The organism is Streptomyces sp. NPDC092369 (genome assembly GCF_044755245.1).
Classification (GTDB): domain Bacteria; phylum Actinomycetota; class Actinomycetes; order Streptomycetales; family Streptomycetaceae; genus Streptomyces.
This window is the reverse complement of sequence record NZ_JBIVQP010000001.1, coordinates 208,769-266,439: the sequence shown is the minus strand read 5'-3', so window position 1 is coordinate 266,439 and position 57,671 is coordinate 208,769. Positions and strand designations below refer to the sequence as shown.

The 57,671-nt window shown below is 70.8% G+C and carries 42 protein-coding genes and 1 pseudogene (1 of these 43 cut by a window edge); 24 read left to right on the top strand and 19 right to left on the bottom strand.

The features are described 5' to 3' along the window. The 9 genes in view from ACIQI8_RS01160 to ACIQI8_RS01120 are tightly spaced (at most 36 nt apart) and all read left to right on the top strand, a layout consistent with a single transcriptional unit that may run on beyond the window. On the top strand, window positions 1–909 hold the 3' portion of the coding sequence (locus tag ACIQI8_RS01160; RefSeq protein ID WP_402343114.1) for a phage late control D family protein. It extends 195 nt beyond the left edge of the window; the window shows 909 of its 1,104 coding nt (coding positions 196–1,104); its start codon lies beyond the left edge, outside the window; the stop codon is at window positions 907–909. Continuing rightward, on the top strand, window positions 906–1,553 hold the full coding sequence (locus ACIQI8_RS01155; protein ID WP_402343111.1) for a phage baseplate assembly protein V: 648 nt from the start codon (window positions 906–908) through the stop codon (window positions 1,551–1,553). Before ACIQI8_RS01160 ends, ACIQI8_RS01155 begins: the two co-directional genes overlap by 4 nt. 3 nt (window positions 1,554–1,556) lie before the next feature. Continuing rightward, a complete protein-coding gene (locus ACIQI8_RS01150; protein WP_402343108.1) occupies window positions 1,557–2,063 on the top strand; it encodes a hypothetical protein in 507 nt (168 codons plus the stop codon). A gap of 12 nt (window positions 2,064–2,075) precedes the next feature. Then, the gene (locus ACIQI8_RS01145) at window positions 2,076–2,435 is read left to right on the top strand and encodes a GPW/gp25 family protein (RefSeq protein WP_402343105.1); all 360 of its coding nucleotides are present in this window, start codon (window positions 2,076–2,078) and stop codon (window positions 2,433–2,435) included. Between the two features lie 10 nt (window positions 2,436–2,445). Continuing rightward, a complete protein-coding gene (locus ACIQI8_RS01140; protein WP_402343102.1) occupies window positions 2,446–4,008 on the top strand; it encodes a baseplate J/gp47 family protein in 1,563 nt (520 codons plus the stop codon). Between the two features lie 2 nt (window positions 4,009–4,010). Next, the gene (locus ACIQI8_RS01135) at window positions 4,011–6,101 is read left to right on the top strand and encodes a hypothetical protein (RefSeq protein WP_402343099.1); all 2,091 of its coding nucleotides are present in this window, start codon (window positions 4,011–4,013) and stop codon (window positions 6,099–6,101) included. After that, window positions 6,094–8,355: a DUF6519 domain-containing protein gene (locus ACIQI8_RS01130; protein WP_402343096.1), complete on the top strand. Its 2,262-nt coding sequence runs from the start codon at window positions 6,094–6,096 to the stop codon at window positions 8,353–8,355. Before ACIQI8_RS01135 ends, ACIQI8_RS01130 begins: the two co-directional genes overlap by 8 nt. A 30-nt stretch (window positions 8,356–8,385) precedes the next feature. After that, on the top strand, window positions 8,386–10,983 hold the full coding sequence (locus tag ACIQI8_RS01125; protein WP_402343093.1) for a hypothetical protein: 2,598 nt from the start codon (window positions 8,386–8,388) through the stop codon (window positions 10,981–10,983). 36 nt (window positions 10,984–11,019) lie between these two features. Beyond that, on the top strand, window positions 11,020–14,157 hold the full coding sequence (locus ACIQI8_RS01120; RefSeq protein WP_402343090.1) for a DUF4157 domain-containing protein: 3,138 nt from the start codon (window positions 11,020–11,022) through the stop codon (window positions 14,155–14,157). 19 nt (window positions 14,158–14,176) lie between these two features. Here ACIQI8_RS01120 and ACIQI8_RS01115 read toward each other — a convergent pair whose 3' ends face one another. Beyond that, window positions 14,177–17,089: an AfsR/SARP family transcriptional regulator gene (locus ACIQI8_RS01115; protein ID WP_402343087.1), complete on the bottom strand. Its 2,913-nt coding sequence runs from the start codon at window positions 17,087–17,089 to the stop codon at window positions 14,177–14,179. Between the two features lie 196 nt (window positions 17,090–17,285). Here ACIQI8_RS01115 and ACIQI8_RS01110 point away from each other — a divergent pair, with 196 nt between their 5' ends. Continuing rightward, window positions 17,286–18,104, top strand: coding sequence for an IclR family transcriptional regulator (locus tag ACIQI8_RS01110; protein WP_402343084.1), 819 nt, complete (start codon window positions 17,286–17,288; stop codon window positions 18,102–18,104). A 42-nt stretch (window positions 18,105–18,146) separates the two neighbouring features. Here the strand turns inward: ACIQI8_RS01110 and ACIQI8_RS01105 are convergent, their stop codons facing one another. The 5 genes and pseudogenes from ACIQI8_RS01105 to ACIQI8_RS01085 all read right to left on the bottom strand — a co-directional run bounded on the left by ACIQI8_RS01105 (window position 18,147) and on the right by ACIQI8_RS01085 (window position 25,054). Further along, window positions 18,147–19,763, bottom strand: coding sequence for a cation acetate symporter (locus ACIQI8_RS01105; protein ID WP_402343081.1), 1,617 nt, complete (start codon window positions 19,761–19,763; stop codon window positions 18,147–18,149). Next, window positions 19,760–20,206 (bottom strand): DUF485 domain-containing protein, encoded by a 447-nt coding sequence (locus ACIQI8_RS01100; protein WP_402343078.1) that lies wholly within the window; start codon window positions 20,204–20,206, stop codon window positions 19,760–19,762. The genes ACIQI8_RS01105 and ACIQI8_RS01100 overlap by 4 nt, the downstream gene beginning before the upstream one ends. A gap of 671 nt (window positions 20,207–20,877) precedes the next feature. Beyond that, window positions 20,878–22,704 (bottom strand): ABC transporter ATP-binding protein, encoded by a 1,827-nt coding sequence (locus ACIQI8_RS01095; protein ID WP_402343075.1) that lies wholly within the window; start codon window positions 22,702–22,704, stop codon window positions 20,878–20,880. Further along, window positions 22,701–24,433: pseudogene (locus ACIQI8_RS01090) on the bottom strand (ABC transporter ATP-binding protein). Before ACIQI8_RS01090 ends, ACIQI8_RS01095 begins: the two are co-directional and overlap by 4 nt. Window positions 24,434–24,622: 189 nt before the next feature. Next, on the bottom strand, window positions 24,623–25,054 hold the full coding sequence (locus ACIQI8_RS01085) for a MarR family winged helix-turn-helix transcriptional regulator (RefSeq protein ID WP_402343072.1): 432 nt from the start codon (window positions 25,052–25,054) through the stop codon (window positions 24,623–24,625). A gap of 69 nt (window positions 25,055–25,123) precedes the next feature. Here ACIQI8_RS01085 and ACIQI8_RS01080 point away from each other — a divergent pair, with 69 nt between their 5' ends. Continuing rightward, the gene (locus ACIQI8_RS01080; protein ID WP_402346614.1) at window positions 25,124–26,602 is read left to right on the top strand and encodes a DHA2 family efflux MFS transporter permease subunit; all 1,479 of its coding nucleotides are present in this window, start codon (window positions 25,124–25,126) and stop codon (window positions 26,600–26,602) included. A gap of 42 nt (window positions 26,603–26,644) precedes the next feature. On the opposite strand, the gene ACIQI8_RS01075 is transcribed toward ACIQI8_RS01080, so the two are convergent. Then, a complete protein-coding gene (locus tag ACIQI8_RS01075; protein ID WP_402343069.1) occupies window positions 26,645–27,517 on the bottom strand; it encodes a helix-turn-helix transcriptional regulator in 873 nt (290 codons plus the stop codon). Between the two features lie 105 nt (window positions 27,518–27,622). On the opposite strand from ACIQI8_RS01075, the gene ACIQI8_RS01070 reads away from it, so the two are divergent. Next, window positions 27,623–28,321: an SDR family NAD(P)-dependent oxidoreductase gene (locus tag ACIQI8_RS01070; RefSeq protein ID WP_402343066.1), complete on the top strand. Its 699-nt coding sequence runs from the start codon at window positions 27,623–27,625 to the stop codon at window positions 28,319–28,321. 143 nt (window positions 28,322–28,464) lie between these two features. On the opposite strand, the gene ACIQI8_RS01065 is transcribed toward ACIQI8_RS01070, so the two are convergent. Together ACIQI8_RS01065 and ACIQI8_RS01060 are read right to left on the bottom strand one after the other, a co-directional pair. Next, complete coding sequence (locus ACIQI8_RS01065) at window positions 28,465–29,757, bottom strand: ThuA domain-containing protein (RefSeq protein WP_402343063.1); 1,293 nt, start codon at window positions 29,755–29,757, stop codon at window positions 28,465–28,467. A gap of 207 nt (window positions 29,758–29,964) precedes the next feature. Next, the gene (locus tag ACIQI8_RS01060; RefSeq protein WP_402343060.1) at window positions 29,965–31,422 is read right to left on the bottom strand and encodes an MFS transporter; all 1,458 of its coding nucleotides are present in this window, start codon (window positions 31,420–31,422) and stop codon (window positions 29,965–29,967) included. Window positions 31,423–31,505: 83 nt separating this feature from the next. Between ACIQI8_RS01060 and ACIQI8_RS01055 the strand changes: the two genes are divergently transcribed. From ACIQI8_RS01055 to ACIQI8_RS01020, 8 genes are all read left to right on the top strand, one after another. Next, window positions 31,506–32,015: a MarR family winged helix-turn-helix transcriptional regulator gene (locus tag ACIQI8_RS01055; RefSeq protein ID WP_402343057.1), complete on the top strand. Its 510-nt coding sequence runs from the start codon at window positions 31,506–31,508 to the stop codon at window positions 32,013–32,015. 167 nt (window positions 32,016–32,182) lie between these two features. After that, window positions 32,183–33,220 carry a LacI family DNA-binding transcriptional regulator gene (locus tag ACIQI8_RS01050; protein WP_402343054.1) on the top strand — a complete coding sequence of 346 codons (1,038 nt, stop codon included), beginning with the start codon at window positions 32,183–32,185 and terminating at the stop codon, window positions 33,218–33,220. A gap of 156 nt (window positions 33,221–33,376) precedes the next feature. After that, window positions 33,377–34,765: an ABC transporter substrate-binding protein gene (locus tag ACIQI8_RS01045; protein ID WP_402343051.1), complete on the top strand. Its 1,389-nt coding sequence runs from the start codon at window positions 33,377–33,379 to the stop codon at window positions 34,763–34,765. A 2-nt stretch (window positions 34,766–34,767) separates the two neighbouring features. Continuing rightward, the gene (locus ACIQI8_RS01040; protein ID WP_402343048.1) at window positions 34,768–35,685 is read left to right on the top strand and encodes a carbohydrate ABC transporter permease; all 918 of its coding nucleotides are present in this window, start codon (window positions 34,768–34,770) and stop codon (window positions 35,683–35,685) included. After that, the gene (locus ACIQI8_RS01035) at window positions 35,682–36,620 is read left to right on the top strand and encodes a carbohydrate ABC transporter permease (RefSeq protein ID WP_402343045.1); all 939 of its coding nucleotides are present in this window, start codon (window positions 35,682–35,684) and stop codon (window positions 36,618–36,620) included. The genes ACIQI8_RS01040 and ACIQI8_RS01035 overlap by 4 nt, the downstream gene beginning before the upstream one ends. 48 nt (window positions 36,621–36,668) lie before the next feature. Further along, window positions 36,669–38,834 carry a beta-galactosidase gene (locus ACIQI8_RS01030; RefSeq protein ID WP_402343042.1) on the top strand — a complete coding sequence of 722 codons (2,166 nt, stop codon included), beginning with the start codon at window positions 36,669–36,671 and terminating at the stop codon, window positions 38,832–38,834. A 56-nt stretch (window positions 38,835–38,890) separates the two neighbouring features. After that, window positions 38,891–40,645, top strand: a complete 1,755-nt coding sequence (locus ACIQI8_RS01025) for an RICIN domain-containing protein (protein ID WP_402346612.1) — start codon at window positions 38,891–38,893, stop codon at window positions 40,643–40,645. 123 nt (window positions 40,646–40,768) lie between these two features. Beyond that, complete coding sequence (locus ACIQI8_RS01020) at window positions 40,769–41,980, top strand: MFS transporter (protein ID WP_402343039.1); 1,212 nt, start codon at window positions 40,769–40,771, stop codon at window positions 41,978–41,980. Here ACIQI8_RS01020 and ACIQI8_RS01015 read toward each other — a convergent pair. Beyond that, entirely contained in the window at window positions 41,977–42,519 is a 543-nt protein-coding gene (locus tag ACIQI8_RS01015) for a GNAT family N-acetyltransferase (RefSeq protein WP_402343036.1), read from the bottom strand. The two genes, ACIQI8_RS01020 and ACIQI8_RS01015, sit on opposite strands and share 4 nt — an antisense overlap. Before the next feature lie 171 nt (window positions 42,520–42,690). On the opposite strand from ACIQI8_RS01015, the gene ACIQI8_RS01010 reads away from it, so the two are divergent. Continuing rightward, a complete protein-coding gene (locus tag ACIQI8_RS01010; RefSeq protein WP_402343033.1) occupies window positions 42,691–42,858 on the top strand; it encodes a hypothetical protein in 168 nt (55 codons plus the stop codon). A 33-nt stretch (window positions 42,859–42,891) separates the two neighbouring features. On the opposite strand, the gene ACIQI8_RS01005 is transcribed toward ACIQI8_RS01010, so the two are convergent. Then, window positions 42,892–43,320: a hypothetical protein gene (locus ACIQI8_RS01005; RefSeq protein ID WP_402343030.1), complete on the bottom strand. Its 429-nt coding sequence runs from the start codon at window positions 43,318–43,320 to the stop codon at window positions 42,892–42,894. 55 nt (window positions 43,321–43,375) lie between these two features. After that, window positions 43,376–44,233: a SigB/SigF/SigG family RNA polymerase sigma factor gene (locus tag ACIQI8_RS01000; protein WP_402343028.1), complete on the bottom strand. Its 858-nt coding sequence runs from the start codon at window positions 44,231–44,233 to the stop codon at window positions 43,376–43,378. A 193-nt stretch (window positions 44,234–44,426) separates the two neighbouring features. Between ACIQI8_RS01000 and ACIQI8_RS00995 the strand changes: the two genes are divergently transcribed. Further along, on the top strand, window positions 44,427–44,993 hold the full coding sequence (locus tag ACIQI8_RS00995) for a GNAT family N-acetyltransferase (protein WP_402346610.1): 567 nt from the start codon (window positions 44,427–44,429) through the stop codon (window positions 44,991–44,993). Window positions 44,994–45,037: 44 nt separating this feature from the next. On the opposite strand, the gene ACIQI8_RS00990 is transcribed toward ACIQI8_RS00995, so the two are convergent. Both ACIQI8_RS00990 and ACIQI8_RS00985 read right to left on the bottom strand, forming a co-directional pair. Then, on the bottom strand, window positions 45,038–45,799 hold the full coding sequence (locus ACIQI8_RS00990) for a class I SAM-dependent methyltransferase (RefSeq protein WP_402346609.1): 762 nt from the start codon (window positions 45,797–45,799) through the stop codon (window positions 45,038–45,040). Between the two features lie 49 nt (window positions 45,800–45,848). Further along, a complete protein-coding gene (locus ACIQI8_RS00985; protein WP_402346607.1) occupies window positions 45,849–47,441 on the bottom strand; it encodes an FAD-dependent monooxygenase in 1,593 nt (530 codons plus the stop codon). A gap of 80 nt (window positions 47,442–47,521) precedes the next feature. On the opposite strand from ACIQI8_RS00985, the gene ACIQI8_RS00980 reads away from it, so the two are divergent. Next, window positions 47,522–48,268, top strand: coding sequence for a TetR/AcrR family transcriptional regulator (locus ACIQI8_RS00980; RefSeq protein WP_402343025.1), 747 nt, complete (start codon window positions 47,522–47,524; stop codon window positions 48,266–48,268). 217 nt (window positions 48,269–48,485) lie between these two features. Continuing rightward, window positions 48,486–48,971, top strand: coding sequence for a WD40 repeat domain-containing protein (locus ACIQI8_RS00975; RefSeq protein ID WP_402343022.1), 486 nt, complete (start codon window positions 48,486–48,488; stop codon window positions 48,969–48,971). Between the two features lie 29 nt (window positions 48,972–49,000). Here the strand turns inward: ACIQI8_RS00975 and ACIQI8_RS00970 are convergent, their stop codons facing one another. From ACIQI8_RS00970 to ACIQI8_RS00950, 5 genes are all read right to left on the bottom strand, one after another. Beyond that, window positions 49,001–49,897, bottom strand: coding sequence for an aldo/keto reductase (locus tag ACIQI8_RS00970; RefSeq protein WP_402343019.1), 897 nt, complete (start codon window positions 49,895–49,897; stop codon window positions 49,001–49,003). A 139-nt stretch (window positions 49,898–50,036) separates the two neighbouring features. Beyond that, window positions 50,037–53,012: a glycoside hydrolase family 2 TIM barrel-domain containing protein gene (locus ACIQI8_RS00965; protein ID WP_402343016.1), complete on the bottom strand. Its 2,976-nt coding sequence runs from the start codon at window positions 53,010–53,012 to the stop codon at window positions 50,037–50,039. Window positions 53,013–53,070: 58 nt separating this feature from the next. Then, window positions 53,071–55,800, bottom strand: a complete 2,730-nt coding sequence (locus tag ACIQI8_RS00960; RefSeq protein ID WP_402343013.1) for an alpha-mannosidase — start codon at window positions 55,798–55,800, stop codon at window positions 53,071–53,073. Between the two features lie 26 nt (window positions 55,801–55,826). Next, entirely contained in the window at window positions 55,827–56,624 is a 798-nt protein-coding gene (locus ACIQI8_RS00955; RefSeq protein ID WP_401715540.1) for a carbohydrate ABC transporter permease, read from the bottom strand. A 56-nt stretch (window positions 56,625–56,680) separates the two neighbouring features. Next, the gene (locus tag ACIQI8_RS00950) at window positions 56,681–57,538 is read right to left on the bottom strand and encodes a carbohydrate ABC transporter permease (RefSeq protein WP_402346605.1); all 858 of its coding nucleotides are present in this window, start codon (window positions 57,536–57,538) and stop codon (window positions 56,681–56,683) included. Between the last annotated feature and the right edge of the window lie 133 nt (window positions 57,539–57,671).

The following is a 57,671-nucleotide window of genomic DNA, read 5'->3' as shown; positions in this document are numbered from 1 at the left end:
GCCGTGACCGCCGGGCTCAAGGACGACGCCCGGAAGCTGCTGACCGCCTACATCACGCACGTACGACCGGAGTTCGGCCCCGGCATGGAGCAGTGCCGGCTGGAGGTGTGGGGGATGGACGGCAGCGTGCTGATGGACCGGACGGACGTGCTGAAGGCCTGGCCGAACATGAAGGACAGCGACATCGCCGCCCTGGTCTTCCAGAAGGCCGAACTCACCCCGCAGGTGGCCGACACCACGATCGTGCACAACGAGGAGACCTCCACGATCGTCCAGCGCGAGACCGACATCCGCTTCCTCAAGCGGCTGGCCCTGCGCAACGGATACGAGTGCTTCGTGGAGGGCGGCACCGGCTACTTCCGGCCGCCCGACCTGGGCCCGCCCGTGCAGGCCCCGCTCAACGTCCATGCCGGCGCCCGGACGAACGTCAACAAGTTCAGCCTGGAGGTCAACGCGCTCGCCCCGGCGGACGTGACCATGAACGCGCTCGACCACGCCACCGGCGGCCCGCTGGAAGCCGTATCGCGGCCGGCCCACGAACCGGCCCTCGGCGCCCGCCGCCCGGCGGACCTGCTGCCTTCGCGCGTGCGGCCCGGCCAGGTGCGCGTCGCGCGGACCGTGGCCACCGGCGCCCACGAGATGGAGGCGATCTGCCAGGCCCTGCACGACCGCGGTGAGTGGTTCGTCAGCGGCGAGGGCGAGGTGGCCGCCAACCAGTACGGTGCCGTGCTCCTGCCGCGCCGCACCGTCGCCATCAACGGCGTGGGCGCGACCCACAGCGGCACCTACTACGTCACCCATGTCACCCACCGCTTCCGGGAGAACAGCTACAACCAGCACTTCCGGGTCAGGCGCAACGCTCTGACGGCGGTCGGCGCGGGCCTCGGCACCTTGGCAGGTGTGCGATGACACCGGACCTCGAACGGGTCGTCGCCGACCTCGCGGACAAGATCGAGCGCCGCTTCTACGGCAAGTACCGGGGCATCGTGCGCGACAACGAGGACCCGTCCCGGCTCGGCCGGCTCAAGGTGAGCGTGCCCAGCGTGCTGGGCCCGGACGTCGTCACCGGGTGGGCCACCCCGTGCGCTCCCTTCGGCGGCGCGGCGGACCAGGGATTCCTCTTCGTGCCGGAGCGCGACGCCGGGGTGTGGGTGGAGTTCGAGGAGGGCGACCCGGAGTTCCCGATCTGGGTCGGCACCTACTGGACGGCACCGGACGCGGCGAGCCAGCTGCCCAAGCCGCAGGCGGCGGACGGCACGGAGGAGTCCGAGGTCCCGAAGCTGATCACGCGCAAGATCATCAAGACGCTGAAGGGCCACACCGTCCAGTTCGAGGACCGCGACGGCGCGGAGTGCGTCCTCGTCCGCGAGGGCGTCAAGGGCCACCTGATCGCCCTGACCCAGGACGGCGTCCGGATCACCGACGCCACCGGCAACGCGATCGAGATGACCAACAGCGCGATGACGCTGCACGCCGCCGTTCCGTTCACCATCGACGCCCCCGGCCAGCCCGTGCGGATCGTCTGCGACACCGTCGACTTCAAGAAGGGCTGAGCCATGGGACAACTCCTCGTCGTCAAGGGCGACCCGGTGCGGGGCACGGACCAGCACAACGTCCAGGGCCAGGGCCCCAACCCCGCCGCACCGCCCCCGACCGCCCCCTACGTGGGCATCGGCGACTACGCCTACAAGGGCGCGGTCACCGAAGCGCTCAGCACCTTCGTCACCATCGCCGGGACACCCGTGGCGCTGGTGACCAGCAGGAGCGGACTCGATCCCGGCGAGGACGCGCCGGGCGGCGGACATGCCGGCCCGTCGGGCGGCAACTTCGTGCCCGGACCGGGAACCGTCGCCCCGACACCGACACCGGCCACGCTGCAGATCACCGACAGCCCCCTCGGCACCGGCGTGCCGAACAGCGCGGCGGGCAACGCCCTGCTCACCGTCGGCGGAGTCCGGGTGCTGCTGGACGGCGACGCGATCGACACCTGCAGCGGCCTCGGCACGCCGGCCGACTCGACGGTCACCGCGCGCGGCCAGGACTTCGTGACGTGTTCCGGGTGAGGGAGGAAGCACATGGCGACGGGATTCGGATTCCCGCTCGGCGTCGACGCCTCGGGGGCGATCCGGCCCGACGGGGAGGACGCCGAACTGCGCGGCAAGGTGGTCCAGGTGCTGTTCACCGCACCGGGGGAGCGGGTGAACCAACCCGAGTTCGGCTGCGGGCTGTTCAACCTCGTCTTCGATCCCGCGAACACGATCATGGCCGCCGCCGTCGAGTTCTCCGTCAGCTCGGCGCTCACCCGCTGGCTGGGGGACCTCCTGGTGGTCGGCGGAGTGGACGTCCGCTCCGACGACGAGGCACTGACCGTGGAAGTGGCCTACGTACGACGCAAGGACCTGGCTCTCCAGGCACTCCGCGTCCACTTCAGGTAAAGGCGACGTGATGGTGGAAATAGCGCAGGTGAACGGCCAGCCGGTCATCGACTACATGGCCCGTGACTACGAGAGCCTGCTCCAGGCCATGCGCGACCAGATCCCGCGCAAGCTCTCCCAGTGGACGGACTTCACCAACGAGGCCGACTTCGGGAACGTGCTGCTGCAACTGTTCGCGCACATCGGCGACATCCTCAGCTACTACCAGGACCGGGTCGCCAACGAGAGCTTCCTGGGCACCGCGCGGACCCGCCGCAGCGTCATCGACCACCTGCGGCTGATCGGCTACGAACTGGGCACCGCGGCACCCGCCGCCGCCTCCCTGGACGTGTCCGTGCCGGGGTCGGTCACCGAGGTCGTCACGATCGCCAAGGGCGACGCCTTCGCCACCAGGAGCCAGAAGGACCGGCCCAGCACGCGGTTCGAGTACGCCGGCGACTCGCCCCTGACCATCGACTTCGGCGCCCTCACGCCCGACGCGACCACCGGCCGCAAGACCTTCGGCGGACTGCCCGTACAAGAGGGCCGGCTCATCGAGGACGAGGTCATCGGCACCTCCGACGGCACCCCGAACCAGCGGTTCCCGCTGGCCCACCGAGGCGCCCTGCTCGACCGGCTGTCGTCACCCCAACTCCCCGGTCAGGACGTTCTGTTGCTGACGACTCTGTCCGGAACCGTGGACGCGTGGACCCGGCGCGAGACCCTCGCGTTCAGCCAGTCGGGACAGGACGACTACGTCATCGAGGTCGACGAGAACGACCGGGCCACCGTCGTCTTCGGCGACGGCACCTTCGGCGCGGTGCCCCGCCAGGGGGCGCAGATCACCGCGACCTACCGCGTCGGCGGCGGCTCGGCAGGCAACGTGCCCGCCGGAGCGATCACCACGATCGCCGACACACCTCAACTCGCCCTGCTGGGCGCCCAGATCACCAACCCGCTGCCCGCCACCGGCGGCGCCGAACGCGAGGACATCACCCACGCCGTACGCCAGGCACCGGCCGTCTTCCGCTCCCTTCGACGCGCGGTCACCGCACCCGACTTCGAGGCACTGGCCCTCAGCCACAAGGGAGTCGGCAAGGTGCGCGCGGCCGCCACCGGCTGGAACGAGGTGACCCTCTACGTCGCCCCCGAGGGCGGCGGCAAAGTCAGTGACGTCCTGGCGGCGAGCCTCACCGCCTACTTCGAGGACAAACGGATGCTCAGTCAGATCGTCGAGATCGCCGACGTGGACTACGTCCCTGTCTTCGTCACGGCGGAGATCGCCGTGCAGAGTTTCTACGTGCCCGCCGACGTCGTCGCCGCGGTGCAGCGGGCGGCGGCCGACCTGCTCGCCTTCGACCGGGTCGACTTCAGCCAGAGCGTGTACCTGAGCCGCTTCTACGACGTCAGCCAGAGCGTGCCGGGCGTGGTCTTCGTCAACATCACCGAGTTCCGCCGCGGCGACCGGCCGACTCCCGCGGTCGAACCGCACGGCACGATCACCCTCGGCCCCAACGAGGTGCCGGTCGTGCCCACCGAGACCGACTACGCGTCCGGCCTGAAGGTCGTCCTCATCGGCCAGGCGGGGAGCTGAGCATGCGACTGCTCGACATCACCGCCACCGGCCACACCGACGGCAACCGCATCGACCTGACCTGGGCATACCCGAAGGACGTGACCCCTCCCGGCATCCGCGTGGTGCGCCGCGAAGGCACCCACCCGCAGGATCCCGACGACGGCGTCGTCGTCGACGAGGGTGACGGTCTGGTCAGCGCGACCGACACCGGTCTGCGCGGCGAACACGTCTACTACTACGCGCTGTTCCCCTTCACCGGGGACCCGCCCGTCTACGACCCCGACCCGCACAACGTGGCCGCCGCGACGGCCATCACCCCCTACGGTTTCGCCGAACGGCTGTACGGCATGCTGCCGGCGCTCTACCGGCGCTACGACGCCGACGGGCCTTCGGCGCGCAGAGGCGCCGGGCCTGCCCTCGACACCGACCCGGGCCAGCTGCGCGGGTTCCTGGACCTGCCCGGCGCCGAACTGGATCGGCTCTACAGCCTGGGCCGCGCCGCGCTGTCGCTGGCCGACCTGGAGCGCGTCGACGGCGGGCTGCTCCCGCTGCTGGCCCAGTGGGTCGGCTGGCGCACCGACCACAGCCTGCCGGTCGCCTCGCAGCGCAACGAGATCCGCTACGCGCCCCGGCTGTACCGGGGCACCGGCAGCGTCCCCACTTTGGACGCGACGGTCGCCAGGGTCTCCGGCTGGTCCAACCGCACCAAGGAGTTCGTCCACAACGTGGCGCGCAGCAACCGGGCGGAACGGCTCAACCTGTGGTCCACGCTGCGGAGTTCGACGGGCGAGTGGAGCACACCGTCCCTCGCGTCGGTCGACTTCGCCCACGACGGCCGGCCGGCCGCGGTGCGGGAGGCCGACGGCTCGACGCTGTTCGTCTACCACACGCGCCGTCAGCACGGCTGGGACATCTGGTCCAAGCGGTTCGCCGACGGGGAGTGGGAGCCGAGCCGACCGGTCACCGACGGGCCCGCCGGCGACAAGAACCCGGCCGCGGCCCGCCAGGGCGACAAGCTGTGGGTGTTCTGGCAGAGCTACGATCCCGCGCAGGCAGCGCAGGACCGGCACTGGCGGATCAACTTCACCGTCCGCACGCCCACCGCCGACGGCCCGCGGTGGACCGTACCCGCCGTGTTCGGCGACCCGTCGATCGAGCGCCGGCTGCCGGCCGCGGTGGCCGACGACGCCGGCGGTGTGTGGCTGTTCTGGCTCGAACGGGTCTCCGGGGTCTGGCAGTTGCGCTACAACCGGCACGACGGCACCGACTGGCAACTCGGCACCCCGGCCGCCTTCCCGCTCGCCGCCGGCCAGGACCCCCGGGTCGAGGACGACCTGTGCGTGGTCTTCCACCCCACCGAAACCGCCGCGCGCCTCTGGCTGTTCTGGGCCCGGCGCGAACCGGCCGGTCCGGCCGGCCAGAGCCGCTGGAGCGTCTTCTACCGGATCAAGCAGGGGCTCGCCCCGGCCGCCGCGGACTGGTCCCAGGTCCGGCCGCTGCCCAGGACGAGCGAGGACTTCCACGACCGGCAGCCCGCACCCGTGGTCACACCGTCCGGCACCGTCGAGGTGTTCTGGTCGTCGACCCGCGGCGGCGGTTGGTCGATCGTCCGCGCGGGCCTGGCGCCCGGCTCCCTCGCGTGGGACGCACCGCAGGAGGTCGTCGGCGCCCCGTACGCACGCCGCGGCCCTCTCGCCGTACCGACGGACCGAGGCACCCTCCTCGTCTACCGCTCCAACGAAGGGATCACGTACGTCAGTGAGGAGTTCGGCGCCACCAGCACCCTCGACAACCGGTACGCGGGAACCACCACGGTCGACACCCGGGACACCGCCAAGCGCGAGGCACGCGGCACCTTCGAGGACTTCCAGACCTATACGTACGACACCGGGTCCGGCGGCAGGCGCAGCGACGCCGACCGGATCTCGCGCGACACGGTCGGCCTGTTCCTCACTCCGGACACCGCCGATCCCGTACGGACCGACGCCGTGGTCACCCGACTCGCGGGCGCGCTCGCGGACTTCATGCCGGTGACCACCCGACCGGTCTTCATCACGCAACCGCCCAGCGGCACCGTCCGCACGTCCCGGGGAGGGGGTCACCGTGGGTGACTTTTCCCGCAGCACCTTCGACCGCGTCAAGCACTACGTGGGCATACGGCTCCAGCAGGGCGTCCCCCTGGTGGACGCCGACTGGAACGAACTGGAGGACATCCGGAGGTTCGAGGTCGAGGCCTTCCTCAAGTGGTTCGTCGGCGACGGCGTACCGGCCGGCAACGACGGCTTCCGGATCGTGGCCGCCGCGGGCGGCGGAGTCGGCACGATCCGGCTCACCCCGGCGGCGACCGGCACGATCGGCTCGTCGGTGAGCGTGGACGTGACCGCGTCGACGGCCGCCACGGCCCTGGGCTTCACTCAGGTCAACCGGCGGGCGGCCCGCGCCCTGGCCCCGGCGCGGCTGACCGGCGACGCCGCCCAGCCGTTCGCGCTGACCGCCGGGATGACCCTGGTGGTCTCGGCGAACGGGGCACCGCCCCAGACCGTGACGTTCACGGCGAGCGGCTTCGCCGACCTCGGCGCCGCCACCGCCGCCGAGGTGGCCGCGGTGATCAATGCCGCCGCGAACCGGGTGGTCGCCTCGGCCGGCACGGGCAACGACTTCTTCGTCGCCGGCGGCGACGGTACCCCCGAAGGCGCGGGGCGCTGCCTCGCCGACGGCCGCGACGCCGTCCACGAGGGCCGGCTCGCGTACAGCTCCCAACCGCTGTACGCCAACACCGCGTTGGCCGCGGCCTGGGGCGTGCCCGTCGTCCAGGAACTCGCCGCGCCCACGTCGGGCACCCGCTCGGACCTGGTCTACCTCGACGTCTGGGACCGGGAGGTCACCTCCGCCGAGGACGACTCCTTGCTCGACCCCCTGGTCGGCGTCGAGACCTGCGTACGGGTACGGCGGGAGTGGGCGGTACGCGTCCGGCCCGGCGCCACTCAGCCGCCGGCACCCAACGACACCGACTACGTCAGCGGGCACTCCTACCTCCAACTGGCCCGGATCGGGAGGCAGTCCGGCGTCGGCGCCATCCGGCCGCCGGCGCTGATCGACCTGCGCCCGCGCAACCTCCAGGTGCCGCCGAGCACGCTGGTCGACGACGTCCTGGGCACCATCGGCGGCGACACCTCGATCGCGCCGGCCTACCGCAGGGGACAGAAGCGGCCCCGTGCCAGCCTGCGGGACGCGATCAACGCCCTGCTGGCCGGCCAGCTCCCGCCCAGCCCGGAGATATCGGTGTCCCCTGGAGACAAGGGGGACCTGCTGAACAAGGCCAGCGTGGTCGACGCGGCCGGCGGACTGGTCGCCGTATGGCAGTCCGCGCGCTCCGGCAGCAACCAGATCCTCGCCGCCCGGCTGGACCCCGCCCGCCCCGAACTCGGGTTCAGCCTCGCCCCCGCCGTCACCACCGGCGGTCAGAACATCGAGCCCGCGGCGGTGGCGCTGCCCGGCGGCGACCTCGTGATCGCGTACCAGAACGGGCTGTTGGACGGGCCCGACACGGACGTGCTCATGAAGCGCGGTCCGCTGGCCACGATCGGCGCCGCCACCCCGCAGAACGTGGCCGTCACCGGGAACCAGGTGGCGGACCAGCGGGTACGCGCCGTGCTCGCCGGGGACCAGGTGGTGTTCTTCACCCACCAGAGCAGCAGCACGCTCAAGCAGTGGTACTACCGGCGTTACCGGCACACCGACAACGTCTTCCTGGACCCCGCGCCGGTGGCGCTGTCGGCGACCGGCCTGACCCAGCGGGACCTGCACGCGGCCGCGGCCGACGGCAAGGTGTGGGTGGCCTACGCCGACGGGACCAAACTCCAGATCCTGCGCTTCAACCCGGTACCGGCCGGCACCAACCCGCAGGACCCGCCCGTCATCGACCTCCAGAAGGACTTCCCGGCCGTCGGCCAGCTCAACGTCTTCGTCCTGGCGCTCAGCGGCAACGAAGTCCTCGTCTTCTACGAGGACGACACCGGGCTGACCGTCGCCTCCGGCACCAACGGAACCTGGACCTCCGTCCGCGTGCCCGACTCCGACACCAGCGACGCCCAGCCCGCCGCGGTACGCGACGCGGACGGCACGGTGTACCTGGTCGCCAACCGGCCGACGGCCGGCGGCGGTACGGATCTGCTGCTGCGCCGCCGGAACCCGATCGGCGGCAACTGGATCGCCGCCCAACGGCTCGTCGCCACCACCCAGGCCCAGAACAACCTCAATCCGCATCCCTTCCTCGTGCCCGACCTGGGCCTGTGGCTGCTGTGGGTCAGCACGCGGACCGGGGACGCGGACGTCTACGCCAAACAGATCATCACAGCCATCTAGCCCATCACAGGAAACCAGGGGGAATCCCGCATGCCATCACCATCCGTCAGCCCGGTCCAGGCGAGCAAACAGAACTACACCGTCACCGCCTCCTCGGCGTTCGTCACCGTCTTCAAGGCGGGCATCAACGCACTGGAGAGCGAGGGCTTCACACTGACCTACCCGGAGAACCTGGCCGGGCTGTCCCTGTCCCTGGTCCACATCGACTCGGCCCCCGCGAGCGGACGCAGCGCACCCGTGCCGCTGCCGGCCGGCGGAAGCGTCTCCCACTACTCCGTCAGCACCGAGGCACCCTCCGTCTCCAACGGCATCGTCACCCTCGCCGTCAGCATCGAGGACAGCGCGGGGAACGGCTCCGCACCCCAGGAGCGCTGGGAACTGCGGGCCTCGGCGGATGTCCCGGCCAACTGGACCATGTCCATGTCCAGCGGAAACGTGGACGTGAACTGGCTGGCCGTCTGCCCGGTCGCCGAGGTGACCGTCCCGGCCGAAGCGCTGGAGCTGCAGAAGGACGTCGAACTCAACGCGCACGGCGCCGTGAGCGGCAACACGTTCGCCGGAACCGTCCCGGGCGCACTGGCCTTCACACCTCACTACGACTGGGCGTACACCGGCGCGGCCCCCATCCTGGAGATCACCACCGACACCACGACCACCGACCCGTCCCTGAAGATCGACACCCCCGGGGTCTACGAGCCGGTCCCCCTGGCCTTCACCGTCACCACCAGGCTGACGGACGCGGCGGGCCTCTACACGGGTCTCCTGCACAACAAGAGCGCCCCCGCGACGATGACCGTCCATCAGCGCGTGCAGGACATCGTGCTCGTCCTCGACCGCTCCGGCAGCATGGCGTCGGAGAACCGGTTCGAGAACGCCAAGACCGCCTGCCGAGTGCTGATACACCTCTTCAACGGGCTGCGCGAAGGCCTCAGCACCCCGGATCGCATCGACCGGGTGGCCATCATCGCCTTCGAGGACGAGATCGCCGGCTTCCGGGGCGGAGCTCCCTCCAACCGCATCCAGACCCTGCTCCCGCTGACGCCGTTGTCCGAGGCGGTGGACGCCATCGACGACCCGGCGTTCGACTTCGGCGTCCCGGGTACCAACACTCCGATCGGTGACGGCCTCATCGCCGCCATCGACCTCCTGGCAGCCGCCGGACCGATCGTCGACCAGCGGTTCACCATCATCCTCTGCACCGACGGTCTGGAGAACTGCGGAACGGTGGCTCTGGTGCCCTCCTCCGCGGTGAACGGGGCGCAGTCCTTCCAGAACGCCGTCAACTCCAAGCAGGCCCGGAAGGACGTGCTCGACACCGGCCGCTGCAAGCTGTCCACGATCGCGCTCGGCCCCACCGCCGACCAGAACGTGCTCAGCCAGCTCGCGACCTTCGGGGCGGGCAAGTTCGCGCTCGTCAACAACCCGAGCGAACTCGCCGGCTCCTTCGGCGAGATGCTGGCCAACGCGCAGACCGTCAACCTGCCCACCAAGCAGAGCACTCCGACGACCGGTGTCCCGGACCCCGACGGTGTGCTGCCCGCCGTCTACCTGTCCACCGAGCCGGACGCCGACCGACTGGTCCTCGCCGTGACGCCGCCGGACGGCGAGACCGTCTTCACCGGCACCATCCAACTGGCCCGCTGGGACGGCACGTCGTACCTCCCCGAACCCATCACCATCCTGGCCACCTCCTCCGACCGGGCCACGTCGGTGGCCAAGCTCCCCGCCCTCGCGCAGGGAGCGCCCATCCACTGGCGGGTCATCCACGGCACCGGGCCCGCGGACGCGGAACCGCTGGCCCTCGGCCAGGTCCTCGCCTATGTGGACCTCCACCTGCTGGCCGACATCCAGCTCGACCAGGACGCGTACCTCACAGGGGACCGGATGAACCTGACCGTGCGGATCCGGCAGGACGACCGGCCGATCCTCGGCGCACGGGTCAAGGCCGTGCTCGACGCACCCGCCGTCGGGCTCGGCGAGCAGCTCACCGCCCTCGGTGCCGCGCCCACGGACCTCGCGCGGGACGAGCACGACGAGGCGACCTGGATGGAAGGACGCATCGGCACCCTGCTGTCGCACAAGAAATGGCACCACCTGCCGCGTACCAAGCCGACCGGCGGCCTGTTCGTCGACGGCACCGACGAGCTCTTCGACCCGGACGGCAACGGCAACTACACCAACACCTTCGCCAAGGTCTTCAAGGAGGGCACCTACAGCTGGCATCTGTCCGTGGCCGGGCAGGACGTCAACGGCAACGCGTTCACCCGGGAGTTGAACACCTCCACCTTCGCCGGGATCAAGGTCGACCGGAAGGCCACCAAGATCAAGGTGACCCGTCTGCACAACGACCCGAGCGGTCTGCTCGCCGCGCTGGTGGTGATCACCCCGCAGGACGCCCGCGGCGAGGATCTCGGCCCCGGCAAGGACGACTCGGTCATCTGGGCGTTGCGTGAGGGCACCTTCCAGCACGTCCTGCGGCACGAGCCGGCCCCGGTGCAGACCGACGGCACCTACCAGCGCGTGATCCTCTACACGAACCGGCAGTCACCGTCGCTCGTGGTCGAGGCCGCCGACGTCGTACTGCCGACGATCGACGTCCGACGGCGGTTGCTGGGCTTCAGCGACTGACCACTGACAGGGCACGACCCAGGACGGAGGCCGACGGTGTTCGAGCAGCAGTCAGCACACACGCCCGTGCGCGACAAGGCGGGCACGCCCGCCCGTCGGCCTCCGGCCCCGGCACCGCACTCCGGCGAAGGAGCGCGCCGCGCACTGGGCAACAGCGCGCTGGCGACCGAGGCCGTCCGCGCCCTGGACGGCCCGGGAACACCCCTCGGCGTCGGCCCCAGGGCCGCCGCCGAGCGGGCCGTCGGCCACGATCCCGGCGACGTCCGGGTGCACACCGGCCCGCGGATCCGGGCAGCCGCCCGGGCCGCGGGCGCCGCGGGATTCACCTTCGGCGGCGACATCGGCATCGCGACCGGTCCCGGGGAGGGCATTCCCCCACAACTCCTCGTCCACGAGGCCGTGCACGCGGCCCAACAGAGGGTCGGCGGCACCGCGGGCGCCGCCGAGGCGGAACGACAGGCCGCCGCGGCCGGCCGTGGCGGGTCCTCGTCGGCGGTCCTGGCCGGTACGGCGGCGCCGTATGTCGCGTGGGCTCCCGAGGACTGGCTGAACACCACACCGGACGTGCGTCGTTACGGGCTGTCCGATCTCCGCGAGGAGGCACGGGCCGTCGACGAATGGCTGGGCAGGCAGATCGCCTCGACCCCCGAGGTGGACCGGATGATGGAGGCCAAGGCCGCCCTCCAGGCCGAACTCGCCCGCCGGGCCCCGGCATTGATCCCGTCAGGCCCTCGAACCCGGCCGGTCCGTCCACGCGGCGGACGCCGTTCGGCTCCCGCTTCCGCGCCCGAGGTCCTCCCGGACACCGAGATGCCGCACGTGCTGCGGGACCGCGTCAGCATGGCCCTGACCGATCCGGTCGAGGTCCGCGCCGAGGCCGACCGCATCGCCGCCTGGCTGCTCAGGCCCGACGTCAGCCGGGCCGACCGTGCCACCCTCCGCCAGGAACTGGCCCTGCTGGAGCCCACCGTCGCCGCCGACCTCGACCGCGCGAGCACCGAGCGGCAACAGGTCCGCCTCGCACGGGCGTTGGCACCCACCGTCACCCAGGACCGGGCCGGCATCCTCGCCAATCTGCGGATCATCGAGTCGATCCGCCCCTACGACGCCTCGCCGGGTTCGGCGTACGTCATCCACGAGGGCGAACTGCTCGTCTTCCCGCTGGAGACCGCGCAGCGGGTGCGGGCCCAGGTGCTGGGCTCCCTGGCGGACGCCGCCCGACGGGCCCGCGGCATGAACGACAGCACTGAGTTCCGTATGAACGACCATCTGCGCCAGAACTACGAAGAGCACCAGGTGATCGGCTTTCTGGTGAGTGTGGTCAGCGGGGAGGAGCCCGTCGAGCTCCAGGCGCGGATGCTGGGCCCGCTGGCCGAGTCCAACATGGCGCTCGCGCGCTACCGGGCGGCGGTGCGGGGAGGGTCCCTCGTCGACATGGCGGACGCCGTGCTCACCGCCGTCGAGTCCGCGGACAAGGCCCAGGAGATCGTGCTCGCAGGCATCGACCGGGCCGTGGCGGCGGCCGGCTCGATCGTGCACGGTCTGGAGATCACCCGGAACGTGGCCTTCATCGTCGCCTTGTCCGTGGGCGCGATCCTCGCTGCCCCCGTGGTCGCGGCCGGAGTCGCCGGACTGGGCGCGACCGGGCTCACCGCGACCGCGCTGACGGCCGTCGGTACCGGAGCAGTCGTCGGTGGCGAGGGACTGGCGCTGGGGTTCACGAGCGGCGCCGGCGGTGAACTGGCCGCCGGCCATGGGGTGGACGCGGCCCTCAGCACGGGCTGGGCCGAAGGGCTCCGCGTCGGGGCGCAGGGCGTCGCCATCGGTGTGGGCGGCGGCGCGAGCCTCAGCCTCGCCCGGACCCTCGGCGTCGGCGCCCAGGGTCTGTCCCGGCTGGGCTCGATCGGGCGCGGTGCGCTGGCCCAGGGCGGCGGGAACGCCCTCGGTGGGGTGACCGGCGCCCTGCTCACCCCACCCGAGGGCACCGGCCGCGCGGACGCGGCCCTGCGGGCGGGTCTGACCGGCTTCGGCCTGGGCGCGCTGGGCGGGGTCGCGGGCACCTACGCGCAGGGACTGTCCTCGTCCGCCGGGCGCTTCGCCGTGGGGGTCGGACTGCCGAGCCTCGTCGACGGCGGGGCGACCTATCTGCAGACCGGAGATCTGTCCCAGTCGATCGAGGCGGCCGGTACCGGTCTGGCGGTCAGCGCCCTGACGACCGGTCGCCCCAGCGGGATCAGCGGGAACGCCGAGCAACGGGCCTTCAGCGCCGGGCAGTCCGTGCGACGCGAGATCGGCTACGTGGGCCGGCGGGGCCGCGCGTACCTCGCGGGTGCCATGATCGGTCTCGCCGAGCCGGTTCCCGCGCTGCGTCTGAAGAACACACCGGCGGCGATCACGCTTTCGGACGGGCAGCAGTCCGACGTCGCCCCCGCCGCCTCGCCGCCCAGCCCGGCCCCGGCCCCGCCCGCGACCGCCGCCCCCGCGCCGCAGGCGGCGATCGACGCCGCCGATCTTCCCGCCGCGCAGGCCGCCACCGTGATCTCACCGCAGACCCGCGCCCCGGCGGTGTCCCAGCCCGGCCTCGTCGCGCAGTACGAGCGTGTCGCCAACGGCAAGATGGGGGCGGTGGTCCGCGATGTGCTGAGGGGCCAGCGCGCCACGGCCACCCGGACTCGGCTGGCCCAACTGCGGCAGCAGTTCGACCAGTTGCGCGCACAGGTCGGTGGCGGGCAACTGACGCCGGCCCAGCGGGCCGACGCCACGGCCATCCTCCGGGAGGCGAGGAGCCTGGCGCGGGCCGACTTCAACAACGTACGGGACGGGATCTGGCGCCGTTTGCGCGCCGACTCGGATCTCCTGCGGATCGAGGGCCGACTCCAGGACGCCGGTGACGCGGCCCAGGGGGGCACGGCACTTCAGGTCAACACCCGGACCGGCACGGGCGACCGGTTCGAGTCGCTCGGTGTCGAGCACCGCACCCGGCTCTCGGACGATCCCTGGCGATACAACGATCCCGACAATCTCATCGTCACGGACGCCCCCCAGAACGAGCAGTACCTCGAAGCGCTCCGCCGGCACGGCTCGATCTGGCCGTCCGGTGATGTCGAGGACTTCGTCATCCGCCACCGGCTCAACGACCAGGGGGTGGACTTCTCGCCCGACACCCGGCGGTGATCACGTCCGACCCTCGGCCTCACGCCGGTTCGGAGACGGGCGGTGGAGTGGTGACGACGGTGGGGGACAGACCGGGTTGGCTCAGGAGCCGGGCGCGCAGGGGATCCGTGTCCGGGAGGCCGAGTTCGGTGGTGATGGTCAGGGCCTGGGTCCACGCGGTTCGGGCGGCGTGCGGGCGCGCGACGGTGTCGAGGATGTCGCCCAGGCAGACGAGAGCGGCTGCCTCGCTGTGGCGGTCCCCGGTCTGGTGGAACAGATCGAGGGCCTGCCGGTAGCGGTCGACGGCCTCGGTGGGCCGGCCGAGGCGGTGGTGGATGTAACCGAGGCTGTCCTGGATGTGGGCCTGCCCGTTGAGGTCGCCGGTCTCCTCGGCCAGGGAGAGGGCTTCTCGGCAGTGCGTCAGAGCCTGGTGGTGGTCGCCGAGCTGGGCGAGGATCCAGCCGATGTGGTTCAGGGCCGCGGACTGGCCGGCGCGGTCGTCGGCCGCCCGGTGGTGCGCGAGGCTGTCGTGCGCGTGGCCCAGCGCCTGTTGGTGACGGCTCTGGGCCTCGTACATCCGGGACAGGTGCTGGTGGATGCGGGCCTGCCCGCCGTGGCTGCCGACCTCGCCGAACAGTTCCAGCGCGCGCAGATAGTGGGCGCGGGCCTCGTCGGGACGGTCCAGGCGGTCCTGGGCGAGGCCGAGACCTCGGTGGGCCTCGGCCTGGCCGGTCCTGTCACCCTGGTGCCGGGCGGCCTCAAGGGCGGCGGTGTGGGCGGCGATCAGCGCCCGCCGGTATCCGTGCCGGTCGAGATACGTCGTGAGTGCCGAGGCGAGCCGCCAGGTGTGGACGGGGAAGCCGGCGTCCGGCGCCTGTTCCACGGCCGCCAGGAGGGCCGGCGTCTCGGCGCTGAACCAGGTCTGCGCCTGCCGGTGGTCGGCCAACTCCGCGGGTGCGGAGCCCTGTTGGGCGGGCGGCAGCGAGGCCGGGTTGGGCCGGGGGGTCAGCAGGGCGTCGGCCCGGTGCGCGGTGTGCAGGTAGTGGTCGAACATGCGGTGCGAGGCCGCGCGCCGGGTGGCGTCGCTGTCGTGCGCGGCGACCAGTTCGGCGGCGTAGGCGCGCAGCAGGTCGTGGAAGCCGTAGCGGCCGAGGGGGTGTTCGGTGAGCAGGTGGCCGCGGACCAGTTCGACCAGCAGGACGCGGGCACGGGGTACGGGCAGGCCGGCCAGGGCGGCGATGGCCGGGAGCCCGGCGTCGGGGCCGAAGTGCAGGCCCAGTAATCGGAAGAGCCGTCCGGCGTCGGGGCTGAGCGCGTGGTAGGACCAGGAGAACACCGCCCGCACCTGACTGGTCGCCTCTCCGCCGTCCAGGGCGTCCAGCCGCCCGTCGGCCCGGCGCAGCTCCTCGGCGAGTGCCGCGAGCGGGAGTTCGGGCTGGGCGGCGGCGCGGGCGGCGACGATCGCGAGCGCCAGCGGCAGGCCCGCGCACCGGCGCACGATCTCCCCCACGGCGTCGGGATCGGCCGCCACCCGGTCCGCGCCGAGTCTGCGGATCAGTAACTCCCGTGCCTCACCGGGCGCCAGCAGGCCGATGGTGAGCAGGTGGGCTCCTTCGGCCGCGGCCAGTCCGGTCAGTGACTTCCGGCTGGTGATCAGCGCCAGACAGCCGGGCGACCCGGGCAGCAGCGGACGCACCTGTTCGGCGTCGCGGGCGTTGTCCAGCACCACCAGCATCCGCCGCCCGGCGAGCAGGCTGCGGTACAGCCCGGCCTGCGCCTCAAGACCGGCCGGGATCCGGGCCGGTGGCACGCCCAGGGCGTCCAGGAAACCCCGTACCGCCTCCGCCGGACCCATCACCGAGCCGCCGGGCGCGAATCCGCGCAGGTTCACATACAACTGGCCGTCGGGAAAGGCCCGTTGGGCCCGCCGTGCCCAGTGCACGGCCAGCGCGGTCTTGCCCACGCCCGCCGTACCCGACACCGCGGAGATCACCACGGCCGACGGCTGCTCCGTCGCCGAGACGAGGATCTCCTCCAACCGGGCCAGCTCCTCCTCGCGTCCACTGAACCCCCGTACCCCCATGGGTAGTTGTACGGGCACCTCGCCCGGCCGGGGAGTGGTCGACGGTGCCGGTCGTGCCGGGGGAGACGTGGGGGGAGCGGTCGCGGGCGGGGTGCGGGAGGCGGGCCATGCGAGGGGTTCGGCCAGGCCGCCTCTCAGGATCGCCTGGTGGGTCCGCTGCAGTTCCGGGCCGGGGTCGGCGCCGAGTTCCTCCGCGAGCCGCTTGCGGACGACGGCGTAGCAGTCCAGCGCCTCCGCGCCGCGTCCGGCGGCGTGCAGGGCCCGCATCAGCGCCTCGGTCAGGGGCTCCACCAGCGGGTACTCGCCAAGGAGTTCGGTCAGCGGGCCGATCACGGTGACGGGATCGCCGACGCGTGACTCCATGTGCGCCCAGCCGACGGCCGCGTCCACGCGCTGGCGTCGCCATCCCTCGCGGACCTGCGCGGCCCACTGTCCGCCGAGCCCGGCCAGCGGTTCTCCGTGCCACAGGTCGAGCGCCTCGCGCAGCAGCGTCCTACGCGTCTCGTCCGTCGGTCCCAACTCACGTGCCCGGCCGACCTGTTGCCGAAAGAGGTGGATGTCCACCTGGTCCGGGCGAGTCTCCAGCAGGTAGCCGCCCGAGCGGCGCACGAGGCGTAACCGGGGGTGCCCCAAGTCCCCGGTCTCCTCGCACAGTCGGCGGATCCGGGCGATGTGCGCGTGGAGTGCGCGCCGCGCCCCGTCGGGTGGTTCGGCGCCCCAGACCCGCTTGATCAGGACGTCGGTCGCGACGGGCCGGCCGGCATCCACCGCAAGCGCCGCCAGTACCGCCCTGCGCTGCGGTGGTCCGACCTCCACGGTCCGGCCTGCCACGGAGAGTTCGACGGGACCGAGAAGGCGCAGCTCCACCACGATGTCCACACTCCCCGCGCATGTTTTCTCCACCTCGCGCGCACACTCTCACGCTGGGCGACAACCTATCGACAACGTTCCGAGCCACAGTCGAACTTCAGTCTGATGTGGCGCAGAGTCTCCGCGCACGGCGGCGCACCGGGGGCGGGAGCGGCGACGTGGGGAGCCGGTCAGGCGGTATCTGGGGGAGAGGGACGTGAACGAACATCGGGGAGCGACGGCGACGCAGACGGAACAGGCACCGGTTCGGCCGGCGGTGCGCCCGTACGAGCCGGAGGTCGCGCGGGTCGCCCGGCAGGCGCCGCCCGCGCTGTCCGCGTCGGACGGCGGAGGGCGGAGTGTGCTGGGGGGTGCCTTCGGGCTGCTGGGCGCGGTGGAGCGGGCCGGTGAGGCCGGGCTGACCCGGCTCGCGGCCGAGTGCGGACTGCCCAAGACGACCGCGTACCGACTCCTTGAACAGATGGTGGAGTTGGGGGCCGTCGAGCGGAGCCGCCGGGGTTACCGCATGGGGCCGCTGACCTTCCGGCTCGGGCAGAGCTGGCAGCCGCATCCCGGGCTGCGGGCCGCCGCCCGGGCGCCGGCCCTTCGGCTGGCGCGCGTCACGGGCGCGACCGTGGGGATCAACGTGCTGCGGGAGGGCCAGACCCTGGTCCTGGACTGGACGCTCGGCGACACTCCCGCCGAGCTCGGGCCGTTGCTCGACGGTGTGGCCTGGCCGTGGTTCACGGCGGCGGGCAAGGTGCTGGCCGCCGCGGACCGTACGCGAGTCCCGCCGGGCCCGTTGCCCGCGTCCTGGCCACAGGAGTCCGCGAAGATCCGGGCGCGTGGAGTCGCGTTCGACCGGGAGGAGTTGATGGCCGGAGTGTGCTGCCTGGCCGTGCCCGTGCACGGCCCGAGCGGTGTGCCGGTGGCGTCCTTGAGCGTCGTGACCGATCCCGCGCACAGCCTGGAGCGGCTGGTCGGTGTCGCCGAGCAGACGGCGAGGATCATCGGCTCGGCGCTGCGCGTTCGTTGAGCCGGTCCGCCGCCCCGGCGGACCGTGTCCCGGCGGGCAGACTCATCCGGTCCCCCGTCCGGGGGGACCGGCGAGCAGCAGGTGCTCCATGCTCTCGTAGCGGCCGCGTTCCCGTCGGATGGCCTTGCGGCCGGAGAGCATGGTGCCGAGCCAGCCGGACAGGAAGCCGACGGGGACCGAGACGAGGGCTGTGGTGGTCAAGGGGAACCAGTTGAAGTCGGCGTCCGGGAAGGCCGCGAGCGGGGACCCCGAGACCAGGTTGGTGCCGGTCATCAGCACGAGGACGCTGAGGGTGCCGCCGATAAGGGTGCACAGCAGGCCCGCACGGGTGAAGCGGCGCCAGAAGAGGCTGTAGGTGAGCGCGGGGGCGATCGCCGAGGCGCCCAGGCAGAAGGACAGGATGGCCAGCGGTTGCAGGCTGCGGTGCTGGGCCAGCGCGGCCAGCAGGATCACCGGGACGCCGACGACCAGGGCGGACCACCGGGCCAGGGCCATCTCGCGGCGCGGTGTCATGGTGGGGCGCTTGGCGGCGATGATGTCGTGGGCCAGGGAGTTGGCGCAGGCGAGCGTCATGCTGGCGACGGACGCGAGCAGGGTGAGGAAGATCGCCGTGGTGACGGTCGCGAACACCAGGGCCTCCGTGCGCGACAGGTGCTCGCCGAAGGCGGCCCGTGCGCCGAGAAGGTAGGCGGTGTTGCCCCGCGGGTCCGCGGCGGCGATACCGGCCTTGCCGATCAGGGCCATGGCTCCGACGGCGACGACGGTGAGCACCAGGACGAACAGCGCGACGGACGAGACCGCCCAGGACATCGCCCGCCGCACCTGACGCGTGCTGCCGGCGGTGTACATCCGCATGGTCACGTGCGGCAGACAGGCGCCGCCCAGCACGATGGCGACCTGGGTGCTGACCATGTCCAGGGCGGGATGGGGTCCGCCGGCGAACTGCATGCCCCAGCGCAGGTAGTGCGGTCCGGTCCCGCTGCCGCGCGCGCCCGCCTGGAACAGCGCCTGCGGGTTCCAGCCGAACGTGTAGAGGATCAGCACCGCGACGACGAGCCCGGAGCCGAGCAGCATCACCGTCTTGAGGATCTGGATCAGCGCGGTGCCTCGCATCCCGCCGAGCGCCGCGTAACTGATCATCAGCGTGCCGGCCCCGATGACGCAGCCGGTCTTCATGCCGCTGTCGGAGAAACCGATGACGTAGGCCAACAGCTGCCCCACGCCGGCGAGTTGGACCACCATCATCGGCGCCAGCGCGACGATCGTGACCAGACAGGCGGCGATGCGCACCGATCGGCCCGGCAGTCGGCGCACCAGCACGTCGCCCATGGTGAACCGGCCGGTGTTGTGCAGGGGTTCGGCCATCAGGAACATGAGCAGCACCAGCGACAGCAGGGCGCTGGTGGCCAGCACGACACCGTCGTACCCGCATAACGCGATGACCCCGCCGATGGTGAGGACGGTGGCCGCGGAGATGTAATCACCCGCGATGGCAAGGCCGTTGCGCAGCGGCGAGAGGGAGCGGTAGCCGGTGTAGTACTCGGCCAGGTCGTCCTCGGCGCCGGGACCGGTCAGTACGCAGAGCAGCAGCGTGAGGGTCACCACGCTGCAGAACGCCACCAGGGACCAGGACTGCGCGGCGCCGCTGAAGACCGTCACGACTGCGGCTCCCGGCTCGCGTCCGCGGAGCGGGCGTGCCGCCGTACGCGGCGGGCCAGCGGATCGACGTAGCGGCGCGCGGTGAACTCGAAGAGGACCACCGCCAGCCAGGTGACCGGGAGTTGGAGCAGCGCGAGGACCAGGCCGGTGGGAAGACCGCCCGGCGCGGGCCGGGTCATGAGTTCGGGGACCTCGACGGTGAGGGCCAGGAAGAGGGCGAAGTAGCCGAGGGCGGTGAAGGTGGCGACGCGGCGCTGCCAGCGGCAGGCGCGGCGCAGCAGGCGCAGAGTGCGGTGCGGTCCGGTGTACGAGCGTGGGCGGGGAGCGGTGCCCGGTGACTGACGGTCGGCCGCCCAGCGGGGAACTCGCAGGGCCAGGGTGGAGGAGGGAGCCCGTTCGCGTTCTTGCCGGGCGCGGCGTAAGTCGGAGCTGTCGAAGGACATCCCGGAGTCTCCTGGTGAGCGTGGGCCCGAGGGATACGGACCGCCGGACGGTGGGGCAGCGGTTCGGTCTCCGCACGTTATGCGGGCGTTCGTGTGTTCGGTAGGGATTCCGATGAACTCCCTGATGAATCCCTGTACGGCTCCTGACCTCGGATGTTGTCCGTGAGACAGGTGTGGTGCAGTGCAATGCGAGGGGCGTGTGAGGCGCTGCGGCCGGCACTGCGGAAGTCAGCCTTCAGGAGTGGTTGTTCGCAGGTGGCGGGTACTGGAGGGCGATGTCGAGGTGCCCGTCGTGCGCGCTCCGGCGCACTCCCGCGCCTGCCGCACCTTGAGGAGCCGCAGGCGCTCTCACCCACTCGCCTTCTCGTGGTACGCAGTTGCGTACTGCCCCGAGCCCGACACCACGACCCTGCGGACCGATGCTCGCCACCGGGCCGGTTCGGTCGTTCCCGGGAGCAACCGGCTGTTGTGCCGGACAGGTAGGCGGAGTTCGATGCCGGTCGGCGCATGGGGTTCGAGGCCCATGGCGACGCTGACGCCGCGCGCCCGGCGCACGACCGTCCGAGCGCCCCGTGCACGGCCCGCTGGTAGCTCCCGGGTCGGAATCGAACGCAGCGGGGCGCCGTCGAGTGATCCTTCTGTTCGGTGCGAGGAGGACGTGCGCGGGGGTGTCAGTGGCCGGTCGCGGGGCTCCCGTGGGAGCGGTGGTCGGACCAGGCCTGCCACAGGGCCGTGTACGGCCCTTCCGCGGCGAGGAGTTCGTCGTGCGTGCCGTTCTCCACGACCCGTCCCTCTTGCAGGACGATCACGCGGTCGGCGGAGGCGGCCTGGCTGAGGCGATGGGCGACGACGAGCGCGGTCCGCCCGTCGAGGACGCGCAGTGCGGCCTGTTCCAGGTGCCGCGCGCCCGAACTGCCCGCCTCGGCGGTGGCCTCGTCGAGCACGGCGACCGGCGGATCCGCCAACAGCAGCCGCGCCAGGGCAAGTTGCTGGGCCCGGTCGGCGGTCAGCCGGTGGCCGCCGTCGCCCACGACCGTCGCGAGCCGCTCGGGCAGGGCGTCGACCCAGTCGAGGGCGCCGACCGTCGCGAGCGCCTCACGGAGTTCGTGGTCGTCGGCGTCGGGGCGGGCCAGCCGGAGGTCCTCGGCGAGGGGTCCGGCGAAGACATGCACCTCTTGGGTGACCAGGGCGACCGAGCGGCCGGCCTCGTCGGGTTCGGTGCCGCCGACCTCGACCCGGCCGGCCGTGGGCCGGTGCAGGCCCGCCACCAGCTTGGCCAAGGTCGTCTTGCCCGCGCCCGAGGCGCCGACGAGGGCGACCCGCTCACCCGGTCGGACGGTGAGGTCGACCTCGTGCAGCACCGGACGGCCCGGCACGTACGCGTGCGAGACGCCTTCCAGCGTGATGGAGGCGGCCTGCTTCGGGCCGGTCGGCCGCACGGGTGGGGCCGGCGTCGTGGGTTCGTCGACCACCCCGACCAGACGGGCGAGACCGGCGGTCGCCGACTGGGCGTCGTCCAGCAGCACCAGGGCCGTGTTGACCGGGCCGAAGAGGCTGTGGAAGTAGAGCGCCGCCGCCGTGGCGGTGCCCAGGGACACGGAGTCCGCGCGCACGAGCACGAAGCCCGTCGCCAGCACTGCCGCAAGACCGATGTACTCGGCGATGTGCAGCCGACCGTAGAAGCGCAGCACCAGCCCCACGCCCCGCATCGTCAACTCGACGGTGTCCCGCGACCGTTCGGTGACGCGGCGGGTGTGCTCGGCCTGCGTCCCGTAGGCCCGCACGGTCGCCGAACCTCCGATGGTGTCGAGGAGTTGCTGCTGCTGAGCGCCGGTGGCGATGCGCTCACGCGCGTACAGCGGCATGGCGTGGCGCACGTACCAGCGGGCCGTGCACGCCTGCACGGGCACCGCCAGCAGCGCGGCAAGCAGGAACCGCCAGTCCAGCACGGCCAGCGCCACCAGCGTCAGCACGATCGAGAGGACCGAACGGGCCAGCTCCGGCAGCGCGTTGCGCACCGCCTCGGCGACGCGGGACACGTCTCGGGTGACGCGGGAGTTGAGATCACCGGACCCGGCCCGCTCCACCCGCTCCAGGGGCAGCGACAGCGCACGCTCGACGAACCGCTCGCGCAACCGGGCGAGCACCGTCTCGCCCAGCCGCGACACCAGCGACATGCCGAGCGCCGTCGTCAGACCCTGTACCACCGCCACGGCGGCCAAGGCGACGGCCGGGAACGTGAGGGCGTCGGCGGCCCGATGCTGCGTGACCCCGTCGACGATGCGGCCCAGCAGGGGCTGGGTGAGCAGTCCGACGGCGGTGGCCAGCGCCATGAGCCCGAACGCGGCCGCGGCCAAGGTCCGGTGGGGGCGCACCAGTTCGCGTACGGCCGCCCTCGTGCGGGCGGGCGTGGCGGTGGGGAGCAGGGTGCGGCCCGGTCCGGGGGAGTGGTCGCCGCTCACCTCCGCCGCGTCGATGGTGGTCGCGTGGGAGGTCATGTCAGCACCGTCGTCCGGTAGATGTCGTCGCTGCGCACGAGTTCCGCGTGCGTGCCCCGCGCGCCGACCCGGCCGCCGTCGAGGAGGATCACCCCGTCGGTGACGGCGAGCAGCGTCGGGCTGTTGGTCACCAGCACGGTGGTGTGTCCCCGCCGGTGGTCCCGGATGCCCTCGGCGATACGGGCCTCGGTGACCGTGTCCACGGCGGTGGTCGGGTCGTGCACCACGAGCGTCGGCCGCCCGGCGCGCAACGCCCGCGCGAGCAGGACGCGTTGACGCTGGCCGCCCGAGAGCGACCGGCCGCCCTCACCCACGTCGGTGGCTGCGCCGTAGGGAAGCGACCGGGCGACCTCGTCGGCCCGCGCGGCGGCCATCGCCCGCACTGTCTCGGCGTCCGGGACCGTGTCGGAAGAGGCCACCGAGTCGCCGCCCGAATCCGTCGCCGATGAGACGACGTTGGCCCCGAGCGTGCCCTCGAACAGGGCCGCGTCGTGGGCGGCGACCAACACGGCCCGGCGCAGCTCCTGGGGATCGAGGCTGCTCAACGCCACACCGTCGAGCTCCACCTGCCCGGCCTCGGGATCGGCCTCCCGGCCGAGACAGCGCAGCAGCGCCCGCGCGTCGGCCGGATCGGTCACCGCGATTCCGGTCAACTGTCCAGCCGGTACGTCGAGATCGACGCCGTCGAGTCCGTCGAGCCGTACCCCGCGAAGCCGCAGGCCACCGCGGAGTGGGCTCGGCACAGGCGAGTCGCCGCCGACGACCGAGGGCTCGGCGGCGAGGACCGCGGCGATCCGGGCGGCGGAGGCCCGGCCCTGGGCGAACTCCGTGTTGACCCAGGCGAACACCTTCAGCGGTCCGAGCAGGAACAACGCCAGCCCGACGGCGGAGACAAGTTGGCCGAGCGTCAGCTCACCGTCGAGCGTCAGCCGTCCGCCCATCAGGGCGATGAGCGCGATGAATCCGCCGGTGAGCGCGAGGACGAGACCGGTCTGCCAGGACTCGGCGCGCGCGGCGCGCAGGGTGGCGGCGAGCGAGGCACGACTGGTTCGGCGATAGCGCCCGACGGCGGCGTCCTGCGCGCCGATCCCCTTCAACACCCGCAGCCCGGCGACCAGATCGGCGGCCACCCCGGAGGCGTGGGCGGCCCTCTCCTGCTCCGTCTCGCTCCGGCGTTCCAGCGGCTTGCTCAGGAGATGCCCGGACCACAGCAGAGCGGGTGCCCCGAGCAGAACGATCAGCCCGAGCGGCACGGACATCACCAGGAGGGCCACCGCGCTGACGGCGAGGCCGACAGTCGCCCAGACACCGCTCATCACCGCCATGCTCACCGCGCCGACGCGCTTGGCGTCCTCCGTGGCCACATTGGCGAGCTCACCGGCAGCCGGTCCGTCTCGGCGCCGCCGCGCGGATCGAGGACCCGGCGCAACAGCGCGATCCGCAGCTCGTGCGCCGTCTCCTGGGCGGTCCGTTCGCCGATACCGGCGCCGAGCCGGAAGCTCCACGACAACACCACGTACACGACGGCGAGCACGCCCAGCCAGAGCGCGAGCAGACCGCCGTCCTGCCGGGCCACGGCCCGGTCCACGACGACGCCGATGAGAACCGGCACGAGTGCTTCGCCCACCTGATGGAACGCCCCGAGCCCGCAGGCGAGACCCAACCGGCGCGCCTTTCCCCCGATCGTCCGCCGCAGGACATCCCGCCCGGACAACACCTCTCGCCCCACCAGGCCACCTTCCAGAACCAGCCAACTTAGGTGAGGCTACTCTAAGTAAAGGCGGCGCAGTCAAAGCCGGTCGGGCGGTCGTCGGACGGGGTCCGGCGGTGTTCGCCCTCGCCAGGCGAGGCGAGGCGAGGCGCGAGCGCGTCGCGGTGAGGACGGTGTGGTCAAGGCATCGCGATCAGGGCGTCATGGTCAGGACGTCGCGGTGCGGATCCGCGCGAGCAGGGTCCGCAACTGGTCGCGATCCTCCGGGCCGAGCGCGGACATCGCCTCCGCGAGGGCGAGGCGGTCCACCTCTTCCGCCTCGCGATGGCACCGCGCGCCCTTGTCGGTGAGGCGCAGCAGGAACGCGCGGCGGTCGGTCGGGTGGCGTTCGCGTTCCACCAGTCCGTCGCGTTCCAGGCTGTCGACGATGGCGGTGGTGGTGCGGGCCGCGACGCCGGTCATCTCGCTCAAGTCACGCATCCGCAGCGGGTGTTCGGCCAGGGCGAGCATGCGCAGGGCGCGCAGCCGGGCGACCGAGGCACCGCCGGTCCGCAGCCGCGACTCCACGAACTGACGCAGCTGGTGGGTCGTCTCGTACAGCTCGTCCACCAGGACGTCGCTGCTGCCGTGCACTGCCATGTCGCTCCCCGTTCGCCGAAAACCCGATTCTATGAGCACCCACATAGTGAGTATGCTCAGCATGTGCTGCTGTACCGACGTCCCCGTCTTCCCCGCTCCTCCTTTCACCTCAGTCAACGCCTGGTCGTACCGATCATGTGCGTCAGCGTGACCTTCATCGCCATCGTCGACGGAGCGATCACCACGGTGGCCCTTCCCTCGATCGCCCGTCAGTTCCAGTTGACGACGGCCGCGCTGGACGGGGTGGTCGTCGTCTACCCGGTCTGCCTGGCCATGGCCATTCCGGCCTCCGCCTGGCTGGTCGAGCGATGCGGCGCCAAGCGGGTCCTGCTCACGGCCCTGGTCGCCTTCCTCGGCTCGTCGTTGCTGTGCGGCGCGGCCGCCGACCTCACCCAGCTCGTCGCGTTCCGCGCGGTCCAGGGGCTGTCCGCAGGAGTGCTGTTCCCGGCCTCCGCCGCCCTGCTCTTCGCGACCTTCGATGCCGGCGAACAGGTGCGGATATCCCGCTACATGATCGTCCCGCAACAGATCGCCCCGGCCGCCGCTCCGATCCTCGGCGGACTGCTGGTGGACAACCTCTCCTGGCGCTGGGTCTTCTACGTCAACCTGCCCGTCGGCCTGCCGGCCGTACTGTTCGGCGTGCTGTTCCTGGCCCGCCATCAGGGCCACCGGGCCGGCCGTTTCGACCTGACCGGTCTGCTGCTGAGCGCCGCGGCCCTCGGCTCCCTGATGTTCGGGATCTGCGAGGGCCCCAACCGCGGCTGGTCCTCCACCGCCGTACTGACGGGCCTCGTCCTGGGCGCCGCCCTGCTCGCCGCCGCCGTCGCCTTCGAACTGCGGACGACGCAGCCGCTCCTGAAGCTGCGGCTCTTCGCGGACCGGCTCTTCCGCGACACCAACCTGATCAACCTCGTGGGCCTGGTACCGATCCTCGGCGCCATGTACCTCGGTCCGCTCTTCCTCCAGCAGGCGCAGGGCCGCAGCGCTCTGGAGTCGGGCACGAGCACCTTCCCCGAGGCCTTCGGCGTCCTGCTGACCGTCCAGGTGGCGGGCATCCTCTACACCCGGGTCGGTCCACGGATCATCGTGGGCTGCGGCCTGGCCGGCGTCAGCGGGGTCCTGCTGCTGTTCGCCACGTGCGACCAGGACACGAGCCTGTGGACGTTCCGCGTCTACATGTTCCTGCTCGGCATCGCCATGGGCGGGGTCTTCATGCCGACGACCGTGGCCTCCCTGGCGACCATCGCCCGGAAGGATCTGGCCCAGGCCTCGATGCTCAACACCGTCGTACGCCAGACCGGCGGTGCCCTCGCGCCGGCGGTGGTGACCACGGCGCTGGTCCTGAGCACCCCCGCGGCGGCGGCCGCGAACCCGCCGGTCGCCGCCTACCAACACGCCTATCTGGTACTGGCGGTGATCGCGGCGGTGACAGCGGCCTTCGCCTTCACACTCCCCGACGCCGCCGCGCGCACCGCGGCGGGCGGCGGTACGAAGACCTTGCGCAGGTCTTCCGCCCGGCCCCGCAGCCGGCAGGAAAGCGTGCGCTGACGGCTGACAGGGGTCTCGGGGGGACACGCCGGCGTTGCCGCGTCAGGCGTGCGTGCGTCCGTCGCCCGTAAGCGCGGCGAGCCGGAACTTGGTCTCGTCGGGGCTGCCGGGCGCGGTCGTCATGATCACGATCTTGAGCTCGGAGTCCGTGTCGCTGAGAATGTCGCAGTCGACGGTGACGGGTCCCACCGAGGGGTGATCGATGATCTTGTGGTCCTCCCGGTGGGCGGCGACGGTGCCGGTGGCCCACAAGTCGGCGAACCGCTCGTTGCCCGCGCTCAACTCACCGATCAGTTCGGCCAGCCGGGAGTCGTGCGGATAGCGGCCGGAGGCCCGGCGCAGGTCGGACACGACGGCGGCGTCGGTGGCCCGGCTGTCGGTCTCGGTCACCGGCCACAGCGCCAGGCGGGCGGGACCGGCGTCCGAGGGGAACCGGTCGCGGGCGAAGTTGCGCAGGCGCGGCGGCGACGAGGCGGGGTCGCCCAGCAGCGCGGCCCAGCTTCGGTTCCACCAGATCAGCTGCCAGTCCGCCGCGAACACGGCGAGCGCGACGTCCCCGAGCCGGCTGAGCACCCGATGGACGCCAGGGGTGATGTGGTCACGGATCACGCCGTCCGCAGGCGGCGCGAGCCGGGCCAGCCGGTACAGGTGATCCCGCTCGGCGGAGGACAGCTGGAGGGCGCGCGCCAAGGAAGCCACCACCGACGCCGAGGGCGTGGTGGACCGTCCCTGCTCCAGACGTACGACGTAGTCGACCGACACCCCGGCGAGCTCGGCCAGTTCCTCGCGCCGCAGCCCGGTCGCTCGACGGGCCCGGCCCACGGGCAGCGCCGCGGCGGACGGGGGCAGCCGGTCACGCCAGGTGCGGATCATCGCCCCCAGTCCGGCTCCGGAAGTCGTGGTCATGAGACCCATACTGCTGCACCGCGCCGCTGCGAGGGGGAGTCGACGGTGGTACTGCTGCTCCTACCGTCGAGGCGTCCCTGGTCGGGGCCCGGGCGGCGACGAACAATCGACCGCATGACGATCATCTTCATCACCGGAGCCAACAAGGGGCTCGGCCGCGAGGCCGCCCGCCGTCTCACCGAACTCGGCCACACCGTCCTGCTCGGCGCCCGCGACCCCGAGCAGGGCGCGGAGGCCGCCGCCGCACTGGGCGCGCGGTATGTCCCCATCGACGTGACCGACGACGCGTCCGTCGCCGCCGCGGCCGCGAACGTCGCCGAACACGAGGGCTCGATCGACGTCCTGATCAACAACGCCGGCGTCCACGGTCCCCACGGCGATCCCACCGCCCTGACCGGCGGCGACGCCCTCGCCGTCCTCGACGTCAATGTCGCCGGCGTGGTCCGCACGACCTCCGCGTTCCTGCCGCTGCTGCGCCGGTCGGCGGACCCCGTCATCGTCAACGTCAGCAGTGGAATGGGCTCGCTCGCCCTCACCCACGACCCGGCACGCGTCGAGTCCTCCGTCGTCGCGCCCCTCTACACCGCGTCGAAGGCCGCGCTGACGATGCTGACGACCCAGTACGCGAAGGCTCTGCCGGGCATCCGCGTCAATGCCGCCGATCCCGGCTACACGGCGACCGATCTCAACGGTCACAGCGGTCCCCAGACCGTGACCGAGGGGACGGACGCGATCGTCGGCCTGGCGACCGAGAAGCCCGGGGCTGGTTCCGGACGTTTCGTCGACCGGGCCGGCGAGATCGCCTGGTCGTGACCCGGGAGCGTGCGTTCCTGCTGGGATGCGGGGCGAGAACGCCCCGATCCCGTGTCCGCCGGCTCAACGGCGGACACGGGATCGGGCGACCGGGCGGACCTGCTCAGGCCGGTGGTCGGGGTTGGACGGTCAGGATCGAACGGTCAGGGCTGGGCGGTCAGTTGGAAGCTCTGTGCGGCGGAGTTGTCGCACGTGCGCTGGGTGAGCTGGACGCTGTTGGTGGCGGCGGTGGAGGCGGTCAGGCACTTTCCGCTGTGCCGCGCGGTGAAGTGGTAGCTGCCGCCGGCCTCCTTCACCGGCTGCCACTGCTGGTTGGTGCCACTGGAGTAGGCCCACAGCTGCAGGGGCGCGTTGTCGGCTGTGGAGCGTTCGGCGACGTCGATGACCTGTGCCGGATTGCCGCGGGCGTTGATCCGCACGTATCCGCTGTCGGTGCCGACGAACTGGAACTGTTGGGCCGCGGTGGAGTTGCAGGCGTACTGCTGGATGGCGGTCCCGTTGGCCGTGGCGGCGGCGCGGGCGTCGACACAGGTGCTGTTGCCGCTGTTGCGGACGCTGTACCAGTTGGTCGAGGGGATGCCGTCCCCGGGCGGCGTGGTGGACGAGGAACCGCCGAGCCACTTCAGCCCGTCCAGGAGGAACCTGTTCTGCGTCGCGCTGGCGAACGTCGACGACAGCGTGGTGTTGGTGTCGTAGTTCATCGCGTTGTGGCCGAAGTTGGCGTACAGCATCTTGTAGTTCGTGTTCGTCCACAGGATCGGGTAATACCCGCTGTACCAGGTCTGGTTGGGGTCGGTGCCGAGCGGGAAGCTGCTGGGATCGATGGAGGCCAGGATCTTGATGGCGGGGTTCTGGCGCAGGTCGTTGGACCAGCTGTACCACTCGCTGACGGACGAGGTGAAGGTCGCGGGCAGGTTCACCGTCGAGGGGTGCGTACGGTCCTCCACCTTCAGTACGGCGGTGGTCGGACCCCAGGTGTTGGAGCGGAAGTTGCCGCTGCCCAGGAACGTGTTGTGGTACCACGACCAGCTCGCCGCGTTGGTGGTGAAGGCCGACACGTGGAAGCCCATCCACGCGCCGCCATTGCGCATGTAGTTCTCGAAGCCGGTGCGCTGGGCGGCCGTCTGGGGCAGGTCGTCGAGGAAGAGGACGACCTGGTAGCTGTTGACGCCGCCGTTGGCGAGGAGGTCCCAGTTGTTGCTGGACGTGTAGGTGAAGCCGTTCGCGGCCGCCCGCTGGGGGAACCAGGTGTTGGCCTCGTGGACGAAGCTGATGTGGGCGGCGTCCCAAGTGCCGTTGTAGAGCGCGAGGACGCGGAACGGCTCCGCCGCCGGCGCGGCCTGCGCGGGCGGTTGAGCCAACAGACTCGTGAACGCCGTGAGCAGGAAGGCCAGCCACAGTGCGACGCGTGCGCTGCCGGATCTCACCTGTTGCATCCGAAAGTTCCCTTCATGAACGGCCCGGAGGCGGGGGGTGTGCCGCCGCTCGGCGGCATCAGGGCGTGAACGAAGGGGTTCACATATATGAGTGCTGGATGTGTCTGTAGAGGTCGCTGGGCCGTGAACCTAAAGGTCTGAACCAGACACGTCAAGAGGTGGCACCAGGAAACTCCCGTACGCGTCAGGGGAGTTCAGCACTTGAAGTCAGGAGGCGCCCGGGCCGTCGTGGTGCGCGCCGACGGCCGTGCGGGGCAGAGCCAGGCACAGCAGCGCGCAGACCACCAGAGCGCCGACGGCCCACGGGCCCGCATGGCGGATGCCGGCGGTCAGGCCGGTGGAGATGTTCGAGAAGAAGACGTTGCCGATGACCGCGACCCCCAGCGCGCCGCCGAACTGCTGGGCGGTGGAGAAGACCCCCGAGGCGCCGCCGGCGATGCGCTCGGGCACGGCCGACAGCACGACGTTCGCGAGTGGGACGACCAGGAACCCGAGTCCCGCGCCGGCGACCAGCAGGCCCGGCACCAGCGGCCAGGCGCCGGTGCGGACGGAGTCGGAGTGCTCGATGGCGTACTGGACCCAGAAGAACCCGCCCGCCATGACCAGTCCACCCACCAGCAGCACGACTCGCCCGAACTTCACCACCAGGCCGTCGACGATCGGCGCGGTGACGAAGGTGCCGCCGCTGAAGGCGACCATCAGCACGCCGGCCTGGGCGGGGGAGTAGCCCTGCCCGGACTGCAGCCAGATGGTGAACGTCAGCATGAAGCCGGACATGGCGCCGTAGAACAGGAGTTGGATCAGCAGGCCCGCGCTGAACGCCCGGTTGCGGAACAGGCTCGTCGGAAGCACCGGGTCGGGCGTACGCCGTACCGACTGCACGACGCTCAGCAGCACCAGCCCCGCCACCCCGCCGGCCAGGCAGCACCAGCCCCACAGCGGCCAGCCGTTGGCGCGGCCCTCGACCAGCGGGAGCACGACGGCCACCAGGGACGCGGCCAGCACCAGGTTGCCGAGCACGTTGATCCGTCCCGGCGCGCGCTCGCGCGAGCCGGGTATCCACAGCGCGCCGAGCACCAACACGAGGGCCGCGAGGGGGAGGTTGACGGCGAAAATGGTGCGCCAGCCCCAGTCGAACAGGTTCCAGTCCGTCAGTACGCCGCCCAGCAGCACACCGGTCGCCACCGCGATCCCGGCGATCGCGCCGTAGATCGCGAACACCTTGCCCCGCTCGGCCCCGGTGAACATCGTCCGCAGTGACCCGAGAACCTGCGGCATGATGACCGCCGCGGCCACGCCCTGCACCGCGCGCGCCGCGATGAGCTGCCCCGGACCGGTGGCCACCGCACTGGCCAGGCTTGCCACGGCGAAGCCCGAGACGCCGGTCAGGAACAGCACCTTGCGCCCGAACCGGTCTCCCAGATGCCCCGAGATGATCAGGGTCGCGGCGAAGCCCAGCAGATAGGCCGACACCGTCCACTCCAACTGCGCAGGATCGGCCTGCAGCCCGCGCCCGATGGACGGCAGTGCCGTGTTGACGATCGAGCCGTCGATCATGTCCAGCAACGCCGCGAGGATCATGACGATCGCCGCCGCCCACCGCTTCGGATGAGGCCCTTCCTCGGCGGCGGAGGCGGCGGCCGCCCGGACTGTACTGTGCGACATTGGTGATCCCCTGATTGCTTGACCGTAATGTAACTTGAAGCTCGTGTATCTCGACTATCGAGCTATCTCTAGCCTGGAGGGAGATGTCTCGATTGTCAAACGACATGGATCAGGTCCTCGCTGACCTGGGCAAAGTCATGCAGGACTACCAGTCGGCAGTCGACGACTACGACCGCGAGACCGCCCGTCTCCTCGGCGTGAACGAAACCGATCTCCGCTGCCTTGAGCTTCTGCTCGGAGTCGGCGAGCTCTCTCCGCGCGAACTCAGCACCCGCCTCGGCCTGACCACCGGCAGCGTGACCGCCATGCTCGACCGCCTGGAGAACCTGGGCCTGCTCAACCGCACCCCACACCCGGTCGACCGCCGCAAGACCGTGGTGCGGGTGACCCCGGAGGGTGCCCAGCGCTGCTACGAGCTCATCGCCCCGCACATCGAGGACAGCACGAAGGAAATCAGCGCGAAGTACAGCGTCGAGCAGTTGCGGGTGGTGACGGACTTCCTGCGCACGAACACGACCATCCAGACCCGCCACACGGAGCGTCTGCGAGGCATGGCCGCGCCCAAGTCGGAACGCGGGCGCCGGGGTAAGTAGTGCTGGGTCGCCGGTTGCCGCTGTGAGGGCGTGACCGGATCAGGAAGATGTTGCGCGAAGTCTTGACGCGTCCGGTCTCGTTGCGTAGATATGACTGCGCAGTCATGACAGCGCAGTCATACACCCGACCGGGGCTAGGATTCGACTGCCGAAGATCGGGAGACGCCATGGCACCAGGGGCAGGGCGCGGCGGGGGAGCCGCGCCGCGCAGTGTGGATGTGGCGCGCCTGGCGGGCGTGTCGCAGAAGACCGTGTCCCGGGTCATGAACGACGAGCCGTACGTCTCAGAAGACGTACGCCGTCGGGTCCTGGCGGCGGCCGAAGAACTCGGCTACCGCTCGAACAACGCGGCCCGCGCGCTGGCCTCCGGCCGCACCAGGTCCATCGGCGTCGTGACGCTCGGCACCGCGCTGTACGGTCCGGCCTCGCTGCTCATGGGCATCGAGCGGGCCGTCCGGGACGCCGGCTACGCGCTCCGGGTGGTCAACACCATGGAGGGCGAGACCGCGGGCATCGCCGGGGCCGTCGACTCGCTCCTCGAGCAGGGCGTGGACGGCATCGTCATCTCCGAGCCGATCGACGAGGCGGGCGGCGCGGTCCTCTCCGCCCGGCTCGACGTACCCGTCCTCGTCCTCGGCGCACCCCCGCCCTTCGCCGCTCCCCACGTCGTGACGGCCGGCATCGTCTCTCACCAGATGGCGCGCGCGGCCACCGAACACCTGCTGGAACTGGGCCACACCACGGTCCATCACCTGGCGGGCCCCCAGCGCTGGTACTCGGCCCGGGACCGGCTCGAAGGCTGGCGCGCGGCGCTCGCCGCGCACGGGCGGGCGGAACCGCCGGTCGTGCAGGGTGACTGGTCGGCGGCGTCCGGCTACGCGGCCGGTCGTGAACTGATCGCCGATTCCGGTGTCACCGCGGTGTTTGCCGCCAATGACGACATGGCGATCGGGCTGATGCGGGCGCTGGCCGAAGCGGGTCGGCGTGTTCCGGAGGACGTCAGTGTGGTCGGTTTCGACGACACTCCGGTTGCCGCGTATGTGACTCCGCCGTTGACGACGGTGCGTCAGCCGTTCGACGCGATGGCGCAGGACGGCCTCAAGCTGCTGGTGCATGCCATCGAAAACCCTCAGTCCGAACCGTTGCCGATGGCTGATCCGCCGGTCGAACTGATTGTTCGCGCGTCGACGGACACACCTCGCTAATCGCCTTGCTGGGTCCGCAGTTCTCTTTCCGCAGGCCGGTGGGGGGCTGGTCGCGCAGTTCCCCGCGCCCCTGACGGGGCGCTCACCTCACCGGAAATCCTCAGCACACCGTCGGTCGGTGTGCCGGTTCCTCGTACCCTCTCCCGGGAGTTCAGCATGTCCGGATCCCTCTCCAACTCGTCCTCCTCTCTCAGCCGTCGAGGGTTTCTCGCCGCCACCGGTGCCCTGTCGCTCGCCGTCACCCTGTCCGCCTGTGGTGGCGACGACGGCGGTACGGGTGGCTCGTCGACCAAGCCGGTCAGTCAGGCCGACATCGACAAGGCCATGAAGACGCCGACCCAACTGACGTTCTGGACCTGGGTTCCGAACATCGACAAGGAGGTCGCGCTCTTCGAGAAGAAGTACCCGGCCGTGAAGGTCAAGGTCGTCAACGCCGGTCAGGGCACGCCCCAGTACACGAAGCTGCGGACCGCGCTCAAGGCGAACAGCGGTGCCCCGGACATGGTCCAGATCGAGTTCCAGGCGATCCCGACGTTCACCATCACCGACAGCCTCCTCGACCTCCGGCCGTACGGCGCTTCCGCGCTCAAGTCGACCTTCGTGGACTGGACGTGGGGTCAGGTGAGCGGCAGCGGCGGTGAGGTCTGGGCGATACCGCAGGACACCGGTCCGATGGGCATGCTGTACCGCAAGGACCTCTTCGACCAGCACGGCATCGAAGTCCCCACCACCTGGGACGAGTTCGCGGCCGCCGCCCGCAAGCTGCACAGGGCCGACCCGGACGTCTACCTCACCAACCTCGCCGCCAACCAAGTCGCCGCCTGGCACGGCCTGTTGTGGCAGGCGGTCGCCAAACCGTACGTCACCTCCGGCAAGAGCGACATCACCGTCAGCGTCGACGACGCGGTCTCCAAGAAGCTCGGAACGTACTGGGGCGGACTCGCGAGGGACGGGGTGATCGGCGTGGAGCCGGACTTCACCGACGCCTGGTACGCGGCCCTCAACAAGGGCAAGTACGCCACCTGGTTGACCGGTGCCTGGGGTCCGGCCTTCCTGTCCGGCTCCGCCAAGGCCACCTCCGGCAAGTGGCGTGCGGCCCCGCTGCCGCAGTGGGACGCCGCCAAACCCAGCTCGGGCAACTGGGGCGGCTCCACCACCGCGGTCATCCGCTCCACCAAGAACCCCATCCAGGCAGCCGTGTTCGCGCAGTTCCTCAACAGCGACCCCACCAGCGCCAGGATGTTCGCCACCGAACAGTTCTTCTTCCCCGCGACCAAGACCCTGCTGGGCGAGGCGAGTTTCCTTGGTGACGCTCCCGCGTTCTACGGCGGCCAGAAGGTCAACCAGGTCTTCGCGGACATCAGTGCCCAGGTCGACCCCGCCTTCCAGTGGCCGCCGTTCCTCGACCGGGTGGCCACCGACTGGACCGAGACCGTCGGCAAGTCCCTCGCCGACAAGTCCGACACCGTGCGCGCCCTCGGTTCCTGGCAGTCGCGCATCACGACCTTCGCCAAGAGCCAGGGCTTCACGGTCAAGGGAGGCTGATGATGGCCACGACCACAACGGCCGCCCGCACGAAAGCCTCGCCTCGCCCCCGCGGGCGGCACGGCACCGCGGGAGCCCTGTTCATCGCCCCCTTCATGGCGCTGTTCCTGCTCCTCTTCCTCGCCCCGCTCGGCTACGCCGCCTACCTGAGCCTCTTCCAGGAGAAGCTCATCGGCGGGTCGACCTTCGTCGGCCCGGACAACTACGTGACCGCCCTCAAGGACCCCCAACTCCTCAAGGGCATAGGCCGTGTGGCCCTCTTCTTCGTCATCCAGGTCCCCGTGATGCTGCTGCTCGCCCTGTGCTTCGCCCTCGCCCTGGACAGCGGCCTGCTGCGCCTGGCCCGGGTGATCCGCCTCGGCATCTTCGTCCCGTACGCGGTCCCCAGCGTGATCGCCACCCTCATGTGGGGCTACCTGTACGGCCCCGACTTCGGCCCCTTCGCCCAGATCAGCCACGACCTCCACCTGCCGGCCCCGCACTTCCTCACCGACAGCTGGATGCTCGGCAGCCTCGCGAACATCGTGACCTGGGAGTTCGTCGGCTACAACATGATCATCCTGTACGCCGCCCTGCGCACCGTCCCCGCCGAGTTGTACGAGGCCGCCGCCATGGACGGCGCCGGCGCCTGGCGCATCGCCTGGTCCGTCAAACTCCCCGCGCTGCGCCCGGCGTTGACCCTCACCCTGCTGTTCTCGGTGATCGGCAGCTTCCAGCTCTTCAACGAGCCGAACCTGTTGATGAAGGTCGCCCCCGACGTCATCACCAGCTCCTACACCGCCAACGTCTACGCCTACTCCGTCGCCTTCATCAGCCAGCAGACCAACTACGCGGCCACGGTGTCCTTCATCCTCGGACTTGTCATCGTGATCGTGTCGTACGCCTTCCTGCTCACGGCGAACCGCAGGAGGACCGCATGACCACCGTGACGCCCACTGCCTCGACCCCCGCCGCGACGAAGGGACTTCCCGCCGAGGCCCGCCCACGACACCGATCGACCTCCGCCCGCCGGCGCAGCACCCCGCTCACGATCGCCATGCTGGCCGCCCTCGCGTATTTCCTGCTGCCCCTGTTCTGGCTGCTGGTCGCCTCGACCAAGAGCACCCAGGACCTGTTCAACACCTTCGGCCTGTGGTTCTCGCACGCCCCGCAGCTCCTGTCGAACATCAAGGCCACCTTCACGCAGGACGACGGCGTCTACGGCCGCTGGCTGCTCAACACGGTCCTGTACGCCGGGGTCAGCGCACTCGGCGCCGCCCTGCTCGCCGCGGCGGCCGGCTACGGCTTTGCCAAGTACCGCTTCCGCGGCCACGGCGCCGCCTTCAAGCTGGTCCTCGGCGCCATCATGATCCCGACCACGGCCCTGGCGATCCCCACGTACCTGCTCTTCGCCAAGGCAGGCCTGGTGAACACCCCTTGGGCGGTCATCTTGCCCTCCCTCATCAGCCCCTTCGGCCTCTACCTCATGCGGATCTACGCCGAGGACGCCGTCCCCGACAGCCTCATCGAGGCCGCCCGCATGGACGGCGCCGGAGAGTTCCGGATCTTCACCACGATCGCGTTGCGGCTGCTCGCCCCCGGCCTGGTGACCGTCATCCTCTTCACCCTGGTCGCCACCTGGAACAACTACTTCCTGCCGCTGATCATGCTGAACGACCCGAACCTGTACCCCATCACGGTCGGGCTCGCCCGCTGGGCCGACCAGGCCCAGAACGGCGGCGCCGGAGCCAGCAGCGACATGCTCGCCCTCGTCGTGACCGGCTCCCTCATCTCGATCCTCCCGCTCGTCGCGGCCTTCCTGCTGCTCCAGCGGTACTGGCAGAGCGGCCTGGCCACCGGCGGCGTAAAGCAGTAGCCCCTTGCCGCATCCCCCCACCCCCCCCTGCACTCCGGAGGTTTGTCCATGGCGGATCTGCCCGCCCGCGTTCTGTTCGGCGCCGCCTACTACCACGAGTACCACCCCGCCTACGGGCCCGACGTACGGCGCGAGGAGCAGCTCAAGACCGACCTCGACCTCATGGCCGACGCGCACTTCACCGTCATCCGGGTCGGCGAGTCGGTCTGGTCGACCTGGGAACCCGAGAACGGCCGTTTCGAACTCGACTGGCTGCAACCGGTGTTGGACGGCGCCCACGAACGCGGCATCTCCGTCATCCTCGGCACCCCCACCTACGCCGTACCGCCGTGGCTGGCCCGTCAGTACCCCGAGATCACCGGCGAGCGGCGTACCGGCGAGCGCATCGGCTGGGGCGCCCGGCAGGAAGCCGACTTCACCCACCCGGCCTTCCGCTTCCACGCCGAACGGATCATCCGCAAGATCGTGGCCCGGTACGCCGACCACCCGGCCGTCATCGGCTTCCAGGTCGACAACGAACCTGGCCTGGAGCTGTTCCACAACCGAGGCGTCTTCCAACGCTTCACCGACCACCTGCGCGCCAAGTACGGGGACGTCGAGACCCTCAACCGCGAATGGGGACTGGTCTATTGGTCCCACCGCCTGTCCACGTGGGCCGACCTGTGGACGCCCGACGGCAACGCCCAGCCCCAGTACGACGTCGCCTGGCGGGAGTTCCAGGCCCGCCAGTGCACCGAGTTCATCGGCTGGCAGGCCGAGATCGTCCGCGAGTACGCCCGCCCCGAGCACTTCGTCACCACCTGTATCTCCTACACCCGCCCGGCGGTCGAGGACGACGAGCTCACCGACCGCCTCGACATCGCCACCGGCAACCCGTACTACGACATGCAGGACGGCCTGCTCCTGCCCGACTCCACTCCGGACGACCACGAACAGGAGTGGAGGACCACCGGCGTCTGGTCGCTCCATCAGACCGCCGACTGGATGTTCTCCTCCCGCCAGGAGCCGTTCCTGGTCACCGAGACCAACGCCAACTCCATCGGCATGGCCTGGGACAACCGGCCCGCCTACGACGGCCAGTGGCGCCAGGCCGCCTGGGCGCTCGTCGGCCGAGGCGCCCGCATGATCGAGTACTGGCAGTGGCAGACCCTGCGCTTCGGCGCGGAGACCTACTGGGGCGGAGTCCTCCCGCACAGCGGCCGACCGGGCCGCACGTACGCCGAACTGGCCCTGCTGGGGGCGGAGTTCGAGACCGCGGGGCCGCTCGTCGCGGGCCTCGATCCGGACGCCGACCTCACGATCGTCTACTCAACCCCCAGCAAGTGGCTGATGCAGAAGCACCCGCCCCTCGCCACCCCGGACGGCCAACCGGACCCCGCGGCCTACCACCGCATCCTCGATCCCTTCTACCGCGGCGCCTTCGACGCCGGCCGCCAGGTCCGTATCGTCCACGCCCGCCAACTGCACGACCCGCACGGCGAGCGGGCGGGTCTGTCCCCGCAGGAGGCGGTGCGCCGCCACCCCGTTCTCGTGGTCCCCGCCCTCTACCTCGCGGACGACTCCACGCTCGACTGGTTCGCCGCCTACGCGCAGGCCGGCGGCCACCTGGTCCTGGGACCCCGCACCGGCTATGCCGACCACGAGGCACGGGCCCGGCACGAACCGGCGCCGGCGCGCCTGACGTCCGCCGCGGGAGTGTCGTACGACGAATTCAGCAACCTCACGCAGGCCGTGCCCGTCCGATCGGCGCCAGGCAGTCCCCTCCCGCTGCCGGCGACCGCGACGGCGACGCACTGGGTTGACGGACTGACCGTCGCCGATGCCCAGGTTCTCGTCACCTACGAGCACCCGCACTTCGGCCGCTGGCCCGCCGTGACCACCCGCCCTCATGGGGAGGGTCGGGTCACGTATGTCGGTACCGTGCCCGGCCGTGATCTCGCTCGTGCCCTGGCCGAGTGGCTGGTGCCCGCCGCCGCCGGCGGATGGGGCGACCTGCCGGTCTCGGTCACGGCGACGACGGGCACCTCGCCCGACGGACGCCGGGTGCACATCGTCCACAACTGGAGCTGGGAGAGCGCCCGTTCGGCGGTGCCGGTCGATCTCGTCGACGTGCTGAGTGGCGCGTCCGTGCCCGCGGGCACGGCGTTGGAACTCGGCCCGTGGGACGTACGCGTACTTGTTTCCCCGAAGGACCCGTCGGAGTCGAAGGAGTAGCTGTGCGAAGAAGCAGAGCGGTGAAGGTGCTGGGTACGTTCGTCGGGGCCGGCGCGATGCTGGCGATACCGATGGCGGCCGGCGCTCAGGCGTACAACCCGACGGGCGGAATCCTCTATCAGCTCGGGAACGAGCCGTGCCTGAAGGGGCGCGGCAACTGCGCCGTGTACCCGAAGTCCGCGCAACTGCCCGGCGGGCGGCTGGTCGCGTCGTTCGAGAGGTCCACCGTCGTACCGGCATCGGGGAGCGCCGACGGCCAGACGCTGCCGGTCTACAAGAGCGACGACGACGGAACGAGCTGGCAGCCATTGTCGGAGGTCAAGGCACCCGCGTACCTCTCCAAGGACCCCAAGTACGCGAAGTACACGAGCAATTGGACCAACCCCTACCTCTACACGCTGCCGCAGGACGTCGGACAGCTGAAGCGGGGCACGCTGCTTCTCGCGAGCGTGGTGTCGGGCGACGACCAGTACTACAAGGAGCACAAGGCGGCCGACCCGAACTGGACGCCCTCCAACGACGGTGACCGCGGCGACCTGGCCATCGCGCTGTACTTCAGCACCGACCAGGGCGCGTCGTGGAAGGTCGTCGACGTCATCGCGACCGGCGGCCGGCAGGGCGGCAGCGCCGGTGCGATCGGCCAGAACGTCGCCACGGCCAACACGACCAAGCAGGTGGATCCCCTCTGGGAGCCCTACCTCATGGTCTACGAGGGCAAGTTGGTCTGCTACTACTCCGACGAGAACGACTACACGGGCTTCGACCCGACCACCGGCGTCCCGACCCTGGACCCGGCGAACGACACCGCCACCGACTCGCACGGGCAGATCCTCGCCCACAAGACGTGGGACGGCCGCAGCCCGCACTGGAGCGGACCCGTCGTCGACATCGCGGGACTGACCCAGAGCATGGGCGGCGGCAGGACGGAGATCGGCGGTGGCCGGCCGGGCATGACGAACGTCGTGCGGACCACGGACGGCAAATGGCTTCTCACCTTCGAGTACTGGGGCGGGGGAGCCAACACGAGGTACGTCGTCGCCGACAACCCGCTGCAGTTCTACCGCGGTTCACCGACCGGCGACGCCATCACCTCGCTGCCGGTCGACACCGGTTCCCGCGCGCTCGCGACGGGCGGCAGTCCGGTCGTGATCAGGCTTCCCGACGGGCGCCTGGTCTACAACGCGGCGGGCAGTGGCAACGTCTGGGTCAACAAGAGCGGTCGTAGCGACGGAGTCTGGAAGGAGTACCAGACCACCTCGCGCGCCGGCTACAGCCGCGACCTGCAGTACGTCGCCGGGACCGGCCGTATCGCGATCCTCAACAACCAGGGCACGTCCACGATCGCCTTCGCCGAGGCCGACCTCGGCCGATCGCACGGCGCCTACTACCGGTTGGTGAACCGCAGGACCGGTCAGGTGGTCGGCACCGGCGGCAGGACGAACGACGCGAACATCGGCAACGCGGACGTTCCCGATGTCGTCCTGGAGGACCGCGGTTCCGCCGCGAACCCGGACACCCAGTACTGGCACGTGGTGACCGAGCCGAACGGCGGAGTGTCGCTGCTGAACAAGTCGGGCGGCCGTGCGGCGGCCATCTGGACGGGCAACGCCACGGTCGGCGGGCGGATCGGCCAGTGGGTCGACAACAGCGCCACCGGCAGCTGGAACCTGATCGCCATCGGCCACGGTTTCTACACGCTGCAGTCGGTCAGGAACACGAGCCTGTACCTGACGGGTGCGTCCGAGGACGCACCGCTGACCCTGCAGAACGCGACGACGGACGGTTCACAGGAGTGGAGGCTCGTCCCGTAGCGAGGGGACCTCGCACTGTGGTGGCATGCGGGTTCGCTCGCTACGCTGCGAAGCAGAATCGGGATCGTCAACGCGCCGGTGGCTGGGTAGCGCGTCTCTCAGACGTGCTCATTGGAGACGCCCATGGCGTACCGGTCCCTTCTGCGTGTCCCCGGTGCGGGGTTCTTCCCCTTGGGATTCCTGGCCAGGCTTCCCTACGCGACATCGACCCTCGCGACACTCATCCTCGTCCGCGCCGCCTCCGGTGGTTACGCCTTCGCCGGCCTCGCCGCGGCGGTCCAGGGCGTCGCCACCGCCGTCGGCGGACCGGTCGTCGGAGCGCTGTCCGACCGCCACGGCCACCGCTGCGTCGGGGCGGCCACGGCGGTCGCCAATGTCGTCGCCCTGACGGGCCTCATCGCCGCGAGCCGTGCCGACCGCGCGAGCGTGCTCGTGGCGGCGGCCCTTGTCGGCCTCACCCAACCGCCGGTCGGTCCTCTGGTGCGCGTGCACTGGTCACGCCTGCTGCACGCACGCGACCGGCACGCGCTCATGCCCACCGCGCTGTCGTACGAAGCGACCGCCGATGAGGCGAGCTTCGTCGTCGGACCTGCGATCGTCGGACTGCTCACCCCGCTCGGACCGGCAGCGCCGACCATGGGAACCATCGCCCTTCTGGCTCTGGCCACCCTGCCGTTCGCGCTGTCCTTCGACCGACGGGGCGCCGTGCGGCAGCCGGCACCGAAGACGTCGAGAACTCCCTTGCCGCGGCGTCCACTTGCCGCCATGTTCCTCGCCATGGTCGCGATGGGCGCCGTGTTCGGTGCGGTGCAGACCGGCGTCACCGCCTACGCCGACGGCAGCGGCCGCCCCGGCAGCGCCGGACTTCTCTACGCCGTCTTCGGTGTCGGAAGCGCCGTGGCCGGTGCCGCCTGCGCCTGGCTGCCCTCGCGATTCGCGCCGCGCCATCGCTACGTGACCTTCGCGGCCACCCTGGTGCTGGGTGGGCTGACCCTTGTCGTCGGGGACAGGCTGCACGCCGTTCCGGCCGCCGTGGCCATCGCCGGCATTGCCGTGGCGCCCTACATGATCAGTCTCTACGCCCTCACCGAACGCCTCGCGCCGCCTGACCGGGCGACGGTCACCATGACGATCGTGTGCGGCGGAGGGCCTCTCGGTACCGCGGCCGGGCAGGCGCTGGCCGGGTTCCTCGCCGACGGCCACGGAAGCGGTGGAGCGTTCCTGGTGGCACCGATGGCGGCAACAGCGGCTCTGCTGCTCGCCCTTGCGCTGCTGTCGGCGGACCGAGGGCGGGGCGTGTGGCTCGTGGGTGACCGGACGGAGGCGGCAACCTAACCCGTCGCGTCCGGCTTCCACTCCTGGACGAGGAGACCGAGTACGACCTCGTCCAGGAACTCGCCCATGACCCAGGCCGAGGAGCGCAGTACGCCTTCGCGGACGAAGCCGTTGCGCTCGGCGGCGCGCAGCATCGCGTCGTTGTCCGCGAGCGTCTCGATCTGCAGCCGCCGCAGGCCGCGTACGACGAAGCCGTAGTGGCACAGCACCGCGACGATGTCGGTGCCGTAGCCCTTGCCGCGGGCGGAGGGGCGCAGCCCGAGCCCGATGTGCGCGTACCGGTTGTGGTTGTCGATGCCCCACAGCGACGCGGTGCCGACCAGCGGGCCCCCGTCCAGCTCCGCCACGGAGAACTGGACGTGCCGTTCCTCCGTGTCGTCCACCACGAACTGCGCGTCCTTCGAGCCCGGCGTGATCGGTCGCCACGGCTCCCCTTGGGCCCGCGAAGAGGTGACCACGTCGCCGTGGAGCTCCGCCTGGAGGATCGGGATGTCGTCCTCGTGCCGGGCCCTGAGCTCGATCTTGTTGCCTCTGATCATGCGAGCTTCCTATCCGAGCAGCCTGACCGACGGCAAACCAATAAGGGGTCGCTCTCGTGCATCGGGGGGTTGGAGAACCATGTTCCCCGCGGTGTCAGGTGCGGAATCGGGGGAACCCGGCATGGACCACATCCTGTGGCCGCCTACTCCGCCCGAAGGTGGTGCTCTGCCTTGGTTCTCTTTCTGCTGCTCGTCCTGATCGCCGTCATTCTGGGCATTGTCGGCGTCGCCGCGAACGGGTTGGGCTACTTGCTGGCGATCGGTGTCGCGGTGCTGGTGGCCGCGCTCGCCCTCGTCGCCGTTCGCTGGTCCCGGCGCTCCGGTCGCCCCCTTCGATAGAGGGCTCCCTCCGAGGGCTCCCTCCCCGCGGCGTCAGGCAGGCTTGCCCAGGGACCAGCCCGACACGTCCGTCAGTCGGCCGCGCCACAACGGCATGTGTACGGGCTCGCTCCCGGTGACTCCGGTGGCATCCCGTAGATGGATCCACTGAGGAAGCCGTTGCGGGGTGTCGTGCCCCTGCCTGTCGACGACCGCTTGGTCCACCTGTTGCGGAAAGAGTTCGAGCAGGTCGGCACCGGGGCCGTCGATGCCGCGCAGGCTGCGCGCCCACTCGGCCGTCCACGCCTCGTGCGAGATCAGATCGCCGTAGAGGAAGCCACCGCCGACGACCAGCGTCAGCGGCAGAGTCGCGTGGGCGTCCTGTCCGATCAGCCGTATCAGCATCTGCAGTTGGAGGTCCGGCACGGGCTCGGTCACGACGGGTGCGGCCGGCTGGTGGAGGGGGTCGTGCTCAGTACTCATGTGCGGTGGTCCTTCTGACGCTGCGCGTGTGGGCCGGGTGCGGGTGGTGGCGAACTCAGGTGTCCAGGAGGCCGGTGCGGAGTTTGGCGAGGGTGCGGTTCAGCAGGCGGGAGATGTGCATCTGGGACAGATGCAGCTCGCGGCCGATGTCGGCCTGGGTCATCTCCTGGCCGAAGCGCATCTCGATGATGGTCCGTTCACGCTCGTCAAGTTTGTGCAGCAGGGGTGCGAGTGTGTGCAGGTCCTCGAATAGGTCCATCGCCGGGTCGACGTCACCGATGATGTCCGCGTACTTGGGCCCCTCGCCCGACTCCTCGTCGCCGCCGGGGGTGTCGATGGAACCGGCCACGTAGCCGTTGGCGGCGATGAGGCCCTCGATGATCTCGTCCTCGCTCAGGTCGAGGTGTTCGGCGAGTTCCTTGACCGTCGGCGGGCGGTTGAGGGCGGTGGCGAGGGTTTCCTGGCTCTTGGCGAGGTTGACGCGCAGTTCCTGGAGGCGGCGGGGGACGTGGACGGCCCAGGTGGTGTCGCGGAAGAAGCGTTTGATCTCGCCGACGATGTAGGGGATCGCGAAGGAGGTGAACTCGACCTCGCGGGACAGGTCGAAGCGGTCGATGGCCTTGATGAGGCCGATCGTGCCGACCTGGATGATGTCCTCCATGTCGCCGTTGCCGCGGTTGCGGAAGCGGCGGGCGGCGAAGGCGACCAGGGACAGGTTCATCTCGATAAGGGTGTTGCGCGCGTACTGGTACTCGCGGGTGCCCTCCTCCAGGGTCTCCAGCCGGTCCAGGAACAGGCGGGACAGCTCGCGGGCGTCCTTGGGCGCGACCTTGCCGCCGTCCTCGATCCAGGGCAGCTCCTCGACGACCTCCGACACTCCCGTCGTGCGGTCGGTCGCTTCGTGGGCGTTCACCGAGGTAGTCACTGTGCCGCCTTAGCTGGAGAGCAGGGTAGACGTCTCCTGCCCGCTCTCGCCGCAAGCATGTCCATGCGAACCCCACTGCTTCCGCGTGCTTCCGCGTGCTTCCGCGACGAGGGTGAAGGGGCGCCATGCCCGCCGCGTAAAGGCGTTGAACGGCCAGGCCCCTCTGGGCATGATCCACTCTGTGCACACCTACCTGGAGACCGAGCGCCTGATCCTGCGCCGCTTCACAACCGACGACGCCGACCTGCTGATCGAGTTGGACAGCGACCCCGCGGTGATGCGGTATCTGACCGGGGGGAGTGCGACCGCACCGGAGATCGTCCGCGAGCGGCACCTGCCGAACATCATCGCCGGCTACGAGAGATGGCACGGAGATCTCGGGCTGTTCGCCGCGCAGGAGAAGGACGGTGGCGCGTTCATCGGCTGGTTCTGCCTGCGCCCGGAGCCCCAGGGCCCGCTGAACGAGGCCGAACTCGGTTACCGGCTGCGGCAGGCGGCCTGGGGCAGGGGATACGCCACCGAAGGCTCGCGGGCCTTGCTGGACAAGGCGTTCGCGGGGCTCGGTCTGCGCATGGTCTGGGCCGAGACGATGACCCTGAACCGAGGTTCGCGCAACGTCATGCAGAAGCTCGGCATGACGCTCGCGGAGACCGTCCCCACTCCTCCCGACATGGAGATGGTCGAGGGCGCCGAGCACGGAGGCGTGCGGTACGAGATCACCAAGGAACAGTGGGAGCAGCGGCAGTAGTCACTGGCCACACGTGTCCCGTGGTGGTCGGGTCGGAGCCGGGCCTACTTGTGCGCTGTGTAGACGGTCGCGGTCATCGGTGCGGTCACACGGCCGGTGCCGAGGCGGTCCGTCATCCTCTGTGTGACGGCGGCCCGGAGGGCTTGCGCGTCCTCGCGGTCCTGTAGGGCGGCGCTCACCGGTGTGCCGGTGAGGAACCCGGTCGCGACGGAGGCCGCCGACTCCGCGACGCCTTCCAGCGTGACCTCCTCGGCCGCGGCCAGAGTCAGTCCGGCGGAAGTGAGGTCCGCGGCGACCACGGCCGGATCGCAGTAGCCGTGCGGCACGTCCTTCACAAACGAGGGCGCTGAGCCGGGCATGGACTGTTCCAGGGCGGTCTGGAAGGCGGCCCCGAATCCGTGCGAGGCCAGCGGACCCCAACTGTTGAACAGGAACCGCCCCTGCGGGGCCAGGACCCGACGCACCTCGGCGTAGGCGGCGGGCCTGTCAGGGAAGAACATCACCCCGAACTGGCACAGCACGAGGTCGAAGCCGCCGTCCTCGAAGGGCAGTTCCTGTGCGTCCGCCTGCCGCCAGTCCGCACGGGGTTCGCGTACCGACCCCGCGGTGACCATGGCTTCGTTGAGATCGCTCGCCACCACCGAGGCCGTGGGCACCGCGATGAGCAGGGCCGAGGTCAACGCCCCTGTTCCGGCGGCGAGTTCCAGGACCGTGCGCGGGCGCAGGGCTGCCGCCCGCGCGGCCAGGTCGGCGGCGAAGGGCCGGAAGAAGACCGGCACCAGGTGACGTTCGTAGGCCTCGGGCATGGACCGTGTCCAGCGCCGGTTCGCATCGTCTGTGCTCACCCGACGGACACTAGTCCTGTGGGGCCGACGGCGCGCCCGCCCATCGCCGCAGGGCGGTTTCGAGGCCGGTGGTGGCGGCGAGGTCGACGGTGTCGGAGGCCCAGGCGACCACCCCGTCCGGGCGGACCAATACCCCGGCCGGCATCGGCTGTTCGTCGTTCACGACCCTCACTCGCCCGGCCCGGGCCTCGGCGAGTCGGCCGAACGCGCCGTCCGGACTGCGGTCGAGCAGCAGGAACCCGCCGTCGTGACCGTGGTCGACCAGCCGGGACCCGTCCTTCAGCCACACGTCCGGTACGAACCGGCCGACCAGCGGATGGTCACCGGGCAGGTCGATGCGCTGGTCGACTCCCGCGATCTTCTTGACCGCGTACGTCGTGCCGTCCCGGGTGCTCAGCAGATCGGCGACGACCTCCCGTAGCGCGGCCGATGTGGCGTCCCCGCGCAGTACCCCGATCTGGGCCCGCGTCCAGTCGAGGACCCACGCGCCGAGGGGACGCCGTTCGGCGTCGTAGGTGTCGAGGAGTTCTTCGGACGCCCACCCGGCGACCACGGCGCCGAGCTTCCAACCGAGGTTCATGGCGTCGCCGAACCCGAGATTGAGCCCCTGGCCGCCGAACGGCGAGTGCACGTGCGCGGCGTCACCGGCCAGCAGCACCCGCCCGGACCGGTAGGTCGCGGCCTGGCGGGCGTTGTCGGTCCAGCGGGTCGCGGTGCCGCGCAGTGCGGTCAGTGTGACGTCGGTGCCCGAGACCCGGCGCAGAGTGGACTGCAACTCCGCCAGAGTCACGGGTGCCGAGCGGTCGGCGGGCAGGGCGCCGAACTCCACGGTGATCACCCGCCCGGGCTGCGGCCCATAGCGGTACGCCCCTCGGGCCGACCACGTCCATCCGTCCGCGAGCTTCTCCGGGTCGGCGATGTCGACGACCGCCAGATGCCCGGCGAGTTCGGGGTCGGTGCCGGGAAAGTCGATGCCCGCGAGACGGCGTACGGTACTGCGCCCGCCGTCGCACCCGACCAGCCACCCGGTGCGAAGCGTGCCGGCGGTGGTGCCGACGAGCACTCCGTCGCCGGTGTCGTCCAGCGCGGTGACCTCCACCCCGCGACGCACCGGTACGCCGAGTCGCGCGAGGTGTTCGGTCAGCAGCACTTCCAGCTCACGCTGTGGCACCATCCGTGCACCGTCGGCCGAGGTGTGCGCGGCGAGGTCGGGATCGGACCAGTCCACGAGGTCGGCGTCGAGGACGATCCCCGCGAAGTGCCCGGTGAATCGCGAGCCGGGAGCCGGTCGGCGCTCGCCGGACGTCTGGCCCTCACGAAGCGTCCCGTCGTGGCGAGGCGTCCGGTCGTCGGCCGTGCGGGGGGCGTACGACCCCACCCGCCCAAGGATCTCGCGCTGCACCTTCTCCGCGGCGGGCAGCAGGCCGCGGCGGTCGAGTGCCTCGGCCGTCGGCACGTTGATGGACTGGGCCTTCATCGCCTCGCTCGGCTCGGAGAGCCGCTCGAGTACCTGCACGGTCGCCCCGGAGAGCGCCAGTTCGGCGGCGAGCACGAGGCCCACCGGCCCGGCGCCGACCACGGTCACGTCCACGACTTGGGTCATGGTCTGGGTGCTGTTCCGATCGATATTCACGAACACTGTTCTATGTACGAACATCGTTCGTGTCAAGTTATAGTGGTCGGGTGAATCCGAGAGAGCGACGCGCGGCACGCCACCAGCCGCCGAACCCCGAGGCCGAGACCGCCCCAAGGCCCCGGCGCCGCAAGGCCCCGATCACCGTGGAACAGGTCGTCGACACCGCGCTGGCCCTCATCGCCACGGAGGGCTACGAGGCGCTGACCATGCGCCGACTGGCCGGCGCGCTCGACACCGGCCCCGCCTCGCTCTACGCCCACGTGGTCAACAAGGCCGATCTCGACGAGCTGCTCATCGGCCGACTGTGCGCCGGTCTCGTCCTGCCCAAGCCCGATACGGCATCGGATTCCGCGCCCGATCCCACAGCCTGGCGGGAGCAGATCCGGAGCGTCTGCACCCAGCTGCGCGACCAGTACCTGAAATACCCCGGCATCTCCCGCGCCGCGTTCGCCATGGCCCCCACCGACCTCGAGATCCTGCGCGTCAGCGAGGGAATGCTGGCGATCCTGCTCGCCGGCGGCGTCGCCCCGCAGACCGCCGCCTGGGCCATCGACGCCCTGCTGCTCTACGTGGCCGCCTACTGCCTCGAGACATCGGTCGCGCGCCAACGGGCAGCGGACGACGACATCGCCTGGGTCGTCGACCGCGACGAACTCCTGCGCAGGCTCACCGCCCTGCCCGCCGAGGCCTTCCCCCACACCACCCGCCACGCCGCCGAACTCACCGCCGGCGAGGGCCACGACCGCTTCGACTTCACGCTTGCCCTGATGATCGACGGCCTCGCACACCGCTAGGTCGCTTCGTCCGCGCGAATCTCCTGGTCCGTCGGGGAACCACCCGGCGGCTGCCTGACCGACCGGCCGTCCACGCCGATCACTGCCTCACCCTGCCCGGACACCGAAGCGCGGTGCAGTCCGTCAAGTTCAGCCCCGACGACCACACCCTCGCCACCGGTGGAGGGACGGCGCGATCCGCCTGTGGGATCCGCGGACCGGTGCCCCCGGTCACGTCATGAAGTGGTCCGGGGGCTGGGTGACGTCCGTCGCGTTCTCTCCGGACGGACGCGATGTCGCCGGCGGCGGCCAGTCCAGGACCACTCGTCTCTGGCACGTCCCCACGGGCCAGCTCCGTTGGAAGGCGCCCGGTCGAACTCCTTACACCGTCCTTGAGTTCAGCCCGGACGGCGCTGTTCTGGCGACCACCCGCGGCGACACCGTCGTGCATCTGAAAGACGCCCGCACGGGCGAGGATCTGAGGCTGCTGGAAGGGCAGGAGCACGTCGCGAGGGCCGTGACCTTCGCTCCGGACGGCCGTACGCCGGCCAGCGCCCACGACGCCGTGATCTGTCTGTGGGACGCGGAGACCGGCGACCAGCTCCTCGCCCTGAACGCACACACCGGCCCGGTGGAGTGCCTGGCCTTCAGCCCCGACGGGCGGACCCTGGCCAGCGGTGGACACGACCGGGTGATTCGTCTGTGGGACGTGCGGATGCCGTAGCCACTCGGTCTCCGCGCGGCCGGCCGCCGTCAGCCGAGGAGTGCGAGTTCCTCCTCCGAGAGTCGCAGTGAGCCGACGGACATGTTCTGCGCCAGGTGGTCCGGATCGCCGGTGCCCGGGATCGCCAGCACGTGCGGCCCCTGTCGCAGGGTCCAGGCCAGCCGGACCTGAGCGACGGACACACCGTGCGCGCGGGCGACGGTACTCACCGCCTCGCTGTCACCGCCGGTCGGACCCGCCTCGCGTCCGGAGCCGGCGATCGCGAAGAACGGAACGAAGGCGAGGCCGAGTTCGCCGCAGAGCCGCAGCAGCGCCCGGTCCTCGTCGGACGCGCCGATCCCGAACGGGTTCTGCACGCAGACGACCGGGGCGATGGCCCGGGCCTCGGCGAGCTGCTCGGCGGTGGCGTTGGAGATGCCGAGGTGGCGGATCAGTCCGGCGTCGCGCAGTGCGGCCAGCGCGCCGAAGTGCTCGCCGATCGAGCCGGTCTGTCGACGACTCGGTGGCAGCCGCAGATTCACCACGTCCAGGTGGTCGCGGCCGAGTTGGCGCAGGTTCTCCTCGACCTGCCCCCGCAACTGCGCCGGTGTGGCCCACCACCACGCGCCCGAGGAATCGCGGCCCGGCCCGACCTTGGTGGTGATGACCAGATCCGCCGGGTACGGCGCCAGCGCCCGGTTGATCAGTTCGTTGGCCGAGCGTGTCGCCGAGAAGTAGAACGCGGCCGTGTCGATGTGGTTCACGCCGAGCTCGACCGCCCGCCGGAGGATGCCGATCGACTGTTCTCGGTCGCGGGGCACGCCGTGGTCGAAGGGCGCGGTACCGGTCAGGCGCATGGCGCCGAACCCGATGCGGTTGACGGTCAGGTCGCCGAGTTGCCAAGTACGTGTGTCTGCGGGGGTGTTCGGCCATGGGCTCAGACTCATGAAATGGATCTCCTCTGGCATGAAGAAAGCCTCCCCGGCGGATCGGAATCCGCGCCGGGAAGGCTCACTTGATCGACGGCACTCTAGCAGGGCGGCCAGGGCGGCCAGGGCGGGGGAGTCGGACGATCCCCCAACGGCCTCACCCCGCCGCCAACCGAAGCCTGATCGTGCGGGATTCGGGCCGCAGCGCGAACTCGGGCCACACATCCGGCCCGCAGGCCCGCGAGCCGAGCCCGTGCTGGGCGGCGTCGATGATCAGGTGACTGGCCGTCGACTCGGGCAGTTCGAAGGGGTGTTGGGCGCGTGCGATCTCCTGCGGTGTGTGACGGCCGAGCGTGAAGCCGGGGCGCCGCCCATGCGTGTCGGGGATCGCCACGATGCGCAGCACCTTGGCGGCGCCACTCGTCAGAGTCAGCTCGCGCACCTGGGAACGGTGCCCCGTCTCCTGCGGGCGCGCGTAGTCGACGGCGAGGTCGCCGATGCCGTCGGAGAAGCGACCTGTGCGGGCCGCGCGGAGACTGTCGGGATAGGACTCCAGCGGACCCAGGCCGAACCACGCGGCGCCGTCCACGGGCGCCGGCTCATCGGGCAGCTCGAAGCGGACCCCGATCCGGGGCCACACCGTACGCCAGCCGCTCGACGGCTCGATCTCCACGCGCAGTTCCAACTCGCCCTCGTCCAGCGACCAGTTGGACTCGACCGTCACCGACAAAGCGGAGTTCGCGGCGGAGACCTTGTCGACGGTGCGCAGGGTGTTCGTGGTCTGCTCCACGCTGATGCGCCGCGTGGTCAGCCGGTCGAGGCCGTCGGCACGCCACAGGTCGGCGTTGGACACCCCGGCGATGCTCGCGTCGCTGTTCTCGACTCCGTCGGACGGGCTCTCGTCGTTGTCGGTCGGCGCGCGGAACAGCTCCAGCCGCGGACCGGTCACGGCACGACCGGCGAGCCGGGTGAGGGACCCGTCGACGAACTCGGCGATCCCGAGCGAAAGCGTTCCGTCCCCGGGTCGCCAGCCGGTTCGTGGCCGGACGGCCGGGACGGGACGGCGTATCGAACAGTCCAGTTGCGCGGTCGCGACCACATGCCCGGCCGGCGCCCAAGCGGTGTCGGTGGCCAGCACCGCCTCGACCGTGAGCCATGTCTCCGCGTCCGGGGCGACCGCGATCCGCGGCAGCGCCACCTGCCCCGCCCCGCCCGGCGTGACCACGGGCACGTCCAACTCGCCTGATTCCACCGGCGTTCCGTCGTGCTCGACACACCAACGGAAGTGCAGGTCCGCCGTGTCGGCCGAGTGCCGCAGATTGGTGATCGCGAGCTTGTCGCCGTCGAAGGCGAAGCGGAGCGGCTGGACGACCGCCTTGTACTCGTGGAGGCTGGGCGAGGGCACGTCGTCGCTCAGCAGCATGCCGTCCATCACGAAGTTGCCGTCGTGGACGACCTCGCCGAAGTCACCGCCGTAGGCGTAGTACGGCGTGCCGTCCGGGGCGGTGGCCAGGATGCCGTGGTCGCGCCACTCCCAGACGAAACCGCCGTGGAGTCGCGGATACTCGTGCACGAGTGCCTCGTACTGGTCGAACGCGCCAGGACCGTTGCCCATCGCGTGCGCGTACTCGCACAGCAGGAACGGCTTGGTGCGCTGCCGGGCCCCCTGCGAGGGGGTGCAGCCGAGCAGCGGGGCGCGTGAGCCGTCGGTGCCGATCTGCTCGGTCTCCGGCACGGACGCGTACATGCGGGAGTAGATGTCGGTGTACTCGCCGGTGTAGTCGCCTTCGTAGTGCACGGGGCGTTCGGCGTCGCGGGCGTGGACCCAGGCCGACATGGCGGCGAGGTTGCCGCCGGTGCCGGCCTCGTTGCCGAGGGACCAGATGACGATGCTGGGATGGTTCTTGTCGCGCTCGACGGTGCGCTCGATGCGGTCGAGGAAGGCGGCGCGCCAGGTCGGGTCGTCGCTCGGGTTGCCGACCCAGCCGCCCTTCTCGAAGCCGTGGGTCTCCAGGTCGCATTCGAGGACGACCCAGAAGCCGAGCTCGTCGGCGAGGTCGAGCAGCCGGGGGTGGGGCGGGTAGTGGCTGGTGCGGATGGCGTTCACGTTGAACCGCTTCATCCGGGCCAGGTCCTCGCGGGCGTGCTCCTCGTCGAAGACACGGCCGCGCTCGGGGTGGGCCTCGTGACGGTTCACCCCGTGGAACACGACCCGGCGACCGTTGACCAGGAATTGGTCGCCGCGGATCTCGACCGTGCGGAAACCGACGCGCAGCGCGATGCTCTCCGCCGCCGTGGACACGGTGGCCTCGTACAGGCGGGGCCGCTCGGCGGACCAGGGCTCCACCCCGGCGATGTCGAAGGCGGCCACCTCGGCCGGTGTCGCCCAGACCTGCTCGACGCCGAGTTCGGGGATGCGCAGGGTGACCGGGAACGCCGACGCCTGTGCGGTGACCTCCGCGTCGACGCGGCCGCGGCCGTCGTCGAAGCCGGTCCGCAGCCAGACGTCCTCGATGCCTCCGGCGGGCCGGGCGTGCAGGGTGACATCGCGGAAGATGCCCGGCAGCCACCACTGGTCCTGGTCCTCGACATAGCTGGCCGCGGACCACTGGTGCACCCGCACGGCGACGACGTTGTCGCCCGCGCGCACGGCGGCCGTCACATCGAACTCGTGGGCCAGTCGGCTGCCACTGGCACTGCCGATCTCCACGCCGTTCACCCATACCCTGAACAGCGACTCGACCCCGTCGAAGCGCAGCACGACCCGCTCGGCGTCCGACCAGCCGGCGGGCATGTCGAAGCGGCGGCGGTAGTCGCCGGTGGGGTTCTCGTCCGGGACGTGGGGCGGGTCGATCGGGAACGGGAACTGGATGTTCGTATAGATCGGACGGCCGTAGGCGCCGTCCCCTTCCAGTACCCAGTGCGAGGGCACGGGCATGGGGTCCCAGCCGTGGTCGTCGAAGCCCTCGGCCGCGAAGTCCTCCGCCGCCGATGCCGTGGGGGACAGACGGAAGCGCCAGGGCCCGTTCAGCGAGAGAGAAGGGGCGTCGGAGTGCAGCCACGAGCGCGCCGGGCGCAGTGCGCCACGCGCCGGTGCGGTGTCCGAAACATGGGGGGAGAGCTCGGGGAGCAAGAGGTCACGACTCTTTCTTCGTAGCAAGGCGCGTAGCGAGATTCGGTGTCATGGCGGTCTACCGGAGCACGACGGTGCGGATCTCCCATGGGCCGAGGGCGAGTTCGAGTTCGTCCGCGGCCTGGGCGTGGGAGATCGGGCGGCCGAGGAGATCGACGGTGGTGGCCTCGGTGAAGGTGCCCGACACGCGGACGGTCGTCGCGTCGTCGCTCAGCGCGGTGAGCCGCACCTCCGTACCGGGCCCGTGCCGGTCGTCGGTGACGCGCCGGATGCTCGACACGTGGACGTCCTTGCCGTCGACCCGGAATCCGGTCTCGTCGGGGGGCAGTTGGCCTCCGGCGTCCCCGGTGCCCCGGGTGACGAGGACGTCGTTGCGGAACTCCTCGGCGAGAGCGACCGCGTCGGCGCCCTGCCAGCCGGCCGCCGAGGGGACGACGGCGAAGCGGTTCTCGATGCGCATGCCGAGGTCCTGCGCGCCCGGTGCGGGGATCTCGCTCGCCGCCGGTTCGTCGCGGAGGGGATGGATGTTGACGCTGATCGAGCCGATCGCGCGCAGCAGGGTGATGGCGAGTTCGGAGCCGCCGTCGACGAGTTCGTACTCGCTGGAGTGGTCGAGCAGGACGTTGGCCGGTCCGGCCGATACGAACGTACTGGCCGGGAAGGTCGGCAGCGGGTACTCGCCCCAGCCGCCCTCGGCGGTCAGCCCGCGCTCGGTGACAGCGAACTGCCCGGCGGACGCGGAGGAGTTGACCGGTTCGGGCAGCGGGACGTGGAAGCGCAGCCGGTGGTCGGCGGACTGGTTGAGGAAGGACGTGGACACGCGCACGAACGGTTCGCCCGCGCGGACCTCCACGATCGTCTCCACCGGTGTCGCCACGGTCTCCGCGCTGCGCAGGTCGCGGTCGGAGGAGAGGGCGGCGGGCCAGTCGTAGACGCGGGTCACGCGCGACCGCGACCGCAGGGGACCGGTTTCGAGGAGGTCGACTGCGATCTCCTTCGGCTCCGCGACGAGGAAGTCGTGTGCCGGGGGAGCGTAGTTGTAGCTGTCGCCGCGGTCCCCGCCGTCGACGAGGCGGCCGACTCCGCGCAGCACGGTGCCGTCGGATCCGGTGATGTCGAGGGTGCCGTCGGCGGTGACCGTGACCTCGACAAGCCCGTTCGCGAGCCTCAAGTCCGTTGCTGTGGCAGGTGCGTACGGCAGCAGCGCGCCGGAGGCGTCCTCGCTCGGCGTGACCCGGAAACCGGTCAGGCCGGAGGCGGGGACACTCACGGGGACGAGTGCGGTGGCCCGGGCCTCCTCCAGCGTCAGCACCCGCCACTCGCCCGGATGCGCGGCGGCCGCGGCGGCGACCTCGCGGCGCAGGATCAGCAGGTCGAACGGTCCGCTGGTCGGCACCTCGGCGAGGTGGAACACCAGTGAGTGCGGGGTGAGTTCGTAGTGGTCGATCAGCCGGCCGAACAGCTCGCGGCGGTGGATCCGGCGCAGCACCCGTTCGAGCTGCGAGGCGTCCATGCGCTCGTCGCTGAGGACGGTCGGCGCCTCGGAGACCAACTGCACGGGGTACGTCGATCCGTCCGCGCCGGTCGCGATCAGCTCGGTGCCCTCCGGCGGGGCCACGACGTCCACCTCGACCAGTGCCCTGCGCGCCGACGGCAGCGGATTGGCGACCAGGTAGCCGTCGCTCGGCACCAGGGCGGCGGGTTCGGTGAGGGCGGCGTCCCGCACAGCGCGTGCGGTCTGCGCGGCCTCGGCGAGCCGTGCGGCGACCTGGTCGCAGGTCTCGTCGGTGCCGGAGCCGACCACCGAGTCATGGGCCGTCGACTCGATGATCTTGTGCCAGGCGAGGGAGAGGAACGGCGAGTCGTCGCGCCCGGACCACAGCGCGTTCATGCGCTCGGCGTGGTCGATGACGCGCTCGGCGGCGGCCATCCGCTGCTTGAGCCCGAGCCGTACGGACAGCACGCCCGGGAGGATGTTGCCGCGCACATGACTGCGCAGTTCACCGGTGACCGTGGCGGTCACCTCGTCGCGCACGTGCTTGCGGATGTACTCGTCGAGCGTCGCCACCGTGATGGGGAGCCCCTCGCCGGACGCGGTCCGCAGCCAGGACGCCAACCGCGGGTCGGGCGCGTTGTGGTCGGTGCCGGCCATCGCCAACACCGGGTCGGTGCCCCAGCGTTCGGCGGTCATTTCGGCGTACTCGCCGAGCGCGCGACCGATCTGGTCGGGCACCAGCAGGACGTCGAGGCCGTTGTCGTAACCGTCGAAGAGGAACTCGGTACGCACCTCGGAACCGTCGGGGGCCCGCCAGCGGAAGGCGTGGCCGTCGACGGAGCCGGGCACACCGCGCCACAGCGCCGCGTGCTCGATCCCGGCCCGCGCGAGGATCTGCGGCATCTGCGCGACGTGGCCGAACATGTCCGGCAGATAGCCGATGGGCATCGCACCACCGAGGCGCTCCGCGGCGGCCCAGCCCATCTGCAGATTGCGCACGATGGTCTCGCCGGAGCAGAGGAACTCGTCGAGCAGGATCAGCCACGGCCCGACGGCCAGCCGGCCCTCCCCGACCAGGGCCACGACACGGTCGCGGTTCTCCGGCCGCATCTCCAGGTAGTCCTCGACCGCGGCCATCTGCCCGTCGACGGTGAACCGGAAATCGGGGTTCGACTCGGCTGTCTCCAGCACGGTGTCGAGGGCGGTGACCAGTCGGTGCCGGAAGACCTGGAAGGGCTCGTACCATTCCCGGTCCCAGTGGAAGTGGGGCACGAAGACAGCCGAGTTGGGCATGGCGTTGGACACCTTCTGTGTGGGGGTCACTTGAGTGAGCCGGCGGCGAGGCCGGTGCGCCAGAACCGCTGCAGGAGCATGAACAGGATGATCACCGGCACGATCGACACCAGCGAACCGGTGATCACGGACTCCTGAAGGAGCGGCGACCGGGCGGTCTGCCCGTTCCAGGTGAAGAGGCCGAGGGTGATCGGGAACAGCGACTCCTTCTGGAGCATCACCATCGGAAGGAAGAAGTTGTTCCAGATACCGACGAACTGGAACAGGAAGATGGTCACGAGCGCCGGCGACATCAGCTTGAAGGACACCGAGAAGAACGTGCGGAACTCCCCGGCGCCGTCGAGGCGCGCGGCCTCGATGAGTTCCTGGGGCACGGCGGCGTTCGCGAAGATTCTCGCGAGGTAGACGCCGAACGGGCTGACGATGCTGGGGAGGAAGACCGCGAAATAGGTATTGACGAGGCCGGTCTCCGAGAACAGCAGGAACAGCGGCAGCGCCAGCGCGGTGGAGGGGACCAGCACACCGCCGAGAATGACCGAGAACAGGAACTCGCGTCCGCGGAAATGGAACTTGGCGAGCGCGTAGCCGCACAGCGCCGAGATCAGGGTGCCCACGGCCGCGCCCAGCACCGCGTAGATGACGGTGTTGAGGATCCACCGCCCGAAGATGCCGTTGTTGAAGGAGAACAGGTTGCGCAGATTCTCGAACAGGTTGAAGTGCGAGAAGACCAGGCCGTTGGTGGAGGCGAGGTCGCCCTGCGGTTTGGTCGCCGCGACGATCAGGAAGTACAGCGGCAGCAGGAAGTAGATCGCCAGCAGGAACATCAGGGCCAGCACGGCCGGACGGCTCACGCGGCTGTCTTTGAGTGGGGGTCGGATGCTCACAGTCCCGCCCTCTTGGAGGTCAGTCGCATGAACCCGAAGCTCAAGACGAAGGTGATGACCGCGATGACCACCGAAATGGCGGCGGCCTGCTGGTAGTTGTTCCCGACCGCCACGGTGTACGCCAGCATGTTCGGGGTGAACGTGCTGGAGATGTTCGAGGAGATCTGCCGCAGCACCGCGGGCTCGGAGTACAGCTGCAGCGTTCCGATGATCGAGAACACCGTGGTCATGACGATGGACGGGGCGATGATCGGGACCTTGATGCGCCAGGCGATGGCCCAGTTGCCGGCCCCGTCGATCCGCGCGGCCTCGTAGAGCTCCTGCGGGATGGACTGCAGGGCCGAGAACATGATCAGCATGTTGTAGCCGGTCCACAGCCAGGTCGAGATGTTGGCCGCCGACCACAGCACGGCACTCGGGCCGAGGAAGTCGGGGTGCAGACCGAGGTTGTTCAACAGGTCGACGACCGGGCTGAGTTGCGGCGAGTAGAGATACGACCACATGATCGCGGCGATGACGCCGGGCACCGCGTACGGCATGAACGCGGTGACGCGGAAGAAGCTCTTGAGCTTCAACAGGGGAGAGTCCAGCAGCAGCGCCATGATCAGCGCGAGGAACAGCATGACGGGCACCTGCACGATGCCGAACAGTCCGATGCGGCCGATGCTGGACCAGAACTCGTCGTTCTGGAACACCTGCGCGTACTGATGGAAGCCGCCGAAGGTCGTGTACGAGGTGCCGTACTGGCCGCCGGAGCGGCGCACCACGCGGAAGCTCTGCCACAGCGCGTAGCCGACGGGCACCAGGTAGAACAGGATGAACGGCAGGAAGAAGGGCGTGAGGAACGCGACGATGGTGCCGGCCCGGGGGGCGCCCCCCCCCCCCCCCGGGGGGGGGGGGGCCCCCCCCGGGTGATAAACCCCGTCGGCGGGGGGGGTGGGGGTGTGGGGGCAAGGTGGGGGGAATTGCCCCCCCGGGGCGGGGAGC

What these genes read in the sequence shown, in the direction of transcription:
- ACIQI8_RS01155 (WP_402343111.1), top strand. Translation starts at nt 906, where the DNA reads ATGACACCGGACCTCGAACGGGTCGTCGCCGACCTCGCGGACAAGATC.
- ACIQI8_RS01150 (WP_402343108.1), top strand. Translation starts at nt 1,557, where the DNA reads ATGGGACAACTCCTCGTCGTCAAGGGCGACCCGGTGCGGGGCACGGAC.
- ACIQI8_RS01145 (WP_402343105.1), top strand. Translation starts at nt 2,076, where the DNA reads ATGGCGACGGGATTCGGATTCCCGCTCGGCGTCGACGCCTCGGGGGCG.
- ACIQI8_RS01140 (WP_402343102.1), top strand. Translation starts at nt 2,446, where the DNA reads ATGGTGGAAATAGCGCAGGTGAACGGCCAGCCGGTCATCGACTACATG.
- ACIQI8_RS01135 (WP_402343099.1), top strand. Translation starts at nt 4,011, where the DNA reads ATGCGACTGCTCGACATCACCGCCACCGGCCACACCGACGGCAACCGC.
- ACIQI8_RS01125 (WP_402343093.1), top strand. Translation starts at nt 8,386, where the DNA reads ATGCCATCACCATCCGTCAGCCCGGTCCAGGCGAGCAAACAGAACTAC.
- ACIQI8_RS01100 (WP_402343078.1), bottom strand. Translation starts at nt 20,206, where the DNA reads ATGTCCTTCGACAGCTCCGACTTACGCCGCGCCCGGCAAGAACGCGAA.
- ACIQI8_RS01095 (WP_402343075.1), bottom strand. Translation starts at nt 22,704, where the DNA reads ATGACCTCCCACGCGACCACCATCGACGCGGCGGAGGTGAGCGGCGAC.
- ACIQI8_RS01085 (WP_402343072.1), bottom strand. Translation starts at nt 25,054, where the DNA reads ATGGCAGTGCACGGCAGCAGCGACGTCCTGGTGGACGAGCTGTACGAG.
- ACIQI8_RS01075 (WP_402343069.1), bottom strand. Translation starts at nt 27,517, where the DNA reads ATGGGTCTCATGACCACGACTTCCGGAGCCGGACTGGGGGCGATGATC.
- ACIQI8_RS01070 (WP_402343066.1), top strand. Translation starts at nt 27,623, where the DNA reads ATGACGATCATCTTCATCACCGGAGCCAACAAGGGGCTCGGCCGCGAG.
- ACIQI8_RS01065 (WP_402343063.1), bottom strand. Translation starts at nt 29,757, where the DNA reads ATGCAACAGGTGAGATCCGGCAGCGCACGCGTCGCACTGTGGCTGGCC.
- ACIQI8_RS01060 (WP_402343060.1), bottom strand. Translation starts at nt 31,422, where the DNA reads ATGTCGCACAGTACAGTCCGGGCGGCCGCCGCCTCCGCCGCCGAGGAA.
- ACIQI8_RS01055 (WP_402343057.1), top strand. Translation starts at nt 31,506, where the DNA reads ATGTCTCGATTGTCAAACGACATGGATCAGGTCCTCGCTGACCTGGGC.
- ACIQI8_RS01050 (WP_402343054.1), top strand. Translation starts at nt 32,183, where the DNA reads ATGGCACCAGGGGCAGGGCGCGGCGGGGGAGCCGCGCCGCGCAGTGTG.
- ACIQI8_RS01045 (WP_402343051.1), top strand. Translation starts at nt 33,377, where the DNA reads ATGTCCGGATCCCTCTCCAACTCGTCCTCCTCTCTCAGCCGTCGAGGG.
- ACIQI8_RS01040 (WP_402343048.1), top strand. Translation starts at nt 34,768, where the DNA reads ATGGCCACGACCACAACGGCCGCCCGCACGAAAGCCTCGCCTCGCCCC.
- ACIQI8_RS01035 (WP_402343045.1), top strand. Translation starts at nt 35,682, where the DNA reads ATGACCACCGTGACGCCCACTGCCTCGACCCCCGCCGCGACGAAGGGA.
- ACIQI8_RS01030 (WP_402343042.1), top strand. Translation starts at nt 36,669, where the DNA reads ATGGCGGATCTGCCCGCCCGCGTTCTGTTCGGCGCCGCCTACTACCAC.
- ACIQI8_RS01025 (WP_402346612.1), top strand. Translation starts at nt 38,891, where the DNA reads ATGCTGGCGATACCGATGGCGGCCGGCGCTCAGGCGTACAACCCGACG.
- ACIQI8_RS01020 (WP_402343039.1), top strand. Translation starts at nt 40,769, where the DNA reads ATGGCGTACCGGTCCCTTCTGCGTGTCCCCGGTGCGGGGTTCTTCCCC.
- ACIQI8_RS01015 (WP_402343036.1), bottom strand. Translation starts at nt 42,519, where the DNA reads ATGATCAGAGGCAACAAGATCGAGCTCAGGGCCCGGCACGAGGACGAC.
- ACIQI8_RS01005 (WP_402343030.1), bottom strand. Translation starts at nt 43,320, where the DNA reads ATGAGTACTGAGCACGACCCCCTCCACCAGCCGGCCGCACCCGTCGTG.
- ACIQI8_RS00990 (WP_402346609.1), bottom strand. Translation starts at nt 45,799, where the DNA reads ATGCCCGAGGCCTACGAACGTCACCTGGTGCCGGTCTTCTTCCGGCCC.
- ACIQI8_RS00985 (WP_402346607.1), bottom strand. Translation starts at nt 47,441, where the DNA reads ATGACCCAAGTCGTGGACGTGACCGTGGTCGGCGCCGGGCCGGTGGGC.
- ACIQI8_RS00975 (WP_402343022.1), top strand. Translation starts at nt 48,486, where the DNA reads ATGAAGTGGTCCGGGGGCTGGGTGACGTCCGTCGCGTTCTCTCCGGAC.
- ACIQI8_RS00970 (WP_402343019.1), bottom strand. Translation starts at nt 49,897, where the DNA reads ATGAGTCTGAGCCCATGGCCGAACACCCCCGCAGACACACGTACTTGG.
- ACIQI8_RS00960 (WP_402343013.1), bottom strand. Translation starts at nt 55,800, where the DNA reads ATGCCCAACTCGGCTGTCTTCGTGCCCCACTTCCACTGGGACCGGGAA.
- ACIQI8_RS00955 (WP_401715540.1), bottom strand. Translation starts at nt 56,624, where the DNA reads ATGTTCCTGCTGGCGATCTACTTCCTGCTGCCGCTGTACTTCCTGATC.